This window comes from Pseudomonas sp. URMO17WK12:I6, from assembly GCF_003253625.1.
Taxonomy (GTDB): Bacteria; Pseudomonadota; Gammaproteobacteria; order Pseudomonadales; family Pseudomonadaceae; genus Aquipseudomonas.
Genome location: NZ_QKYZ01000014.1, coordinates 111,836 through 158,193 on the forward strand (window position 1 = coordinate 111,836; position 46,358 = coordinate 158,193).

Sequence of the window (46,358 nt, forward strand, 5' to 3'; positions counted from 1 at the left end):
CCAATTAAGAAGCGCAAGCGCGGCGACACGTCGGGTAAAGGTGGAGTGGGTCGACTTGCGTTGGCAGTGAGAAGGCTGAGCCGGACTTATGATACTCATATTTTACAGCCGTCGCAGATGATGGAGTTGCTACCTAGGGAGTTTGCAAACTTTATTGCTAAGGCATCGGCTAAGTAATGGTCCAGGCTACCGATCACTACTTGACGGGAGTGATTGGCTTGAGGCAGGTCCTGACTGAATACTATGGGATGCTCGCAAAGTTATTGTGGAAAGCCTGCGAATAAGCGTTTTGTTAGTGTAAATGCTTGGTAGGGTAAGAGTTTGTATCTCGATTTACTGTTGGATAATATAGATATTTTTTTCGCTCAATGTTGGTAAGGGTGCGATGAACCCATCTTCTTACCCCGCTAAGCACCGACATGGTGTCCACCATTTTTAACTGGACACCCTCTCAGGCCTTTTTAAGCATGATCCCTCATGCCGCCCAAACGACGCTCCTACATCAAGACTGTCAAAGCCCAAATTATTCAGGAATACGCCCAGTCCGATGCATCAACTGCCGGGGTTGCCCTGCACCACGGCCTCAACGCAAACCTAGTACATAAATGGATCCGGGCTCATTCACAAAAAAACTGGCGCTGCAAAATCATTCATCCCGCTGAACGTGCGGGCCATGACGCAGCCGCCGAGCAACAACCAAGCCACGATCCATATCGAAATCACCCACGCACGCGGCACGGTTGTAGTGAATTGGCCCGCCGACAACGGCGCCGCGTGCGCGACGTTTCTACGAGATCTACTGCAATTATCCGCGTCGATTCGATCTGCTTGGTCTCCGGTCCGATGGACATGCGCGTCGGCACCGAAACGGCGCTGACACCGTGTGGTAGCGGTCTTTAGTGCAGCGCGGCCGCACTGCGCTTATTTCTTTGCCATCGCCGCGGCAACCGCATGAAAGTGCAATACATATGCCTGAAGCCTTCACTGTTCAAAAGTGGGCATGATTGAGGTGCCTGGACTTTTCCCTGTGAGGCTGGTTGCTGAGGACAAGGCAGTTGGACTTGCAGGCCTGGGATAAATCTGACGACCGACACTTAGCGCTCGGTTGGAGCGGGCTACGTACCAAGCATTCATTCTGATATCCCAGCTCCGGACGGCGCAGAATTGGTGCCAATCGAGCTCGATGATTCGATCTAATGTAAAGTCTTCATGGATTAAAACGATGAGGATGAATTCGAAGAGTTGCCGCTCGTTATTAAGCTGGTCCGGGTAAATCGTCCCTGTTTTTTTTGCTCTCTGGAGTGTTTTGATCGAGTAGCGGTTTCCTTCCCGGGAGATCGCATCTATATTTTTTGTGCCTCTAGGGGCAGGAGCCAGGACAGGTAGATCGGGGCGTTCTTTAAAGATGCCGATCACCAGTTTCTCACCGACTTCGCCAACACTAAAATTCAAACCACGACTTCTGGCCTCCCGGTCGATTGCTGCACGTAGTGCTAGAAGCTTGAGATCGTGAAGGATTGACAGGTCTATTACGCTTTCGTCGGGTTTATTGCTGATTTTTTTCATGTGCTCTAGTAGCTCCGGAGATATCTAGCAGAGTGACTTCGTCGGAAAGCAGGAAATTCTGGCATCTTGTAATAACTTCTTCGTCGCTAAGTTTAGCAGGGCCTCTGATACTGCATTCCCATACATTCGCGACCCGCCATCCGAGTTTTAGCAGAGCTCCAATTACTCGCTCATCTCTGGCACGATTAGACGCAATTTTTGTGGCCCAGAATTCCTGGCGGGTTACTGGAAGTTTGAACATCGGACAATTATGTCCATGCCAGAAACAACCATGGACGAAGACTACGGCGTGATAGCGTGGAAACACAAGGTCTGGACGGCCAGGCAATTTGCGATCCTGTAATCGATATCGAAAACCTCGGGCATGAAGTCCGCGCCGGATAATCATTTCCGGTTTAGTGTCGCGGCCACGGATCCGGCTCATATTGAGCTTGCGCTGCTCCGGGGTAAGTACATCAGCCATCAGAGCTATCCGACAGCATCGGCGACGATGGTTTTCAAGCTATTTCGCAGATCGTCGCTGCTCATCCCCGGGCGCAGGGTGATAGCACCGAAGCGAAACTTATCCCGGTACTGAGGGTGGAAAAGCCGTCCCGGTACAGGCGTATTTTTGAAGTCGGCGTTGATGGCTGGAGTGTGCGGTGTTAGCAGGTAGGCGGCTGTAACAATACCCTCAATCTCTCCGCTGTTAGCCTCTTGCACCAGTGCGTCGCGATACATGTGAATTGAACTCAACGCATCATTCAGACCGTCATTAATGCGGTACTTCGCATCCAGGACAATTACCTGCCTCCCTGGGGTGCCAAAACCGGTACCTGCCAGAACCACATCGGGCACCATGACTCGGCTGAAGCTGCCTTCGCCACTTGGTTCTACCCAATACTCACGGTACTGACGCTGGAAGCACAAGACCTTGTCAGGGCTGACTGAAACGATAACGGCACCTGCGGAAATCGTTACACCACCGGCCGCATTGGTTACGAACAGATTGCTCAGATCTACACCGGTCGAACCGTACTCTAGAACGGCCGCGCGAAGGAGACGCAGAAAGCACCATAGCTCGTACAGCTCGTATGTTCTGGCCAGCGGCATTTGCAAGAAGTCGCCGAACAGAGCGGCGAGGCCCAGATTCATGTCTTGCCAGAGTCGGTAGAAGCGGTGGTAAACAGGGTCGTTGCGAAACAGCGAAGACATCTGCAGCATGGGTGGGCTGTCGGTGACCTCTGTCATAAAGCCTGAGCCGGCAGCGTCGTTGAGCTGACGTGCAATTCGCCGTGTACGAACAGCCCAACTGCCGGCTGTAGAAAGCGTATCCGAGTCGTTGCTACGACTTGTCTTGGCAAGCACATCGGCGACGCCTGACAACCAAGCTGCCCAAGACCGGAGGCATGCCTTGATCTGTCGGTGCTCCGGAATGTCTACGCTGTTGCGACGTTGGCGTATTGTGATCTGTGCTGGCAGGCGTCCGCCGAGCGCAGCAGGTAACCGGGATGGCTTGCTGGTTTCCGTTCGGATAAGTCCGGACCGGAGCGACTTTATAATTTCCGGTCCTGTCGCACGCACTGCGCGATGGAAGGGTAAGGTTATCTGTTCGGCGCGAAGGAAATGTCTGGGGGAGCGGTTGATTGCCTCAATCGTTTGCCTAATCTCCTCGGCCCGCGAGCGAAGAAATTCTAGCCGGGCCAATGGTGGTGGTTTACTACCTGACTGGCGTGCGATGCCCTTGCGAAAAGCACTAAGTGAGAAAAGTGCGAAGGTATCTTCCAAAACCTCACGCACCATTGCGTCAAAGTCGTTACGAGTGAGCTTGCGAAGATCAGGATCAGTAGTGATTTCGAAGCGGCGTACTCCCGTGCCTGGGAGGCGTAGAGCTACCTCTACAGAGCCGGCGTGGAAACCAGGCGTCCATCGCCAGCGCGCAACGCGGGGCTGGCGAGAACGCAATGCCTCGACAGGTACATCGTCGATCAGAAGATCGGCATCAAGTGCATTGTCGCTATCGCGTAGTTCAAACAGATAAGAAGAAGCCTCCTTGATCGAACCGCTGGGAATTACTTCCTGTGTCGGCCAGACCTGCCACGCAGGCCCTCCGTTTTCGCTCTGAACGTGTAGCGTTGTCATTATCAACGCATCGCCTGGAAGGAGCCGAACTCATCTAGATCACTCAGTAGTCTACGAACATACTTCTGCGCGCTGGGGAGGCTATTGCAGACTTTGTCCAGAGCATTCAACAGTGGACGCTGGCGCTCGGAACCACGCAGCTTGACCAGGACTTTTTGTACCAGTAATTGGTCTGTGACACTGTCAGCCGAGTTTTGCAGATACTTGGCGTCGAAGGCATGGTATCGCACAAACTCCTCAATCACCCGGTAACCAAACCCTAGGCCGTATTGCTCCAAGAGCCTGTGGATTTCGGTTAGTTTCGGTTCGGATGCATCCTTCGCGTTCTGCAGTTCGGGGTAATGTTCAGTCAGTGAGGCCATGAAACCCGAGACATCCACCGCAGACATATCAATCACCGATGCCCGATCAAGTACTTTGTCACTGACAGGATTGGTTGTCTCATCGATGTTAATTGTGCCGATGATGAAGAGGTTAGAAGGTAAGGGGATTTCCGCCCGGACACTGGCACCGGTGGTTCCCTCCAGAGGCACACCGTTTGAGTGCAGTTGCAGAGCTCCTTGGGTTTCGATGGCTGACAATATGTCAGAGAGGTAGTACTCAATCCGCGCGAGGTTCATTTCGTCGAGGATTACAAATACTGGAGAGTCCCGGTGCGCTGTCGCGACCAGCACGGCTTCCAGAAAGGTCGGCACGACGTAGCGGTTTGTTAGTACGTCGTAATATCCCGTAAGCCCAGTAGGATCAGTCCATTCTGGACGAACCGGGCACTCGAAAAGCAATGGATCGGCGGTTGTATTCGAGGTCAAGCCGTGAACCGCTCGTGCATATTTCAATGCCAGTTGCGTCTTTCCCGTACCTGAAAGTCCGGAGAGGATCACGAAGTGCTTATGGTCTAGGAAGTTCAGCGCAGCATGAAACCGTCGAACCTCTCCATTTGGATAATGACCACCCAGAGTCTTGATGGCTTTCTCTATTTCTTCGATTGGAAGGGTTGGAGGCATGCGCAGCATGGCTGGGCTGAGCGTCGCCGTATCCGTCCAGACGAGGAGTTCGTGAATTTTTTCCCTGCCGACCAAACTGCCTAGCCATCCGATGAATTCGCGGGCAAGCAGGCTGCGCCTTGCGGACGCTGTCGGCGGATACAGTGCAACAACGATCTCGTCCGGTTCTGTTGAGGGCCCGAAAGGTGAGAGGTCGAAAGCTAGGCTGTCCCAGAATTTGGCGTTGCGTAGCCACAGGCGCCCATCCCTAGCCAGATAGATAGGCACTAGGTTATTCCTGGCGCTGTACTTGATAGTGGCTCCTGGGGACTCCGACGGCCCATCACTATCGCCAGCAGCTTCTAGCGCAAACTCCGAGTCTTCTCCGGCACCCTTTGCAGCAGCGCCCAGGCGTTTCATCTCGGCTAAGCGCTCAAGGAAGTTCGCTTTGTCTTTGCGAACCAGTACGGCAAAGTAAACCTCATCTTCTGGCGGGAATCGGAGAACGCAGCCAAATATTAGGGCCTCGGTGTCTTCTCTGACGTTATCCAGGTTGACTACACCAAGCTGGATGCCACCCTCAACAATCTTGGCACTGTTCGAGACGCCGAACAGTTCTCGTGGGCGAACTGCCTTTGATGTGCCGAAGTGTTTCTGGGCGGCTTCAAGAAACTGCTGTTGCCGCTCGACGAGGCTCATCTGCCATATCCTTTTGTGTGATTGCCTGCTTAATTGTTTGCATCATATGAGTGGCCAGAGCCTTGGCCATCAGGGGCGGAACCGCATTGCCGATCTGTTTGAAGGCGGGGTTCATAGTTCCGCTGAAACGGAAACCATCTGGGAAAGACTGCAGGCGTGCAGCCTCGCGCACCGATATGGTCCGGGCTTGCTTGCTGTCGTAATGGATGTGGCTATAGCCGTCCTTGCCCAGATGTGCAAGGAGTGTGCGTGCTGGCTGGTCACGCCACATCTTCCGCCATTTATTTGGAAACTTGCTTGCGTCATATGGGGGCACAATCGAATCCTTCAGAGCTTTGTACTCTGATGAATCGTCAGCGAGGTTCTCTCCGCTGGCCCGAGCCACCGCCAAACGCTCCTGGAACATGTCCATAGCATGCGCATATGCCTCCGGATATTGATCACCTGGGTTCATGCGGGCAAACAGCTCATAGTCCCGTGGCAGATAGCGGATAACATGATCCACCAGCCCGTTTTGGGGGGCTTCGTGGCCTGGCCATGTGCGTATCAGTTCTGCATATGCAGAAGGCTTTCTGCGGCTGTAGCTGACCGGACTGTCAAAGCGGCGCGCACCACGGGTGATTTTCCCGGCAGCAAGTAGCTCACGAGCATTGATTGCTGGAAGATCGGCTAGTGCGTCTTCGGCCGTTACTGCGGGCGGGAGGTCAGGGGTTGCAGCGGGTGGTTCTATATAAGAGTGAGCCTGATCGGTCAAATTGCGCAATGACTTGAGCGCGACGGAGCGAGAGCCCTCATATCCAGGCGGCAATATCAGCCAGTTGCTGGGAGATGGAAACGAAACGCTTGCCCCCAGCTCTCGTCGGTATGCGATCAGGAACATCCGTTCCCGCATCTGAGGGACACCATAAAACGCAGCGTTGAGCAAGGTATAGCCGCATATGTAGCCTTTGGCTTCCAGGACCTCGCAGGTTTCTTCGGCAATGTTTTGGCCGCCATGGTTCAGAATGTCGGGTACATTCTCCATAAGCACGGCAAGTGGCTGGAACGCGTCTACGTACTCCAGATATTTCTTGTAGAGCTGCGCACGCGGATCATGCATGAACGCTTCGGGATGCTCCTCAATCTCGCGGAGTTTGGACCTGCCCACTCGAGCAAATGCTTGGCAGGGAGGGCCACCCACTACGATGTCGAAGGCATCTGCAACATTGCCTAAATCAAGCTTGAGGCAGAGATCAGCCGGAGATGTCTTTGTAATGTCAATCGGCTGGCTGTGGGCTTCGGCGCCGTCATGGAAGTTCAGGCCATGCGATCTGGCAGCATCGGGATCAAATTCAACAGAGCCCCGCATCTCGAAGCCTGCGGACTCGAAGCCTAGTGAGATTCCACCACAGCCGGAAAATAGATCCAGAACGCGGGGCTTCGCAGAGGTTTGGAGGCGCGCGAGTTTACGAAGAAAGACATCTTTACTCATGAATCAGATCCTTGTCGCGAAGACAGGCGAAGAGGCAGTTCCAGCTGGCCCTGGTGCTCGTCCAGGAAGCGCTGCACCGCCATGCGGATGACCCAGGCGGACGAAACGTGATTTGCGTCGGCAAGAGCTTGCACTTGGAAGTGGACGTCCTCAGGCAACATGACTGAGGTCCTGACGGTCTTTCGATCAGGAGCGATGGGGGAGCGAGCCATAAGCTTGGGACCAATAATGATAGTGGTGCCATTGTGCACCATGACGCATACCCTTGCACCAGTCCCTGACCAGCTGTTTCCGGGGGATTCGCAACACCCCATGCAGCGCGAACCGCTTAGTAATGTGCAAAAACGTTACTTTTTCGGCGTGACGAAAAAGGCCCGGAACGCGCTATGCGTTACGGGCCTTTTTAATTGGCTCAGTGGATACTGAATCTAAAAATCAATCCCAGCTCAAAGCCCCACCAGTCTGATACTCAATAACCCGGGTCTCAAAGAAATTCTTCTCTTTCTTCAAGTCCATAATCTCGCTCATCCAAGGGAACGGATTCGTAGTCCCCGGATACTCTTCCTTCAAACCAATCTGGCTCAAACGACGGTTAGCGATGAACTTCAGGTAGTCCTCCATCATCGCCGCGTTCATGCCGAGTACACCGCGTGGCATGGTGTCCCGCGCGTATTCGATCTCCAGCTGAGTACCTTGCAGAATCATCTGCGAAGCTTCTTCCTTCATCTCGGCATCCCACAAGTGCGGGTTTTCGATTTTGATCTGGTTGATCACGTCGATGCCGAAGTTCAGGTGCATGGATTCGTCGCGCAGGATGTATTGGAACTGCTCGGCGACGCCGGTCATTTTGTTGCGGCGGCCCATGGAGAGGATTTGGGTGAAGCCGCAGTAGAAGAAGATGCCTTCCAGAACGCAGTAGTAGGCGATCAGGTTGCGCAGCAGCTCTTTGTCGGTTTCGACGGTGCCGGTTTCGAACTTCGGATCGGAGATCGAACGGGTGTATTTCAGGCCCCAGGTGGCTTTTTTCGCGACCGATGGGATCTCGTGGTACATGTTGAAGATCTCGCCTTCATCCATGGCCAACGATTCGATGCAGTACTGGTAGGCGTGGGTGTGGATCGCTTCCTCGAAAGCCTGGCGCAGGATGTACTGGCGGCATTCCGGGTTGGTGATCAGGCGGTACACGGCCAGGACCAGGTTGTTGGCAACCAGGGAGTCGGCGGTGGAGAAGAAGCCGAGGTTGCGCATCACGATGCGGCGCTCGTCGTCGGTCAGGCCTTCCGGGTTTTTCCAGAGGGCGATGTCGGCGGTCATGTTGACTTCTTGCGGCATCCAGTGGTTTGCGCAGCCGTCCAGGTACTTCTGCCATGCCCAGTCGTATTTGAATGGCACGAGCTGGTTGAGGTCGGCGCGGCAGTTGATCATGCGCTTTTCATCGACAGCTACACGGGCAGAGGCGCCTTCCAGTTCGGCGAGGCCTTCGGCGACGTCGAGGGAATCCAGGGCAGCCTTGGCGCGGGCGATCGCGGCGGAGTCCGTCGCGGTCACGGCGCGGGCCTCTTGAGCGGCGGCACCACCGGCGCTGTCGAGGCGGTCCATGTTGGCTTCAGAAGCGTGGCCGGCATTGGCGCCTTTTACAGCGACTTCGCCGTCATCTTCTTTGTCGAATTCGTCCCAGCTCAGCATGACGTGTCGTCTCCTGCGTGAGGGCCAGTTGCCCGTGTGAAAACTGATAGGTTGGTTTTTCACACGGCCGGTTCTGGCCGCGTTGGATCTAAAGGAAATCGTTTGTTGCAGCAGTACAACGCAGGCAATAAACAGAATTTTGTACGGGTGTTCCGAAGCCGCTGATGGGCGCAGAGAACGTGAACCGCTCTGCGTGGGCTTCAGACTGGCTTTTCACCCCTGTAAGGGAATATTGCAGGCCCGTTTAAGTCCGCATTATAAGGAAATTTTCGGCCCCGTGGTGCGGCGAAATGGCACCTGGAGGGCTCGGCGAGGGGCGTTTTCAGGTTGGAGCGAGGGTTTACAGGGCTTTGGCGGAGGAAGTTTTTTTTTCGCCTGTTTCGGCTGGTTTTTGACGGTGAGGCCGGGGTGTTCGCACCGTTACGGCCAGTTGTGGTGGTGCAAGCCAGGTGGGGCGGGGCTTGCAGAGCAATAGACGGGGTTTTGTGGACGAGATTGTGTGCAATTTTGAGCTGCAAAGGGGCTTGAAAAGCGTTGCTCAAAAAACAACCAAAAAACCCTGTTTTTCACTACATGTTGTGGTTTTGGTCGATTTTCAACCATTCCAGACACAACTAAGCCCGACCGAAGTCGGGCTGTGATGTCGCGCCCGGTTTCAGCTGAAACGAGCGGCACCCACGCGGTCAGTACCATCAGCGGCAACCTTGGCGGCACCGATGTGATCAGCGCCATCGGCAGCGACTTTGGCAGCACCCGTACGATCAAAACCGTCAGCCGCGAAAGAGGCGGAACCGGTGTGGTCGTATCCGTCAGAAGCGACAGCCGCGTCGTTGAAAGCAGCCGAGCCAGTGCGGTCGTACCCATCGGCGGCGAAGGTGTTGGCGGCCAGGACGGAAAGGGTCAGGGCGAGGATCAGTTTGGTTTTCATGGTAGTGGCTCCAGGTTCGTTGGCGTTTTGCCTTGGTGTGGAATTCATACTACGCCAGATAATTAGATTAAAAAGTGCAAATAAATGCTTAAAACAATCGTATTTATCGATGCAAGGCTCGGCGCTTCATCTGGTCTCTAAAAAAGGATGGGTCGAGCCTCGGGAGATAAAAGTGGGGCGGATCAGCCGTTGGAGCAGCCGTTACCCATGACGCTATAACGCAGAATGTGTCGCTGGCCTTTGGAGTCGTCGTAGACCATTTTGGCCGGGACTACTTCGCAGACATTCGGGATTTCGCTCATCGAGACAACTTTGGCGATGTCCAGATGGGTGGAGTAGGTGTATTCCTCGACGACGGGTTGTTGTTTTGCGGCATCAGTCGGAGCCTCATCTGCCATGGCGGTTGCGCACAGACTGCTGAGGACCAGAACCAATAAAGCTTTCATTTCGAATTTACCTTTCTGAGGTCGAATGGGGTCACGCAATCTTTTTAGGATTGCGTGTGGAGCTTTAGTAAAGAGTCTTGGATTAACTGCCTTCGTGGGGGCTGCAACTGGGTTAATCACATTGCCGTGTTGGCGAGACCGATTTTAGGCTTGGGGATGGCGGGCATATAGCTGTGCTTTTGATAAACACTTTTGGCAGATTTGGTAACAATCCCCCGCAAGATCAAAAGATCGCAGGCTTCGCCAGCTCCTACGAGGCCCCGCAATAGCCGGGTTTGAGCGCTTCGTCGCGGTATAGCCACATTTTGTAGGGGCTTGTTACTACCATCGTCGAATGGTTCTATAGGCCCGCCCCGGCTACAACTGGGGCCATACAAAAACAACTATTCCACCGAGGTAAGAAAGATGAGTGCGGCTTCTTTGTATCCCGTTCGTCCCGAGGTAGCAGCCAATACGCTGACTGACGAGGCCACTTACAAGGCCATGTACCAGCAATCGGTCGTCAACCCGGACGGCTTCTGGCGCGAACAAGCCAAGCGCCTCGACTGGATCAAGCCTTTCACCACGGTGAAGCAGACGTCCTTCGACGATCACCATGTCGATATCAAATGGTTCGCCGACGGCACGCTGAACGTTTCCTACAACTGCCTCGACCGTCATCTGGCCGAGCGTGGCGATCAAGTCGCGATTATTTGGGAAGGGGATGACCCTGCCGAAAGCCGCAACATCACCTACCGCGAGCTGCACGAACAAGTCTGCAAGTTCGCCAACGCCTTGCGCGGCCAGGATGTGCACCGTGGCGATGTGGTGACCATCTATATGCCGATGATCCCCGAAGCCGTGGTCGCGATGCTGGCCTGCACCCGGATCGGCGCGATTCACTCGGTGGTGTTCGGTGGTTTCTCGCCGGAAGCCCTGGCCGGTCGCATCATCGACTGCCGCTCGAAAGTGGTGATCACCGCCGACGAAGGCGTTCGTGCCGGCAAGAAGATCCCGCTCAAGGCTAACGTCGACGACGCGCTGACCAACCCGGAAACCAGCAGCATCCAGAAAGTCATTGTGTGCAAGCGCACCGGTGGCAACATCAAGTGGAACCAGCATCGCGACATCTGGTACGAAGACCTGATGAAAGTGGCGGGCAGTGTCTGCGCGCCGAAAGAGATGGGCGCCGAAGAAGCGCTGTTCATCCTTTATACCTCTGGCTCCACCGGCAAGCCGAAGGGCGTGCAGCACACCACCGGCGGTTACCTGCTGTATGCGGCGATGACCCACGAACGTGTGTTCGACTACCGCCCGGGCGAAATCTACTGGTGCACCGCCGACGTCGGTTGGGTCACTGGCCACACTTATATTGTCTACGGCCCGCTGGCCAATGGCGCGACCACGGTGCTGTTCGAAGGCGTGCCGAACTATCCGGATATCACCCGGGTGGCGAAGGTTGTCGACAAGCACAAGGTCAACATCCTCTACACCGCGCCGACCGCGATCCGCGCGATGATGGCGTCGGGCACTGCCGCTGTTGAAGGCGCCGATGGCAGCAGCCTGCGTCTGTTGGGTTCGGTCGGTGAGCCGATTAACCCGGAAGCGTGGGATTGGTACTACAAGAATGTCGGCCAGTCCCGTTGCCCGATCGTGGATACCTGGTGGCAGACCGAAACAGGCGGCAACATGATGAGCCCGCTGCCGGGCGCTCACGCGCTGAAACCTGGCTCGGCAGCACGGCCGTTCTTCGGCGTGGTGCCGGCGTTGGTGGACAACCTGGGCAACATCATCGAAGGCGTTGCCGAGGGCAACCTGGTGATCCTCGACTCGTGGCCAGGCCAGGCGCGTACGCTGTATGGCGACCATGACCGTTTCGTCGACACCTACTTCAAGACTTTCCGTGGCATGTACTTCACCGGTGACGGTGCGCGTCGTGACGCAGACGGTTACTACTGGATCACTGGTCGCGTGGATGACGTGCTCAACGTTTCCGGCCACCGCATGGGCACCGCCGAGATCGAAAGTGCGATGGTCGCTCACCCGAAAGTCGCCGAAGCGGCGGTGGTGGGTGTACCGCACGACATCAAGGGGCAGGGCATTTATGTCTACGTCACGTTGAATGCGGGCGAAGAGCCGAGCGAGCAACTGCGCCTGGAGCTGAAGAACTGGGTGCGTAAAGAGATTGGCCCGATTGCCTCGCCGGATGTCATTCAATGGGCGCCGGGTCTGCCGAAAACCCGTTCGGGCAAGATCATGCGCCGGATTCTGCGCAAGATCGCCACGGCGGAATACGACGGGTTGGGCGATATCTCCACCCTGGCGGATCCGGGTGTGGTGCAGCATTTGATTGATACGCACAAGACCATGAACGTCGCTTAAGCGCCGATTCCTGAGTCATCGAAGCCCCGCCAGGTGTTGAGCCTGGTGGGGCTTTTTCGTACTGATCTTCAACCAATAATTATCGGCTTCCCCCGTAGGCCATTTCCCATTGTTACCCATCACCTTTCAAGTAACTGAATGTGTAACCGCCCGCCCGATAACGAGGCATTGGGAAACGCAAAGCCTCGTTTCAGGGCTTCTCAATCGTCATGAAAAATAAGACACAACGCTACGCTTGCCGGATTAGAAGGGTTTGCCAATAATAGGCCCGCAATTTGCAACATAGATCGGTTCACTGTCTTTTGCTCTTGCATGAAATTGCAGGGCTGTCAACGTGCCCGGGCGGCATTCTCGGTGCTTCTGTAATTTGTTGTCGCATTGAAGAAATATCGGCTTCGGGCCTGTCGTTAGAATGCCAATCACTCGCTCGTCGTTGCCTGCGTTGAAATCAGCGCACGGTTCCTAGGACGCAGCACCGCTTTTTGGTTTAACCATTCGCATATTGGGCTGTCGCTCACTCTGCCGTTTTTGCCCTTTACCGATGGAGTCCCAAGATGAAGAAACTCGTGCTGCTTGGCGCCCTGGCACTGTCCGTGCTGTCCCTGCCGACATTCGCCGATGAAAAACCTCTGAAAATCGGTATCGAAGCGGCTTACCCTCCGTTCGCCTCCAAAGCACCGGACGGCAGCATCGTGGGTTTCGACTACGACATCGGCAACGCCCTGTGCGAAGAGATGAAGGTCAAGTGCCAGTGGGTCGAGCAAGAGTTCGACGGCCTGATCCCGGCACTCAAAGTGCGCAAGATCGACGCGATCCTGTCGTCCATGTCGATCACTGAAGACCGCAAGAAGTCCGTGGACTTCACCAACAAGTACTACAACACCCCGGCTCGCCTGGTCATGAAAGCCGGCACCCAGGTCAGCGAAAACCTGACTGAGCTGAAGGGCAAGAACATCGGCGTGCAACGTGGTTCGATCCACGAGCGTTTCGCCCGCGAAGTCCTGGCCCCGCTGGGTGCCGAGATCAAGCCTTACGGTTCGCAGAACGAAATCTACCTCGACGTGGCCGCTGGCCGCCTCGACGGCACCGTGGCAGACGCTACCCTGCTGGATGACGGCTTCCTGAAAACCGACGCCGGCAAGGGCTTCGCCTTCGTTGGCCCGGCCTTCACCGACGTCAAATACTTCGGCGACGGCGTAGGGATCGCGGTTCGCAAGGGCGACGCGCTGAAAGACAAGATCAACACCGCGATCGCGGCCATTCGCGCGAACGGCAAGTACAAGCAAATCCAGGACAAATACTTCGCCTTCGATATCTACGGCAAGTAATCGTCCCCGCAACAAGTCCGAAATGGCGCAAGCAACAGGATCTCTGAGGTTTGCGCCATTTTTTCATCCCAACTTTCGAGGACCTGAATCATGTTGAAAGGCTACGGGGCTGTCATCCTCGATGGCGCATGGCTGACGCTTCAGCTCGCCTTGTCGTCCATGGCCCTGGCCATCGTCCTGGGGCTCATCGGCGTGGCGCTGCGTCTGTCGCCGGTGCGCTGGCTGGCCTGGCTGGGCGATCTGTATTCCACGGTGATCCGCGGTATTCCCGATCTGGTGCTGATCCTGCTGATTTTCTACGGCGGCCAGGACCTGCTCAACCGCGTTGCGCCGATGCTCGGCTATGACGACTACATCGACCTGAACCCGTTGGCCGCCGGTATCGGCACCCTGGGCTTCATCTTCGGTGCGTACCTGTCGGAAACCTTCCGTGGTGCGTTCATGGCGATCCCCAAAGGTCAGGCAGAAGCCGGCATGGCGTACGGCATGAGCAGTTTTCAGGTGTTCTTCCGGGTGTTGGTGCCGCAGATGATTCGCCTGGCGATTCCGGGTTTCACCAACAACTGGCTGGTACTGACCAAGGCCACCGCGCTGATTTCGGTGGTGGGGCTGCAAGACATGATGTTCAAGGCCAAGCAGGCGGCAGACGCTACCCGCGAGCCTTTCACCTTCTTCCTCGCGGTGGCGGCGATGTACCTGGTGATCACCAGCGTCTCGTTGCTGGCATTGCGTCATCTTGAGAAGCGCTACTCGGTAGGCGTAAGGGCGGCTGAGCTATGATCTTCGACTACAACGTCATTTGGGAGGCCTTGCCGCTGTACTTCGGCGGGCTGGTGACCACCCTCAAACTGCTCGCGCTGTCGCTGTTCTTCGGTTTGCTCGCGGCATTGCCGCTGGGGCTGATGCGCGTCTCCAAGCAGCCATTGGTCAACATGAGTGCCTGGTTGTTCACCTACGTGATCCGCGGCACGCCGATGCTGGTGCAGCTGTTCTTGATCTACTACGGTCTGGCGCAATTCGAAACCGTGCGTGAAAGCTTCCTCTGGCCATGGCTGTCCAGTGCCTCGTTCTGTGCGTGCCTGGCCTTCGCGATCAACACCAGCGCCTACACCGCCGAAATCATCGCCGGCAGCCTGCGCGCCACGCCGAACGGCGAGATCGAAGCGGCCAAGGCCATGGGCATGTCGCGAATCAAGATGTACAAGCGGATCCTGCTGCCATCGGCCCTGCGCCGGGCGCTGCCGCAGTACAGCAACGAAGTGATCATGATGCTGCAGACCACCAGTCTGGCGTCGATCGTGACCCTGATCGACATCACCGGTGCCGCGCGCACGGTCAACGCTCAGTTCTACTTGCCGTTCGAAGCCTACATCACCGCCGGCGCGTTCTACCTGTGCCTGACGTTCATTCTGGTGCGCCTGTTCAAAATGGCCGAACACCGCTGGCTGGGCTATCTGGCCCCGCGGAAGCATTGATATGGAACGTATCGATCATGCTTTGCCGTGGAGCCACCTGGGCAGTGAACGCCGGATCTCGGTGTTCCGCTTCGGCGCTGGCGAGCGCAAGGCCTATATCCAGGCCAGCCTGCACGCCGATGAACTGCCGGGGATGCGCACGGCCTGGGAGCTGAAAAAACGCCTGACCGAACTTGAAGCTCAAGGCTTGCTCAACGGTGTGATCGAACTGGTGCCGGTGGCCAATCCATTGGGCCTGGGGCAATTGCTGCAAGGCAATCATCAGGGGCGTTTCGAAGCGGGCAGTGGCAAGAACTTCAACCGGGATTTCGTCGAACTCAGCGCGCCGGTGGCCGCCGAACTCGATGGGCATCTGGGTGATGATCCGCATGCCAATATTCGACTCATCCGTCAGGCCATGAGCGATCACCTGGCAGCTTTGCCAGAGGCGAGCAGCCAGTTGCAAGGCATGCAGCGCATCTTGCTCAGCCATGCCTGCACCGCTGATGTGGTGCTGGATCTGCATTGCGATTGCGAAGCGGCGCTGCACATGTACGCCTTGCCGCAACACTGGTCGCACTGGCGTTCACTGGCTGCGCACTTGAACGTCAAGGTCGGTTTGCTTGCGGAAGATTCCGGCGGCAGTTCCTTTGACGAAGCGTGCTCGCTGCCGTGGCTGCGTTTGTCGCGTCTGTTCCCGGATGCGCAGATTCCACTGGCCTGCCTGGCGACGACCATCGAACTGGGTGGTCAGGCCGATACCGGTCGCGCTGAGGCAGAAGCTCACGCCGAAGGCATTCTGGCGTTCCTCGCCGAGCAAGGCTTGATCGGCGGTGAATGGCCCAAGCCTGCGCAGGACGCGTGCGAAGGCATGCCGTTCGAAGGTACCGAATTGCTGTTCGCGCCGCATCCTGGCGTGCTGAGTTTTCTGCGTAAACCCGGTGAATGGGTTGAAGCAGGCGACGAGATTTTTGAAGTGATCGATCCGCTGGCGGATCGGGTCAGCACGGTGTGTGCTGGTACGTCCGGGGTGCTGTTTGCCATTGAACGGCTGCGTTACGCCCAACCCGGTTTCTGGCTGGCCAAGGTGGCGGGGCGCGAAGCGCTGCGTCACGGGCGCTTGCTCAACGACTGACTGACTGTTTTTGTGAGAACCGACCGCATGTACAAACTTGAAGTCCAAGACCTGCATAAACGCTATGGCAGTCACGAAGTGCTCAAGGGCGTGTCCCTGAAAGCGGCGGCTGGCGATGTGATCAGCATCATCGGCTCCAGTGGCTCCGGCAAAAGTACTTTCCTGCGTTGCATCAACCTGCTCGAGCAGCCGCACGCGGGCAAGATTCTGCTCAACAACGAAGAGCTGAAACTGGTTGCCAACAAGGACGGCGCGCTGAAAGCCGCCGACCCGAAACAGCTGCAACGCATGCGTTCGCGCCTGTCGATGGTGTTCCAGCATTTCAACCTGTGGTCGCACATGACCGCGCTGGAAAACATCATGGAAGCGCCGGTGCATGTGCTCGGTGTGTCCAAGGCCGAAGCCCGCGAGAAAGCCGAGCACTACCTGAACAAGGTCGGCGTGGCCCATCGCAAGGACGCCTACCCAGGGCACATGTCCGGTGGCGAGCAGCAACGTGTGGCGATTGCCCGTGCGCTGGCGATGGAACCCGAAGTGATGTTGTTCGACGAACCGACCTCGGCCCTCGACCCGGAGTTGGTGGGTGACGTGCTGAAAGTCATGCAGGCCCTGGCACAGGAAGGCCGGACCATGGTGGTGGTGACGCACGAAATGGGCTTTGCCCGTGAAGTGTCGAACCAGCTGGTGTTCCTGCACAAAGGCGTCGTCGAAGAAAGCGGCAACCCGCGCGAAGTGCTGGTCAATCCGCAGTCGGAACGCTTGCAACAATTCCTCTCGGGCAGCCTCAAGTAATCGCTCCCGTTACGCACCAAATTAGGTCATGCTGCGCACCGCGCGCCAGATGGTCTAATTTGGTTGCAGCCGCCTTTGGCTTTAACACTGTTTTCGTTTCGGATTGCCCGCCATGACTGCCCATCGAATTGGTTTCCTGATTTGGCCCAGCACTAAAGCTCTGACGCTTGCGCTGGCTGAGGAGGCCTTGCGTGTTGCCCAGCGTGTGCACCCGGACGTTGTTTACGAATTGTCGTTTTTGCAGGCCGAACCGCCGACCGACGGCGCCTGGCAATTGCCCGGTGAGCCATGGGCCGGCAAGCTCGAAAACTTTCAGAAACTGTTCCTGCTCGCCGACGAACCACCGACTTCTCTCGCGCCGCCGCTCAGCAGTGCGCTGAAACAACTGGTGCGCGCCGGATGTGTGATCGGCGGTTTGTCCGCCGGTGTTTACCCGTTGGCGCAATTGGGTTTGCTCGACGGTTATCGCGCTGCCGTGCATTGGCGCTGGCAGGACGATTTCGCCGAGCGTTTCCCGAAGGTGATTGCCACCAGTCACCTGTTCGACTGGGATCGTGATCGCTTGACCGCGTGCGGCGGCATGTCGGTGCTCGACCTGTTGCTGGCGGTGCTGGCCCGTGATCACGGCGCCGAACTGGCCGGTGCGGTGTCGGAAGAACTGGTGGTCGAACGCATTCGCGAGGGCGGCGAGCGCCAGCGTATTCCGTTGCAGAACCGCTTGGGTTCCAGTCATCCGAAGCTCACCCAGGCGGTGTTGCTGATGGAAGCCAACATCGAAGAGCCGCTGACCACCGACGAAATCGCCCAGCATGTGTGCGTATCGCGTCGGCAGCTGGAGCGGATCTTCAAGCAGTACCTCAACCGTGTGCCGAGCCAGTACTACCTGGAACTGCGCCTGAACAAGGCCCGGCAGATGTTGATGCAAACCAGCAAGTCGATCATTCAGATCGGCCTGTCGTGTGGCTTCTCTTCGGGGCCGCATTTCTCCAGCGCCTACCGCAACTTCTTCGGTGCCACGCCGCGGGAAGATCGCAACCAGCGGCGCAGCAGCAGTCCGTTCGAGTTGTCGTCGGTGCCGTCGGAGCGCGGTTGATCGATCAACCGCGCCATGATCGAGCGCTGTACTACTCCTCGATCTCGGAACCTTCAGAGTCGGAGATTTCTATTTCACCCCGATTGATCACGGCTTCCACCCCAAAATCCGCTCCCGTGCGCTCGAAGTAAGCGATCAGCCGTAACAGGCTTTCCTCGGAAAATGGATTGCCCCTCAACGAAATATTATCTGCGACGTCCACCGGCAGTTCCGACAAGTCACTGGGCACCTCGGTGATGGCGTTGCCGCTCAAGTCTGCCCAGTCCAGCTCGGCCAGCTGTAACAGTCCATCCGGTATCCGGTTGATGCCGGTGTCGTTCAGCAGCACGGTCGCCAGTGCCGGCATCTGACTCACATCAGGCGTCTGTCCTAGCGGGTTCGAGCCCAGGTCGAGATAGTCGAGCTGTTCCATCCCCGCCAGGGCGGCGACCGATTCTGAAGACAGACTGACGCGACACTCGGGGAGTGACAGAGCCCTGAGTTGACCCATTTTGAACACCGCCTCCGGTATGTCGCCAAGGTCACAGCTGCGCAGCCTGAGGCTTTTCAGGTTGGGAAAGGACTCCAGGAAACGTCCGATGCGCGTCACCCCCTCCGCACTGCGAAACTCCAGTGACGACACATGGCTGAAATCAGCGCTCAGGGCAGGCAGTTCTCCATTGATGACCGTGGAAAGTGTCAGATCGTAGGTGGGTTCAAGCGTATCGCTGAAGTTATCCAGCTCCGCATCCCGTTGCCAGCAGTTCTCAAGGGCTTGCTTGAATTCGTCGCGGTTGGCGTGCTTGACAAGCAGTTGAGCTGCGCTGAAGGGTTCGTCTGTCAGTGGATGCAGGTCCGGAAGAGCGGCGGTCCAGGCAGACAGATCGTTCCTCAATTGGCTCAGCTCTTCTTCCAGGCGCGTCAACGCGCCCCGACCTTCCTCCAGCGTGCCGGGCAATTCGTAGACGAACTCGCTGGCTTGCTCGACTTCCATGCCAGGGTAGAGCGCCCTGACACGATCAATGTCTGCCTCGGGTGCGAAAACGCCCATGTCGAAAGCGCTGTCGACGTGATGGTTTTTGATGAGTTGTCGCGAGCTGTCGGAAACCGGATTGTGCGTGAGGTGTATGCCACGCTTTTCATACAGCGGACTGTCGAACAAGGCTGCCGGCAGTTCGCTGATTCCATTGTTCATCAGCAGAAGGGTGTCCAGGCGCGGGTGTTGCAGAGTGCCGGGCGGGATTTCGGTCAGGTTGGTGCTGCTCAGGTCCAGATGGGTCAGTTCAGTCATCGAGTCGATGCGGGGCACCGTTTCAAACGGGTTGCGGTAAAGATCCAGCATGGTCAGTTTGTTTAATGACGTCAGCTTCAACCAGGTGGGGGCGTCTACCCTGATGCCGCAATCGCTTAACACCAGCGCTTCAAGCTGCGGCATCCGGGTGATGGCATCGGGGAGGGTGGTCAGGGAGAAACGGCGCAGTTCCAGTCGGCGAAGTCCGCTGAAGCCCTGTAGAAAACCAGCAACACCTTGCGCTGCATGGCTGCCTTCCAGGGACAGCAGCGACACATGACTGAAATCTGCGGTCAACGATGGCAGATCACCCAGCATCGGTTCGTCGAACCTGAGCACGTACCGCTCCATGTCGTCCGCGGTGTCAAAATCCCGATCGGTTTGGCGCCGCCAGGCGCGCTGGATTTCCTGCGCCAGCAACCTGCGAATGTGTTGTTCGGCCTGGCGCTCCAGGGCGCTCAACGCAACCCCGGTGTCGGGGTGCGCCGTCGGGGCTTCGCTGATCCATCGACCCAGATCCAGATGCAATCGGTTCAGCTCGCGGTGTACGCGTGAGAGTGCTACCCGAGCGCCATCAGGGTGGCTTTGCAACGCCTGGACCACGGATTGCAATTGATCCTGGGACAGATCGGGATAAACCTCCCGGACCCTGTCGTTGAGGGTGGGTGTCATGCGATTGCCGCGGTCATAGCCCTCCGCACCACCGGGAAGGCGCATGGTGGTCGGGTCGTAGTAGGGTTTTCGATGGGGATGCCTGGCAAACAGAGTGCGTAGCGTCGGCTGGTCCAGCGCGTTTTCGGCAATGCGCTGTCTGAGGGCCTGGGCGTCAGCGATGGCAGGGCTGAACGCATTGCGATGGGCCTGGGGCAACGTTTGAAAGAGTGCCTGGTAGAAATCACCGGGTGTCTCCTGATCAACGTGATAGGAGCCATCCTCGTTGGCCACCAGTGTTTTCACGATGGCTGCATCGGTCGGGCCAATGCTGTCGCGCACGGTGCCCTCGCTGGAGTAATCCCGCACTTCGATGCGTAGTCCGTCCGGCCAGCCGGGCAGTGCGTTCAGGCTGTGCAGGGCCACTCTGTGGGTGTCGACGTTTTCCAGCGCGTCGGAATAAAGGCCTTCATAGGCGCGGGTTGCGCGGACTGCCTCCATGGCTTTGTTCGCCGCGTCCTTGAGCCGCTGAGGCACGCGCCCACCGTGCAGCTGGCGTAACTCGGTGCCGGTGGCATTGCTCACCAGCTCTTGCGCCACATCGGTCGGCAGGCCCTGCACATCGGCGAGCAGTTGCTGAACCTGCACATCATCGGTGTGTTCCTGAGTGCTGTAGAGCCGCTCGAACAACGACTTGCGATATTGGCGGGCCAGTGTTGCCGTTTGCTGTCTGAAGGCTGGCGTTTGAGTTGCCGGTGTCGGCAGTGGCGTATCGACCGGCCATGAGTCATGGCGTGTCAGCAGTGCATGCTGCAGGGTGGTATCGGCTTTTTGATAGTGCTCGGGTTGATCGCTGCCGATCTGTTCGATAAACGTTTCGATGTCACGGTTGATCCGCCAACGCTTGATCGTGTCAGTCAGCAGCGACGGCGGGCGATAGTTTTCGACATGCGCCTGGCGCAATACGTTGTCGTGGTAGCCGCTGATCCGCAGGATCTGTTCGCGCTCGGCACTGGTGAACGACTCGACACTATGGCCAAGACGACGCATGACCTTTTCCCGCTCCCAGTACAACGGTTGCTCCAGTTCGGTTTGCCAGGCGCCGTGGTGGTTATGCCGCAGCGACGGCTGATAAGCATTGTTGCGGCGCGGATGCTCAATCTGGAACCTGTCCGACATGGGGTCGGGTTTCACTGAGTACAGTTTTCCCTCAAGGCGCAGCATCGTTTTGCCCGCGTGTTGGTACAAGCCCAGATGATTGGGCTTTACCCCTTCGGGCAAACTGAGTGTCTGTTCATAAGGTGTGAGATCCGGCATCCAGTAACGGGTTTTGCCTCCGGCTGCGGCGACAGGTTTGAGTGGGTCTATGAGCGCGACGGCTTCACGGGGCAGAAGCCGGCTGAAGGCGCCGGCGGCGATTGCACCGCCCACCGCGAATGTCCCGACTTGAACGACGGTTTCGACGAACGTCATCAGGTGTCCGAAGGCCTCTGTTTTCAGCCCTTCAGCCATGTCCACGATGCCTTCGAAGCTCTCGTCCAGTAACTGGTAGGCCATGTATCCCAGCATCAATTCACCAAGCAACGGCACCAAGGGCGCCGCCACGAACGACGCAGCTTCAAGGATCCTGGAGGCCACTTTGCTGAAGGCATCCCACAATGCCCAGCGGGCGTCTCGATCGGCGCTGGCGGTGGAGACGGCGACAGTGCTGGCGTCGTTGAGGATTTTGTTCAGCTGCCGCTGATAGCCATGGTTCCACAGGTCCGCTTTGATCGGGAGCACGGAGAAACGCAGATTGGGACGCTCGACCGGCGTTTCGCGCCAGCTCGGCAATGGATCGCCGGGCTGGTGCTGATGCCAGGTCACGGTCTGGAGGCGGCTGTTGAGATCGGCGAAAAAGTGTCCGCGTTCCTTGTGCTCGACGAACCGGCTGAAGAACGCTTGATAAGCGGGTGTCCGCAGCTTGCGGGTCAGATCGGTCATGAACGCCAGCGTGTCGGGGTATTGCTTGAGCGGGTATTCGGGGTCATCGGGAATATAGGCAATGAGCCGCGTACTCTTGCGTGCCCGCTCAAGGTTCGGCGCGAAAATGACAATGCCGGTCAGCGAGGATGACATCAGGGTCAGGTCGTGGCCATAGAGCGGCTGGCCATTGAGTCGCGCCCTCGAACCTCCTTCAACCATGCGCAGGAGCGCGAGGTGCGCATCATCTGGAATATCCTTGCGGATGTGTGCCATTTGCAGCGCCGACCTGAGTGCGGCTTTGTTCAAGCCGATCGTGCTGGATTTCAACGCGGCACCGGCCACCGGGTTGGTCAGCCCCAGAAAATCCTTGAGATACGCGGTGTACTGGCCACCGATATCGAGTTCACGGCATAGCCGGGCGAAGGCCTGGACCGTGATTTTGTGCTTGATCGCCGGCAACGTTTCGAACTGCCCTGTGGACGACGGCTCAGTAATGAAGGTCGAAGCGGATTCGAAGGCATCTGCGGCTGTTTCCGATTCCTGGAAGTTATGCAGCGCGGCATCGAGCAGCGATACCGTCCAGGTGCGGGCGGCCCCGGTGTTGATTTTGAACAGGGTCACGGTTTGTGGGATGTACAGGCGCAGGAAGGTGGTTTTGACGTCCAGTTCCAGACCAAACCGGGTTTTCAGGGCCGAGATGAGAAGGGGTTCGGCAAATGCCCGTGGGTTTTTCAGCGTGGACAGCTTTGAATCCAGACGATTTCGATGGTGCCAGTGTTCCTGGCTGAGCTTTTTCAGCGAGGCATGCTGTGAGGGTGTCGCGGTGCCATGCCATTGGGGAGTCGCAAGAGTGATGTTCTTGAGAGCGCTGCGGGTTTCAAGCGATGCCTCTAATGCCCAGGCGGGCAGATTGTTGAACAGGTGATGGTAATGATCATCCGGCTGCGTGACGAAGTGATCGTCGCCAGCGGCCCCAGGGTGATCGTTTTCGAGTTGGCTCATGCGCTATTCCCTTAGCGTTTGGATGAGTCGCCAGCAAAACAGACGATGAAGCACTGCGTGCGGTACATATTTACCGCATCGGTCGACAAGCCTGCCTATAACCTGTGCCGGCGGTTTAAACTGCGCCTTTGCGACCCTATATGTCGCATTGCCGTAAACCCGGGCAAAACCGGTGTTTGCGCTATAAGAAGTTGTCGCTTGGCGGCAAGGCCGGGCTGAAAACTGTCCTTACAATCCCCTCATCGCTCGCCAGTTTCAGGCGAGTGTTCCTCATCAGGAGACTCCGATGTCCGTTGAGCACGCTGCGGTAGAACGCGCCGATTTTGACCAGGTAATGGTTCCCAACTATGCGCCTGCCGCTTTCATTCCTGTGCGTGGCGCCGGTTCCCGTGTCTGGGACCAGACTGGCCGCGAGCTGATCGACTTCGCCGGCGGGATTGCCGTTAACGTACTGGGCCATGCGCACCCGGCGCTGGTCGCTGCATTGACCGAACAGGCGAACAAGCTGTGGCACGTGTCCAACGTGTTCACCAATGAGCCGGCCTTGCGCCTGGCCCATAAGCTGGTCGACGCCACGTTTGCCGATCGTGTGTTCTTCTGCAACTCCGGCGCCGAAGCCAACGAGGCCGCTTTCAAGCTGGCCCGTCGCGTGGCCCATGACCGTTTCGGTACCGAGAAGTACGAAATCGTTGCCGCGCTCAACAGCTTCCACGGCCGTACCCTGTTCACCGTGAACGTCGGTGGCCAGTCGAAGTATTCCGACGGCTTCGGTCCGAAGATCACCGGCATCACCCACGTGCCTTACAATGATCTGGCCGCGCTGAAAGCCGCTGTTTCCGACAAGACCTGCGCGGTGGTGCTGGAGCCGATCCAGGGCGAAGGCGGCGTACTGCCGGCCGAGCTGTCTTACCTGCAAGGCGCCCGTGAACTGTGCGATGCGCACAACGCGCTGCTGGTCTTCGACGAAGTCCAGACTGGCATGGGCCGCAGCGGTGAGCTGTTCGCCTACATGCATTACGGCGTGACCCCGGACATCCTGACCAGCGCCAAGAGCCTGGGCGGTGGTTTCCCGATCGCAGCGATGCTGACCACCGAAGACCTGGCCAAACACCTGGTCGTCGGCACCCATGGCACCACCTACGGCGGTAACCCGCTGGCATGCGCGGTTGCTGAAGCAGTGATCGACGTGATCAACACGCCCGAAGTGCTGAACGGTGTCAAAACCAAGCACGACAAGTTCAAGACCCGTCTTGAGCAGATCGGCGAGAAATACGGCCTCTTCACTCAGGTCCGTGGCCTGGGCCTGCTGCTCGGTTGCGTGCTGGCCGATGCCTGGAAAGGCAAGGCCAAGGACATCTTCAACGCCGCCGAGCGTGAAGGCTTGATGATTCTGCAAGCCGGCCCGGACGTGATTCGTTTCGCGCCAAGCCTGGTGGTTGAAGACGCCGATATCGATGCCGGTCTGGACCGCTTCGAACGCGCCGTGGCCAAGCTGACGCAAGCCTGATTTATACAGTGCTCCTCAGCGCCTATCGTAATAGATAGGCGTTGAGATTATTTCCTGTGCCGGGCCTGCCCGGCATTTTTTTCCCTGAGTTGGCGCAATTCGCCAACCTGATGTTAAGAAAGGAGTGACACCATGCTGGTGATGCGCCCCGCGCAAATGGCTGATCTGGGCGAGGTACAGCGTCTGGCTGCGGACAGCCCGATTGGTGTCACTTCCTTGCCGGATGACGTTGAACGCCTGAGCGACAAGATCGCCGCAAGCGAAGCCTCGTTCGCCGCCGAAGTGAGCTTCAACGGTGAAGAGAGCTATTTCTTCGTGCTCGAAGACACCGCGACTGGCAAGTTGGTCGGTTGTTCGGCCATCGTTGCCTCGGCCGGTTATTCCGAGCCGTTCTACAGCTTTCGAAACGAAACGTTCGTGCACGCCTCCCGCGAGCTGAAGATTCACAACAAGATCCACGTGCTCTCCCAGTGCCACGACCTGACCGGCAACAGCTTGCTGACCAGTTTCTACGTGCAGAGAGAGTTGGTGGGCACGCCTTGGGCGGAGCTCAACTCCCGTGGCCGTCTGTTGTTCGTGGCCAGCCATCCGGAGCGCTTTGCCGATTCCGTGGTGACCGAGATCGTCGGTTACAGCGACGAAAATGGCGACTCGCCGTTCTGGGATGCCATCGGTCGCAACTTCTTCGACCTCAACTACGCCGAAGCCGAGCGTCTGTGTGGTTTGAAGAGCCGTACGTTCCTCGCCGAGCTGATGCCGCATTACCCGATCTACGTGCCGTTGCTGCCGGACTCCGCTCAAGAGGCGATGGGCCAGGTGCACCCGCGGGCGCAAATCACCTTCGACATCCTGATGCGCGAAGGCTTCGAGACCGATCACTACATCGATATTTTCGATGGTGGCCCGACTCTGCATGCCCGCGTCTCGGGGATCCGTTCGATCGCCCAGAGCCGTGTAGTCCCGGTGAAAATCGGTGAGCCGGTCAAAGGTGCCGGTCGTCAGTATCTGGTGGCCAATGCCCAGTTGCAGGATTACCGCGCCGTGTTGCTCGAGCTCGATTACGCGCCGGGCAAACCGGTGACCCTGGATCTTGAAGCGGCCGAAGCCTTGGGCGTCGGTGAAGGTGCCAGCGTGCGCCTGGTGGCGGTTTGACGCCTGCTTCCTGGAGAAAAATGTCTGGAAAGCAGCGAAATTTCGCGGGTGGCGCAAGCGGCCCGTTTGAGGAGATAGCATGATCGTTCGTCCCGTACGCAGCAGCGATTTACCCGCTCTGATCGACTTGGCCCGCAGCACCGGCACCGGCCTGACCACTTTGCCGGCCAACGAAGAGCGTCTGGCCCATCGGGTTGGCTGGGCCGAGAAAACCTTCCGCGGCGAAGCCGGGCGGGGCGATGCGGACTACCTGTTCGTACTCGAAGACGACAATGGCCGCGTGGTGGGTATTTCCGCGATTGCCGGCGCCGTCGGCCTGCGTGAGCCCTGGTACAACTTCCGGGTGGGCCTGACGGTCAGCGCCTCGCAAGAGCTGAATATCTACCGCGAAATTCCGACGCTGTTCCTGGCCAACGACCTGACCGGCAACTCTGAACTGTGCTCGCTGTTCCTGCACGCCGATTACCGCAGTGGCCTCAACGGCCGCATGCTGGCCAAGGCGCGGCTGCTGTTCATCGCCGAGTTCCCGCAACTGTTCGGCAACAAGATCATCGCTGAAATGCGCGGCATGTCCGACGAAGCCGGGCGTTCGCCGTTCTGGGAAAGCCTGGGCCGGCATTTCTTCAAGATGGAATTCAGCCAGGCCGATTACCTCACTGGCGTGGGCAACAAGGCGTTCATCGCCGAACTGATGCCGAAATTCCCGCTGTACACCTGCTTCCTGTCGCCAGACGCGCGCAACGTGATTGGCCAGGTTCATCCGGACACCGAGCCGGCTCTGGCGATGCTCAAGAGTGAAGGTTTCAGTTACCAAGGCTACGTCGACATTTTCGACGCAGGCCCTGCGGTGGAGTGCGAAACCGCCAAGATCCGCGCAGTGCGCGACAGCCAGGCGCTGGTGCTGGCCATCGGCACCCCGGGTGATGACGCCACGCCGTTCCTGATCCATAACCGCAAGCGCGAAGACTGCCGGATCACTGCCGCGCCAGCACGCTTCGCCGCTGGCACGTTGGTGGTTGATCCGCTGACCGCCAAACGTCTTCAACTCAACGCTGGCGATCAAGTACGCGCCGTTCCGTTGTCTGCAGCTCGGGAGTCGAAATAATGAATTCGCTATACATCGCCGGTGAATGGCTGGCCGGCCAGGGTGAAAGCTTTCAATCGGTCAACCCGGTGACCCAGCAAGTGCTGTGGGCCGGCGAAGGCGCCACTGCCGCCCAGGTCGAGTCGGCCGTGCAAGCCGCGCGTCAGGCATTCCCGGGCTGGGCCCGTCGTACCCTGGAAGAGCGCATCAGTGTGCTGGAAGCCTTTGCCGCCGCGCTGAAGAATCACGCCGACGAACTGGCTCGTACCATCGGTGAAGAAACCGGCAAACCCTTGTGGGAAGCGGCGACTGAAGTCACCAGCATGGTCAACAAGATTGCCATCTCGGTACAGAGCTACCGCGAACGCACCGGCGAGAAGAGCAGCCCGTTGGGCGATGCCACCGCTGTATTGCGTCACAAGCCGCACGGCGTAGTGGCGGTGTTCGGTCCTTACAACTTCCCTGGTCACTTGCCGAACGGTCACATCGTGCCGGCGCTGCTGGCCGGTAACAGTGTGCTGTTCAAGCCCAGCGAACTGACACCGAAAGTCGCCGAACTGACGGTCAAGTGCTGGATCGAAGCCGGTCTGCCGGCCGGCGTGCTGAACCTGCTGCAAGGTGCTCGCGAAACCGGTATCGCCCTGGCGGCGAACCCGGGCATCGACGGTCTGTTCTTCACCGGTTCCAGCCGTACCGGCAATCATCTGCACAAGCAGTTTTCCGGTCGTCCAGACAAAATCCTCGCGCTGGAAATGGGCGGTAATAACCCGCTGGTGGTGGATCAGGTCGCTGATCTCGATGCGGCCGTTTACACCATCATTCAGTCGGCGTTCATTTCTGCCGGCCAGCGTTGCACCTGCGCCCGTCGCTTGCTGGTGCCGCAAGGCGCCTGGGGCGATACGCTGTTGGCGCGTCTGGTGGCGGTCAGCTCGACCCTTTCAGTCGGTGCGTTCGATCAGCAACCAGCACCGTTCATGGGCTCGGTGATTTCCCTCGGTGCTGCGAAAGCCCTGATGGAAGCGCAAGAGCATCTGCTGGCCAACGGCGCCGTGGCGCTGCTGGAAATGACTCAGCCCCAGGCTCAGGCTGCGTTGCTGACCCCGGGCATTCTGGACGTGACAGCGGTTGCCGATCGCCCTGACGAAGAGCTGTTCGGCCCGCTGCTGCAAGTGATCCGCTACGCTGATTTTGAAGCGGCGATCGCTGAAGCCAACGATACCGCTTATGGCCTGGCGGCCGGCCTGCTGTCGGATTCCGAAGCGCGTTATCAGCAGTTCTGGCTGGAAAGCCGCGCAGGTATCGTCAACTGGAACAAGCAGCTGACCGGTGCGGCGAGCAGCGCGCCATTCGGCGGCGTCGGCGCCTCGGGCAACCACCGCGCCAGCGCCTACTACGCGGCGGATTACTGCGCGTACCCGGTGGCCTCGCTGGAAACCCCGAGCCTGACCTTGCCAACGGCCCTTACGCCCGGCGTGCGCATGTCGTAAGACAGACCCTAGTAGCAGCCTATAACAACAGATTCTTGTGGAGCCTCGCTGATGAAATCCTTTGAAGTCAATTTTGACGGTCTAGTGGGGCCGACCCATAACTACGGTGGCCTGTCCTACGGCAACGTCGCCTCCCAGAGCAACAGCCAGCAATCCTCGAACCCGAAGGAAGCTGCGCTGCAAGGTCTGGCGAAAATGAAAGCGCTGATGGATATGGGCTTTCAGCAAGGCGTGCTCGCACCACAGGAACGCCCTGACGTAGCCGCCCTGCGTCGCTTGGGTTTCAGTGGCACCGACGCGCAAGTGATCGAGCAAGCCGCCAAAGACGCGATGCCGCTGCTGGTTGCCAGTTGCTCGGCGTCGAGCATGTGGGTGGCCAACGCCGCCACGGTCAGCCCGAGTGCCGACACCGCCGACGGTCGTGTGCATTTCACCGCCGCTAACCTCAATTGCAAATACCACCGCAGCATCGAGCACCCGACCACCAGTCGCGTGCTGGGCGCGATGTTCGCTGACCAGAAACACTTTGCCCACCACGCCGCGTTGCCGGCCGTGGCGCAGTTCGGTGACGAAGGCGCGGCCAACCACACCCGTTTCTGCCGTGACTACGGCGAAGCTGGCGTCGAGTTTTTCGTGTTCGGTCGTAGCGCGTTCGACACCCGTTATCCGTCCCCGCAGAAGTACCCGGCGCGCCAGACCCTCGAAGCCTCCCAGGCCGTCGCTCGCCTGCATGGCTTGAGCGATGACGGCGTGGTCTACGCCCAGCAGAACCCTTCGGTGATCGATCAGGGCGTGTTCCATAACGACGTGATCGCCGTGGGCAACGGCGAGGTGCTGTTCTATCACGAGGACGCCTTCCTCGACACCGACCAGATGCTCGCTGAGCTGCAAGGTAAACTGGCAAAAGTCGGTGGGAAATTTCAGTCAATCTGCGTACCGCGTTCTGCGGTCACCGTGGAAGACGCCGTTCGTTCCTACCTGTTCAATAGCCAACTGCTGTCGCGTCCTGACGGCTCCATGTTGTTGATCGTGCCGGAAGAATGCCATGGCAACGAACGCGTCTGGCAGTACCTGCAAGGCCTGACCAGCTCTGGCGGCCTGATCCGCGAAGTGAAAGTCTTCGATCTCAAGCAGAGCATGCAGAACGGCGGTGGCCCGGCTTGCCTGCGGTTGCGCGTCGCCCTCAACGAAACCGAACTGGCGGCCGTCAACCAAGGGGTTATCATGACGGCTCCGTTGTACGGCACATTGACCGAGTGGGTCGAAAAGCACTACCGCGACCGCATGACCGAAAACGATCTGGCGGACCCGCAATTGTTGCTTGAGTGCCGGACGGCACTGGATGAACTGACGCAAATCCTTAAACTGGGCGCGGTTTATCCATTCCAGATCAATTGATAGTCGGCGCGCTTTGGCTTTTTATATGAATGGCAAGCGCGCCGCTTAATCTCCAGATGAGAGCGTAAATACATGAGCGATACCCTGCAGCTGATCCTTGAAGACACCGACGGCACGCAACTGGAAACTTCCTGCACCCGCGTCGCGGTCATGTGGCAAGGCAAAGAGCTGTGGATCCAGCAGGACGGCCGTGGCCAGCTGCTGATCGGCGTGGACGTCGAAGAGGGTGACGCTGAATACGCCAACCTGCTGCTGCGCCCATTGGCGACTAATCTGGTAAGTCTGCAACTGGAGATGGAACCGGCCGATCTCGGTGATGATGAGGACCACGTGCACGGCCCGGATTGCAATCACGACCACTAAGGAAACCGCTCTATGCTCGCCCTCGGCAAACTGCTTGAACTGACCCTCGCCGGCCGCGAACCGGCGGAGAAGACTCAACTGACTGTCGAAGGCGTACGGATGCGCTGGTTGAGCGAAGGTGCGCTGGAAGTCCGGCCACCTGAAGCTCGCGACAATGGCCTGGACCTGCTGCTGTCGGCCGGTATCCATGGCAACGAAACAGCGCCGATCGAGCTGCTCGATCGCCTGTTGCATGACATCGCCCGCGGTGACTTGAAGCCGCGCGCCCGTATTCTGTTCCTGTTCGGCAATCCCGAGGCCATTCGTCGCGGTGAGCGTTTCATCGAGCAGGACGTCAATCGGCTGTTCAACGGCCGTCACGAACAAAGCAGCGGTTCCGAGGCCTTGCGCGCTTGTGAGCTGGAGCGGCTGGCGGCGACGTTCTTCAGCCTGCCGGACCGTAATCGTCTGCATTACGACCTGCACACGGCAATCCGTGGCTCGAAAATCGAGCAGTTCGCCCTCTACCCCTGGAAAGAAGGCCGTCAGCATTCACGCCAGGAGCTGGCTCGCTTGCGCGCCGCCGGCATGGAAGCGGTGCTGTTGCAGAACAAACCCTCCATCGTCTTCAGCTCATACACCTACGACAAGCTCGATGCCGAGTCCTTCACCCTGGAGCTGGGCAAGGCCCGGCCCTTCGGGCAGAACGAAGGGGTCAACGTCAGCCTGCTGGAAACCCGCCTGAAGCAGATCATCGAAGGCTCCGAGCCGCCAATGACCGATGAAGGGCTGGAAGGGTTGCAGTTGTTCAGCGTGGCCCGGGAAGTGATCAAGCACAGCGATAACTTCCGCCTGAACCTGCCGGCGGACATCGAAAACTTTTCGGAATTGAAAGTGGGTTATGTGCTGGCCGAGGATATCGCCAATACCCGCTGGATCATCGAAGAGCAGGGCGCCCGGATCATCTTCCCGAACCCCAGGGTCAAGAACGGCCTGCGCGCCGGCATCCTGATCGTACCGACCACCGACGAAAACCTGGTCTGACTGTCGTGGAGTGATCGTTCCCACGCAGAGCGCGGGAACGATCATCTAATCTAACTAGACGGCTACCGCGCGAGGCTCGCTGCGGCGCAATGCGCGAGTCTTGTGCAGCGTATCTGCACACGTCTTCGCCGCTTCCTGACCTTTATGCACGAAATGCTCGAAGAAGAACTTCTGGTGTTCTTCACCGGCATGGAAGTGGTGCGGGGTCAAAACCACCGAGAACACTGGCACTTCGGTTTCCAGCTGAACCTGCATCAGGCCGCTGATCACCGACTGGGCGACGAATTCGTGGCGATAGATGCCGCCATCGACCACCAGGCCCGCGGCGACGATGCCGGCATAACGACCGGACTTGGCCAGCAACTTGGCGTGCAGCGGAATTTCAAAGGCGCCACCGACTTCGAAGAAATCGATGTCCGACTCCTGATAACCCTGGGCAATCATTTCAGCGACGAAGCCTTTACGGCTCTGATCGACGATTTCCTTGTGCCAGCAGGCCTGGATGAACGCGACGCGCTCGCCCTGATGGTTTTTGCTTTTGCTATCGATTGCGGTGGGTTGCATGTTCTGACTCCTGTTTGTGTGAAAAACAGGGCGTTATGAATCGAATGGGATTTAAGGGTACGCAGGCACACGTGTCTGCGGACGGCGCTTTGGTACGGAACCTGGGCGGCGTCAATCCCGTTCTCTCTTCATCCGGACTATGACCGTCGGCCCCGGGATCACACCGGGTCTGCTGACCTTGCCGCCATCACAGCCATTGCCATGCCTGTCGCCAAGCGCTCGCGGGCTATGCGCATTGCGCGCAATTACCGCCGGTGGGGAATTACACCCCGCCCTGAGAACGTTTTGCCGCCAGATTGTTTGGCGGCGAAGCGTTTTTAACACATATTTATGGGGCGTGCATGGCTGCTTTCTGATGATTGCTATCGGCTTTTCCGAAGGCATACAGCGTCTTTTCCTCGTTCAAGGCTTGATTAATTGTCGGCATGACCGCAGTAATTCCTTTCCGAAACGGATTTTTCCCCTGTTTACCGAGGCCAGATTCATGAGCGTTATCGATCTTCGCAGCGACACCGTCACCCAACCGACCGCAGGGATGCTCGACGCGATGGCCAATGCCGCCACCGGTGACGACGTTTATGGCGAAGATCCGACGGTCAATCGTCTGGAAGCCGAGCTGGCAACACGACTGGGTTTTGCCGCGGCGCTGTTTGTTCCAACGGGCACCATGAGCAACCTGCTGGGCTTGATGGCCCACTGCGAGCGCGGTGACGAATACATTGTCGGTCAGCAGGCCCACACCTATAAGTACGAAGGTGGTGGCGCGGCGGTGCTCGGTTCGATCCAGCCGCAGCCGCTGGAAGTGCAAGCCGATGGTTCGCTGGACCTGGCGCAAGTCGCCGCCGCGATCAAACCGGACGACTTCCACTTCGCCCGTACCCGTTTGCTGGCACTGGAAAACACCATGCAGGGCAAGGTGCTGCCGCTGGAGTACCTGGCCCAGGCTCGCCGCTTCACTCGTGAGCATGGCCTGGCGCTGCATCTGGATGGCGCGCGTCTCTACAACGCGGCGGTCAAGCTGGGTGTCGATGCCCGGGAGATCACTCAGCATTTCGATTCGGTTTCGGTTTGCCTGTCCAAAGGCCTGGGCGCGCCGATCGGTTCGGTGCTGTGCGGCTCGGCGGAGTTGATCGCCAAGGCGCGACGTCTGCGCAAGATGGTCGGCGGCGGCATGCGCCAGGCCGGGATTCTCGCGGCGGCGGGGCTGTATGCGCTGGATAATAATGTTCAGCGCCTGGCCGACGACCATGCCAACGCACAATGGCTGGCTGAAGGCCTGCGAGCGGCGGGGTATGAGGTCGAGCCGGTGCAGACCAACATGGTTTACGTGAAAATGGGCGACAAGGCCGAAGCGATCAAGGCCTTCGCCGCGACACGCGGGGTCAAGCTCAGCGCTGCCGCTCGTCTGCGAATGGTCACGCACATGGACGTCAACCGTGCGCAAATCGAGCAGGTCGTCGCTACATTCGTCGAGTTTTCCCGCATCTGATCGCGTTAGCGGTCCAATTGACCGTTTCTATCGTATAAACACGCTGTACCCCGCGCGCAGGGCCGATATAATGCGGCCCTTTGCCGTCGCTTCGTCTGTTGACGTTTCGCACAGGCCTTTGGCCGCAGCCTCCGTGGAAGAACCTAATGAAAAGCGCAGAAATCCGTGAAGCCTTCCTTCGCTTCTTCGAAGAGCAAGGCCACACCCGTGTAGCCTCCAGCTCTTTGATTCCGGGCAACGACCCAACCCTGCTGTTCACTAACGCGGGGATGAACCAGTTCAAGGACTGCTTCCTGGGCCAGGAAAAGCGCGCGTACACCCGCGCCGTCAGCAGCCAGAAATGCGTGCGTGCCGGCGGCAAGCACAACGACCTGGAAAACGTCGGTTATACCGCCCGTCACCACACCTTCTTCGAAATGCTGGGTAACTTCAGCTTCGGTGATTATTTCAAGCGTGACGCCATTACCTTTGCCTGGACGTTCCTGACCTCCGACAAATGGCTGAACCTGCCGAAAGAAAAGCTCTGGGTGACTGTCTACGCCAGCGATGACGAGGCCTACGACATCTGGACCAAAGAAGTCGGTGTACCGGCCGAGCGCATGGTTCGCATCGGCGACAACAAGGGCGCGCCGTACGCTTCCGACAACTTCTGGACCATGGGCGATACCGGCCCGTGCGGTCCTTGCACCGAGATCTTCTACGATCACGGCGCCGACATCTGGGGTGGCCCACCGGGCTCGCCGGAAGAAGACGGCGACCGTTACATCGAAATCTGGAACAACGTGTTCATGCAGTTCAACCGCACCGCCGATGGCGTGTTGCACCCGTTGCCAGCCCCGTCGGTGGACACCGGCATGGGTCTTGAGCGGATCAGTGCCGTGCTGCAGCACGTTCACTCGAACTATGAAATCGACCTGTTCCAGAGCCTGCTGAGCGCATCGGCCAAGGCCATCGGTTGCACCAACGACAATCAGGCTTCCCTGAAAGTCGTGGCTGACCACATCCGTTCCTGCGGCTTCCTGATTGCCGACGGCGTGCTGCCGTCCAACGAAGGTCGCGGTTATGTACTGCGCCGGATCATTCGTCGCGCTTGCCGTCACGGCAACAAACTGGGCGCCAAGGGCAGCTTCTTCTACCAGATCGTTGCAGCCCTGGTCGCCGAGATGGGCGAAGCGTTCCCTGAACTGAAATCCCAGCAGGCGCACATCGAGCGCGTGCTGAAGGCCGAAGAAGAGCAATTCGCCAAGACTCTGGAGCAGGGCCTGAAGATCCTCGAGCAGGATCTGGCCGAACTCAAAGGCGACGTGGTGCCGGGCGACGTGGTGTTCAAGCTTTACGACACCTACGGTTTCCCGATGGACCTGACCGGCGACATCGCCCGTGAGCGCAGCCTGACCATCGACGAAGCAGGCTTCGAGCGCGAGATGGAAGCCCAGCGCGTGCGTGCCCGCTCCGCCAGCTCCTTCGGCATGGACTACAACAGTCTGGTCAAGGTTGATGTGGCCACCGAGTTCACCGGTTACACCGCTCACAGCGGTTCCGCCAAAATCGTTGCTCTCTATAAAGAAGGGCAATCGGTTGACGTACTGAGCGAAGGCGAAGAGGGCGTCGTCGTTCTCGATCAGACGCCGTTCTATGCCGAATCCGGTGGTCAGATTGGTGATTGCGGCTTCCTCCAGGCTGGCGCTGCGCGTTTCGACGTGCGCGACACCACCAAGACCGGCGGTGCGTTCCTGCATCACGGTGTGCTGGATTCGGGCAGCCTGATCGTAGGTGCTCCGGTGGAGACTCATGTCGATGCCGAAGTACGCCATGCGACGTCGCTGAACCACTCGGCAACTCACTTGTTGCACGCTGCATTGCGTCAGGTGCTGGGTGAGCACGTTCAGCAGAAAGGCTCGTTGGTCGACAGTCAGCGTCTACGCTTTGACTTCAGCCACTTCGAAGCGATCAAGCCTGAGCAGTTGAAGGCGCTGGAAGACATCGTCAACGCCGAGATTCGCAAGAACTCCGAAGTTGAAACCGAAGAAACCGACATCGAAACCGCCAAGCAGAAAGGCGCCATGGCGCTGTTCGGCGAGAAGTACGGCGACAGCGTTCGTGTGCTGAGCATGGGCGATTTCTCCGTCGAGCTGTGCGGCGGTATTCACGCCACCCGTACCGGCGACATCGGTCTGCTGAAAATCATCAGCGAAGGCGGTGTGGCTTCGGGTGTGCGTCGTATCGAGGCAGTCACCGGTGCCGCGGCACTGGCCTACTTGAATGCCGCAGAAGAACAACTCAAGGAAGCGGCCAACCTGGTCAAGGGCAGCCGCGATAACCTGATCGACAAGCTGTCGGCTGTGCTGGAGCGCAACCGTCTGCTGGAGAAGCAACTCGAGCAGTTGCAGGCCAAGGCGGCCAGCGCGGCGGGCGACGATCTGTCGGCTTCTGCCCTGGACGTCAAAGGCGTGAAAGTGCTGGCCGTGCGTCTGGACGGTCAGGATGGCAAGGCGCTGCTGGCGCTGGTCGATCAACTGAAAAACAAACTCGGCCGCGCAGTGATCCTGCTCGGCAGTGTCCATGAGGAAAAGGTCGTTCTGGTTGCAGGCGTGACCAAAGACCTGACTGGCCAACTCAAAGCCGGTGATTTGATGAAGCAGGCTGCTGCGGCAGTGGGCGGGAAGGGCGGTGGTCGTCCAGACATGGCGCAGGGCGGTGGTACTGACGCTGGCGCACTGGATGCCGCATTGGCCCTGACTGTTCCATTTGTAGAGCAGGGTTTATAAGGCAGTGTGCCTGGCCCGCGGTCTAGTAGCGGGCCAGAACGCTGTTTGAGTGATTTATTGGGCGCCCTTCATGGGCAGAGGCGGCTTTGAAATGGCTTTGATCGTACAGAAATTTGGAGGCACCTCAGTCGGCACTGTCGAGAGAATCGAGCAGGTCGCCGACAAGGTTAAGAAATTCCGCGATGCGGGCGATGACCTGGTGGTTGTGCTGTCTGCAATGAGCGGCGAAACCAACCGTCTGATCGATCTGGCCAAGCAAATCAGTGGCGACGGCCAACCGGTTCCACGCGAACTGGATGTGATCGTTTCCACCGGTGAGCAGGTGACGATTGCACTGTTGGCCATGGCGCTGATCAAGCGTGGCGTGCCAGCGGTGTCGTACACCGGCAACCAGGTACGGATTCTGACGGATAGCGCGCACAATAAAGCGCGTATCTTGCAGATTGATGACCAGAAGATTCGCGGTGACCTGAAGGCCGGTCGTGTGGTGGTTGTCGCCGGTTTCCAGGGCGTCGACGAGCACGGCAATATCACCACGCTCGGTCGTGGCGGTTCCGACACCACTGGCGTGGCGCTGGCGGCAGCCCTGAAGGCTGACGAATGCCAGATCTACACCGACGTCGACGGCGTCTACACCACCGACCCGCGTGTGGTGTCCGTGGCTCAGCGTCTGGACAAGATCACCTTCGAAGAGATGCTGGAAATGGCCAGCCTCGGTTCCAAGGTGTTGCAGATCCGTGCGGTCGAGTTCGCCGGCAAGTACAACGTTCCGCTGCGCGTACTGCACAGCTTCAAGGAGGGTCCGGGCACCCTCATTACTATTGATGAAGAGGAAACCATGGAACAGCCGATCATTTCCGGCATCGCTTTCAACCGCGATGAAGCCAAGCTGACCATCCGTGGCGTGCCAGACACCCCGGGCGTGGCGTTCAAGATTCTCGGCCCGATCAGTGCCGCGAACATCGAAGTCGACATGATCGTGCAGAACGTTGCGCACGATAACACCACCGACTTCACCTTCACCGTGCACCGCAACGACTACCAGGCGGCGCAATCCGTGCTGGAAAACACCGCTCGCGAGATCGGTGCCCGTGAAGTCGTTGGCGACACCAAGATTGCCAAGGTCTCGATCGTTGGCGTCGGCATGCGCTCCCACGCAGGCGTGGCCAGCCGCATGTTCGAATCCCTGGCGAAAGAAAGCATCAACATCCAGATGATCTCGACTTCGGAAATCAAGGTGTCCGTGGTGATCGAAGAGAAGTACCTGGAACTGGCTGTGCGCGCCCTGCACACAGCTTTCGAACTGGACGCGCCGGCCCGACAGGGCGAGTAATGCGTTCCCCCCGAAGGGCGCGGTCTGACCGCGCCCTTCGTTTTTTTGAATGGTGCGTACCAAAACTGTTCTTTTGCTCGCGCTAGTCAATACTCAGGCATGTAGGGCTACGACCTTTTCGGTTGTAGGTCGAATGCCTTTTTTTTGCAGACTGTTGTCCCTGAAATGAAATGCGTGAGGAGAAAGGTATGCTGATTCTGACTCGTCGGTGCGCAGAAAGCCTGATTATTGGTGATGGCGAAATCACCGTGACCGTGCTCGGCGTTAAAGGAAATCAAGTGCGTATTGGTGTCAACGCCCCGAAAGAGGTGGCTGTGCACCGTGAGGAAATTTACCTGCGTATCAAGAAAGAGAAGGACGAAGAACCAAGCCATTAATTTTTATCGTTTTTTATGTTTGCAAACGGGGATAAAGCTGGTTAATATACGCCCCGTGTTGCGGAGAGCTGGCCGAGTGGCCGAAGGCGCTCCCCTGCTAAGGGAGTACACCTCAAAAGGGTGTCGGGGGTTCGAATCCCCCGTTCTCCGCCATTATTTGTTTAGTACGTTGTAATCTGGCTTCTTCGGTAAGTTGTTGAAATTACTAGAAAAAGTGCTTTACAAAAAGATTTAACGGCCTATAATGCGCGGCAACAAATGCACTCGTAGCTCAGCTGGATAGAGTACTCGGCTACGAACCGAGCGGTCACAGGTTCGAATCCTGTCGAGTGCACCATTTAAGAGTTGTTTGCAGCAATGTGAGTAACTTGGCTTCAACCAGTTGTGATCTGGTATAAAAACACAAATGCACTCGTAGCTCAGCTGGATAGAGTACTCGGCTACGAACCGAGCGGTCACAGGTTCGAATCCTGTCGAGTGCACCAAACACCAAAAAGCCCGCGTTTAACGCGGGCTTTTTGCCGTCTGCGATTTGGCTTTTCCTTTGGTACAACCTTTCTCATCGAACTCGATGTGAGCACTGCGCCCTCGCTTGTTGTCGTAGCGGTAGCTCATGGCTGAATTGCGAGTGCTGATTTTGTCTGGCTTGCCGAGAGCGCTTTCGACGTCCTGCTGGCTCATGCCGGCAACCACTCTTTGATTGATGATCGCGATGCGGCGTTCCTTCGCGCTGAGCTGATTTCCACATTTGTCCTCGGACTGACCAACGACCGTCGGCTCTCTCCTTGGGTTTTTCATACTTGATGTTTCGCGAACCTCGGCTTCTGGCATCAGGGCTGTCGTGCTGCCAGGCAAAAACGTGCGTACTTCCTGAAGCGAAAGGCTTTCTCCGGTCGTACAGCTCAAGGTCGTGAAGGTGATGCGTCCGTCGGGGGCTTCACACCGGTGGATGGTCGTAGCAAACGCCCAGGGCGGCAGGCAGAGCAGGGCGGCAAGCAAAAAATAATTAGCATTCCGTGGCATTCGACGTCCTCCTTGACGGTCCATATCAAGGGTAGCCGTTACATTTTTCGACTGCGGTGTGTTTTCTTTTCAGGATGAGTCGTCGCAGTTCCATGGATCAGGACGGCGCTCAGGTTTGTCTCGCAAGCGCTTGTTTCAGCCGCGATTTTTTCACGTTTAAAACCGTCAGGCGGTGTTATCATTGCGCCTGTCAGCCCCGCCGGGGCTTGTGGAATACCTCCATGGACTTACCCAGTAGTTACTCAGTACCCCGTTTTTACAATCATGAATTGACTGATTGATCCTTCCGGCGTGCCCCGCTGCTGGGAGTGGAGTTCGCCTATGTCTGAAGTTGAAGTAAAGAAAACGCAGGAAAGCTTGCAGGACCGCCTTGCTCAAGTCGTTGAGCTGCTGCAGCGCCAGCGGGTGGTCGAAGACCTGACTCATCGCCAGGAAGGTCCGCATCACGACCGGGTCGAGAACCTGGTTCACCGGCAAAACCTCGTCGAGTTGCAACGCAAGCTCGATGATCTGCACTCCGCTGACGTTGCCTACATCCTTGAAGCCTTGCCACTGGACGATCGTCTGACCGTCTGGCAGTTGGTCAAGGCCGACCGCGACGGCGACATTCTGCTCGAAGTATCCGATTCGGTTCGTGAAACCCTGATCGCCGACATGGACGATCACGAGCTCCTGGCGGCGGCCAAGGACATGGATGCCGACGAACTTGCTGACCTGGCCTCCGAGCTGCCGCGAGACGTCGTCCACGAGCTGATGGAAACCCTCGATGCTCAACAGCGTGAGCGCGTCCGCTCCGCGTTGTCCTATGACGAGGAGCAGGTCGGTGCGCTGATGGACTTCGAGATGGTGACCATCCGTGAGGATGTCAGTCTTGAAGTGGTGTTGCGTTACCTGCGTCGTCTCAAAGAGTTGCCAAGCCATACCGATAAACTGTTCGTGGTCGATTACGACGGCGTGCTCAAGGGCGTGTTGCCGATCAAGCGCCTTTTGGTCAACGACCCGGATAAACAGGTCTCGGAAGTGATGGCCAGCGATCCGGTGAGTTTTCATCCGGACGAAGACGCCTACGAGGCCGCTCAGGCGTTCGAGCGTTACGACTTGATCTCGGCCCCGGTGGTCGACAAGAACGGCAAGCTGATCGGTCGTCTGACCATCGATGAAATGGTCGACCTGATTCGTGAAGAGAGCGAAAACGAAGTTCTCAACATGGCGGGTCTGCGCGAAGAAGAAGATATTTTTGCGTCAGTCTGGAAGTCCCTGCGCAACCGTTGGGCCTGGCTGGCGATAAACCTGATCACCGCGTTCGTTGCATCACGGGTGATCGGCCTGTTCGAGGGCTCTATCGAGAAGCTGGTAGCGCTCGCGGCATTGATGCCGATCGTGGCGGGTATCGGCGGCAACTCGGGTAACCAGACGATCACGATGATCGTTCGGGCCATGGCGCTGGACCAGGTCAGTACCGGCAATACGTCGAGGTTGATGCGCAAGGAGTTGGCGGTCGCCTTGATCAATGGCGTGGTCTGGGGTGGGGTGATTGGTGTGGTGTCCTACCTGCTTTATGGCAGTTGGTCCCTGGGCGTGGTGATGACCGCCGCCATGACGCTTAACCTGTTGCTTGCAGCATTGATGGGCGTGTTGATTCCGATGACCCTGGCGCGGCTTGGGCGCGACCCGGCAATGGGCGCGAGTGTGATGATCACTGCCATGACCGACAGTGGTGGCTTTTTCATCTTCCTCGGGCTGGCGACGATTTTTCTGCTCTGACGTTCTACCTCAAAAGAACCCGCCCAATCGGCGGGTTTTTTTTTGAGGGGCTGAATTTCAGGCAAAAAAAAGCCAGCAATTACGCTGGCTTGAGCTTTCAGGATGAATCAGGAAACGTCTGCAGCCATTTCGGCATCATGGGCGATCAGCGAAACCAGAGCGTTTTGCTGGCGGTGGGAGAGTTGGCGGAAGCGTTGCAGCAGTTCGCGTTCGTGTAATGACAGCTCGGGGCTGTCCAGGCGCATGCTCAATTCTTCGCCCAACGCGCCTTCCTGAATAAGACTCTGCTCAAGACGCGCGATGATTTCGGAATTCATGCTGCGATGATGATTGCGAGCCACCTCGGCAATGCGTTCACGCATTCCGTCTGGCAGACGTACGACGAACTTGTCAGCCGTACGGCTGGAATAAATTGCCTGTTTCAATGGGCGCATATATTTAACCGGTTAGTTCAGGGGAGCGGTTCTCGGGATAGGCCGCAGGATGTCAGATAGGACAAGCACTCCGACCAAATGTTCAACCTGAATTGATAGAGGCGCGCATCATGCCTCAAATTAGCCAGATCATTGGCGTCAATTCTGTGACAAATATTGATCTGGGTAAAGGCTTAATGCCAGCACCTATTATCAGAAATGCGGACTGGTTTGAAAACATTCCATGAGTCCGTATCGCTGACCGCGTCCTCTTGCCCGACAGGTGATGCCCGAAGACGCCTGAAGGTGCATGCTATGCGGATTCGATCCTTGTTCCTTACCTTAACAGGATAGTGGCAAATGGCCGATTTACTAGGGCAGACGGACGGTATGGGATGATTTCAGGATGGATGGCAGGCTGATTTATTTAATGGGGCCTTCGGGATCCGGCAAGGACAGCCTCATCGAAGCCGCTCGCGGGCCGTTGCGGGTGCGCAATTGTGAAGTCGTGCGGCGGGTTATTACGCGCTCGGCTGAGTCCGTCGGCGAAGACGCCATTGAGGTGTCCCGCGAAGAGTTCGAGCGACGCAGAAACAATGGGGATTTCGCGCTTTCGTGGCAGGCCAATGGGCTGGATTACGGTATTCCTGTGCGTATAGACCAGTGGCTCAAGGAAGGACGCGATGTGCTGATCAATGCTTCGCGCGGCCACCTGACAGAAGCGCAACAGCGCTATCCCACGCTGTTGCCGGTGCTGTTGACGGTCAAGGATGACGTTCTGCGAGAGCGCCTGCTACGGCGGGGGCGTGAAAGCCCGGCAGAAATTGAAGCGAGACTGTGCCGCAATGCGCTGTTCACGGCTGACGACACAATCGGTGATACGCAAATCCGTCGACTCGATAACTCCGGCGACCTTGCGGTCACCGTTGCCAGTCTTCTGGAGTTGCTGAGCGTCAGCGCAGAACCGGATCGAACTTGATCTTGCGCCCGGCGATCAGCGCCAGCACGAACAGCGCACTGAACACGCCGCAGGCAATCAGGGGCAGGGTGACGATCGTGTCCTGGACTAATGACAGATGAAGGATGCCACTCAGTAGAGCGAGGATGAGAAACCCTGCGGCTGATTTGGACATGCTGTGCTTCCTGATGAGGTGGTTCAAAATACCAAGCGTTCAAAAGACTGCGTGCGCGGTTGAAGACTTTCCTGGCTCAGCTCTTGGCTGACAAAACTGCGTTGATCGCTCGTGAGTGCCCATTGAGGCGCTTTTTGCAGCTGCAGGTCATGGGGCGTGCGTTGGGCAACCATCGCAGCGTCGTTTGCGGGGAAGAACTGAAAACCCAACAGAACCGCCAGGGCGACTGCATTCGCGACTAAAAGAGCGCTGTTCATGGGGCTGATCTCCTTCGTTCTTTGAGAACAGTCGAAGCAGCCCGCATGCCAAAAGTTTAACGGCTATTAAATCCTTTAAAAACAAAGAATTACGCTATTTTAACAAAATGCCGGCATTGCATTTTGCAATGATGGCATTTTGCGGTGATGCAATTTGCACGGTAAACAAAGCCACGCTACCGTGGGGCGTCTGCCTACACTTAAAAAGCCCTACGGACGACATGACAAAAGCGGGCCTGCCCGTTAACATGCACGCCGTCCATCGCCGCGCATTCCTTGCGCGCAACTTGTGTCTCAGTAGCTCAATTGGATAGAGCATCCCCCTCCTAAGGGGAAGGTTGGCAGTTCGAACCTGCCCTGGGACACCATATAATCCAAGGCCTACAGCGTCTTTTTGTTTCTCTGCTTAACCCTCATGGGTGCTAGGTGGGTGCAACAGGTATGCTTTAAGCAAAGAAAAGCCCTGCTCAGATTGTTATCTGGCGGGGCTTTTTCATAACTGTCGTGTCATGCGGTCTATCGACTCTTTCCCGATCAATCGTGAAAATGGACGCGCTGCGCGTACCACCAACACGCCCAGACGATGGTGATCACCAGGGAGGCGACGCAGAAGATTATGGTCTGACGCGCATTGCCAAGATCCTCTCGGGCAAACAAGCTAAGCGCCTGGAGGGCAGCCCCCCCAAAAAGCGCCAGGAACCCCATTCGCCAGGCGAACATGCGCTGTCGGTAAACGTCGAAAGCCAGCGGGAGCATAACGGCGCCATATATTACGGAAAGATAGCGAAGTCTAACGTCTGCATAATGGGTAAAGACCGAACCACTTGGATCGCCCAGGGAAGGCTGGATATCCGTTATGGCAGAAACGCAGAACATGAGCCCTTGGAGGGCGAGCATCGCTGTGACAATCACGATGACAGTGGGTGGCCGCTTTTGGGAGCTCCGAAGCTCATCGGGCGGCAAACCTTTTGATGCAATCGCGACCTGATTACTCAGCACCGTGCGAATGACCTCAGACAGCCATGCCTGATCGTTGCGGGAAAACCACATACAGATCCGCATCACGCCAATCCCACAGGCCATCATCGCAAGCCCCTCCAGCGGCATGAATGTGGCGTGCGGCCCAGGTACGGCGGTAAACAACGCCAATGCTGTAAAAAGCACACAAAACCCGAACCAGAAGCCCATGAAGAGCTTAACGGACCAGTGCAGCGCAAAACGCCCGGTTAGCACGACCTGGTTTTGGCGCACCTGGAATCGGCCGACGAAAAGTGGCTTGAATGAGTTGTGTACCATCGGGATGACACGTTGGAGCGAAACGCGAGACTCCGTCACCGTTCCCACGGCCGCTTCTCGAAAAGGCGTAAACATAGCCCAGTGCCGGGTCGCGGCTTTCAGGCGCTCAATAGATTCCGCCAGTCCGAACGAGCTCTCAAACTCGACCAGATCCGATCCCACCCAAAGTTCCCTCATCCATCGGAACATACACCCCCCCCTCTGGGCGCGTCATGCTTGGATTTCACGTTGGTATCGTGCAATTCATATTCGACCTTCCCTGGTCTCCACCACCATCATCAACTGCTCAACTCCAGCCCAATATCACGCCGTCAGCGTATGCTCCGCATCCCCGAACCAGGTGCGCACCAGATCGGGCCCAGGCGTACCAGCGTGGTCAAGCACCGCCACATCGACGAAATTCTTGCCATTGCTTGCGCCATCAGGGTCTACCTTCACGGTGATGTCGTTGCCGGTCTGCACCACTTGGACAAAGTCCGACACCTGGCTGGTGCCGGCGACGAAGTTGGCCTTGAGCAGTGCGGAGAGGTCGATTTTGTCCCCTTCGGCGTAGTTGTAGTCGAGGATATGATCGCCGCCTTCATTCACGTTGAAGTAGGCAAACACGTCGGCTCCCGCGCCACCGCTGAGCGTATCTGCACCGCCACGGCCCACGATGATGTCGTTGCCGTCGCCACCATTGATCGTGTCTGCGAGCATGGTGCCCACCAGCGTGCCGCTGGATTCTCCGTGGTAACTGACTTGAGTGCCGGCCGCGCCGCCGTCGGTGACCTGGAAATCTTCCGCCGAGTAATGCCCCAACAGGTTCACCTCGGCCCGATGCACGCCGTCGTCCACTGTCAGCAGGCCGCCGGCGCCAGAGGCGTTGGTGTTGTAGCTGAGTTGGGTGTTGGCGCCGAAAGTGAGATTGCCGAACGTCAGCATGTCATTGCTCTCAAGGCCGAGGATGCCGGCCAGCGAGCCCGCTGTTTCGGCCTGTGCGATCACCAGCGTACCCGCGCCTTCGCCGTGGAAGGCGACGGACCCGTGTGCAGCACCGGAGAAGGTCAGGGTCGCGTTACCGTCGATGGTCGCGCTGCCGTCGCCGGTCACGTCGGCCAGCAGGCGCAGGTCACCACCATTGGCCCACAGGTGGCCGGTGTTTTCGACCGTACTGGCCACCGTCATGCCGCCTGGGCTCGTGGACTCCAGCACCCCGCTGTTGGTGATGGTGTGGGTGCCGGTGTCGAGCACCAGGCTGTTCAGCCCGCTGGCCATGATCAGCCCCGAATTGATCAGCACCATCTGCCCGGCACCCAACTGGCCGGCGCCGGAAATGCGGTTGTCGACGTTGTTCAGTACGGTGTCGGCGCTGCCGCCGAAAATCACGTTTTGCGCGTTGTCGGATAGCAGCACCTGGCCGCCACCGGTCAAGGTCGCGCCACGGAACAGAACCTCAAGGCTGGTCGCGCTGCCGGCGGAGCCGAGCTCGATGGTGCCGCTGTTATGGATACTGCCACCGAACGGCATGATCGCGCCGTCGGCAATGGTGAGGGTACCGGTGTTGTTGGTGAGCGGATCGACATCGAACTGGAAGTTCGCTTCGCTCAAGTCCGCCGCATCGATACCTTTGAGAGTGACCGTCTGGCCGGTGCTTATGCTGACCAGTGCATTGCCGTTGGCGTCGTTAGTGATACTCAAGTCTGCAAAGCCGTTGATGCCAGTGAAGCCGACCAAGTCGATCTTGTCCGCTGCGGCATCGAAATTGAAGATCTGGTTGTTGCCGATCGGTTGGGCGAAGACGAAGGTGTCGGCACCTGACGAGCCGGTCAGGTTATCGTTAGCGGACAAGGCGAAGATCGGCGCGCCCGGGGCGTAGACTTCGACGTTGTTGAACACGTACGCGCTGGCGGTGCTGCCGTCGCTGTTGCTCCAGTTCATGTTGACGTCAAGCACCAACGCACCCACGAAGTCGCTTGGGGCTGTCACAGTCAATGCGCCGGGATCGTTGGTGTGCACGGTCCATGTGCCGTCGCCGTTGTCGGTTCCTGCATTGAACACCCACCCCGAGGGAACCCCGCTGATGGATACCGTTACGGGGCCGCTGATATCGGCTAACGGAACGTTGAGGGCTAGATTGATGGGGTCGCCGGCAACGCCTGCCGGAAGGTTGGCACTGCTGCCGGCCGCACCAGGATTACCCGCCAGGTCGGTGTAACTGTTCGCGGCAACGTCGACTTTTATGCTGCCGCCCTGGGTTCTGGTCAGTATTGCCGTGTAGGTATCGCCATCAACCTGGGTAAAGTTACTGAAGGTTCCGCGGGGCACTCCGCTCGTTGTCGTCACTGCGACATCAGACAGGGTGAAACCGCTCACTGTCTCACTAAATTGGAATGTCACCGTCGACGTTGAACCGACCGAACTCCCTAGGGCCGTCCCCGTCACTGCCACCGTCGGCGGCACGGTATCAACTGGCGTCTCAATGACGTTCTGCACGTTTACCGTAATGGTCTGCGTGTCGATTCCGCCATTACCGTCGGCCACCTGAACGTTCACAACATAGGCGTTGTCGCCGGTGGTTCCACCGACATCCTGGGGATTCTCGTAGTCGGGCGCCGAATTGAACGTCAGCACCCCACTCGAACTGATCGAGAATTTGCTGAAGTCCGTCCCGGCCGTACTCAGGATCGAGTAGCTCAGCGTCTGCGCTGGTAGATCAGCGTCAGTCGCCACCACTGTCGTGACCGCCGTGGTGTTCTCCAATACGTTGATCGAAGCCGTCGCACCAGCACCGTTGGAAGTGATCGTCGGTGAGTCGTTGCTGCCGGCGATATGCACGGTGACCGAAGTGAGGGTGCCATCGGCACTGCTCACCGTGAAGGTGTCGGTGTAGGTGGTGCCGGCGGCGAACTCGTTGTGGGCGGAGTTGGCGACGTAGGTCCAGGCACCACCGGTGCCGATGGAGAACTGGCCGTAGCTGCCGGCGGTGTTGGTTTG

The 46,358-nt window shown here is 58.0% G+C and carries 39 protein-coding genes, 4 tRNA genes and 1 riboswitch (1 of these 44 cut by a window edge); of the genes, 26 read left to right on the forward strand and 17 right to left on the reverse strand.

Annotated features, from left to right (window positions below):
• On the forward strand, positions 1–177 hold the final stretch of the coding sequence (locus F475_RS23070) for a hypothetical protein (protein ID WP_111454798.1). It extends 567 nt beyond the left edge of the window; the window shows 177 of its 744 coding nt (coding positions 568–744); the start codon falls outside the window, past its left edge; it ends in the stop codon at positions 175–177.
• Between the two features lie 300 nt (positions 178–477).
• Complete coding sequence (locus F475_RS23075) at positions 478–900, forward strand: transposase (RefSeq protein WP_111454799.1); 423 nt, start codon at positions 478–480, stop codon at positions 898–900.
• Between the two features lie 81 nt (positions 901–981).
• On the opposite strand, the gene F475_RS23080 is transcribed toward F475_RS23075, so the two are convergent.
• From F475_RS23080 to F475_RS23120, 9 genes are all read right to left on the reverse strand, one after another.
• Positions 982–1,566, reverse strand: a complete 585-nt coding sequence (locus F475_RS23080) for a hypothetical protein (protein ID WP_111454800.1) — start codon at positions 1,564–1,566, stop codon at positions 982–984.
• Positions 1,547–2,029, reverse strand: coding sequence for a very short patch repair endonuclease (locus F475_RS23085; protein ID WP_111454801.1), 483 nt, complete (start codon positions 2,027–2,029; stop codon positions 1,547–1,549). The genes F475_RS23080 and F475_RS23085 overlap by 20 nt, the downstream gene beginning before the upstream one ends.
• A 5-nt stretch (positions 2,030–2,034) precedes the next feature.
• A complete protein-coding gene (locus F475_RS23090; protein ID WP_111454802.1) occupies positions 2,035–3,687 on the reverse strand; it encodes a DUF2357 domain-containing protein in 1,653 nt (550 codons plus the stop codon).
• 2 nt (positions 3,688–3,689) lie between these two features.
• A complete protein-coding gene (locus tag F475_RS23095) occupies positions 3,690–5,369 on the reverse strand; it encodes an McrB family protein (RefSeq protein WP_111454803.1) in 1,680 nt (559 codons plus the stop codon).
• Positions 5,335–6,840, reverse strand: coding sequence for a DNA cytosine methyltransferase (locus F475_RS23100; protein ID WP_111454804.1), 1,506 nt, complete (start codon positions 6,838–6,840; stop codon positions 5,335–5,337). Before F475_RS23100 ends, F475_RS23095 begins: the two co-directional genes overlap by 35 nt.
• Entirely contained in the window at positions 6,837–7,154 is a 318-nt protein-coding gene (locus F475_RS31180; protein ID WP_371924394.1) for a ribbon-helix-helix protein, CopG family, read from the reverse strand. The genes F475_RS23100 and F475_RS31180 overlap by 4 nt, the downstream gene beginning before the upstream one ends.
• 121 nt (positions 7,155–7,275) lie before the next feature.
• On the reverse strand, positions 7,276–8,526 hold the full coding sequence (locus F475_RS23110; RefSeq protein ID WP_007934889.1) for a ribonucleotide-diphosphate reductase subunit beta: 1,251 nt from the start codon (positions 8,524–8,526) through the stop codon (positions 7,276–7,278).
• A gap of 655 nt (positions 8,527–9,181) precedes the next feature.
• Positions 9,182–9,454, reverse strand: a complete 273-nt coding sequence (locus tag F475_RS23115; RefSeq protein WP_064616452.1) for a hypothetical protein — start codon at positions 9,452–9,454, stop codon at positions 9,182–9,184.
• A 182-nt stretch (positions 9,455–9,636) separates the two neighbouring features.
• Entirely contained in the window at positions 9,637–9,900 is a 264-nt protein-coding gene (locus F475_RS23120) for a DUF2790 domain-containing protein (RefSeq protein ID WP_111454805.1), read from the reverse strand.
• A gap of 405 nt (positions 9,901–10,305) precedes the next feature.
• On the opposite strand from F475_RS23120, the gene acs reads away from it, so the two are divergent.
• The 7 genes from acs (at position 10,306) to F475_RS23155 (ending at position 18,063) form a co-directional block, all read left to right on the forward strand.
• Positions 10,306–12,261: an acetate--CoA ligase gene (gene acs, locus F475_RS23125; protein ID WP_111454806.1), complete on the forward strand. Its 1,956-nt coding sequence runs from the start codon at positions 10,306–10,308 to the stop codon at positions 12,259–12,261.
• Positions 12,262–12,815: 554 nt separating this feature from the next.
• Positions 12,816–13,589, forward strand: a complete 774-nt coding sequence (locus F475_RS23130) for an ABC transporter substrate-binding protein (RefSeq protein ID WP_018926396.1) — start codon at positions 12,816–12,818, stop codon at positions 13,587–13,589.
• Between the two features lie 90 nt (positions 13,590–13,679).
• Positions 13,680–14,369 carry an ABC transporter permease gene (locus tag F475_RS23135; protein ID WP_007934894.1) on the forward strand — a complete coding sequence of 230 codons (690 nt, stop codon included), beginning with the start codon at positions 13,680–13,682 and terminating at the stop codon, positions 14,367–14,369.
• Complete coding sequence (locus F475_RS23140) at positions 14,366–15,064, forward strand: ABC transporter permease (protein WP_111454807.1); 699 nt, start codon at positions 14,366–14,368, stop codon at positions 15,062–15,064. The genes F475_RS23135 and F475_RS23140 overlap by 4 nt, the downstream gene beginning before the upstream one ends.
• A 1-nt stretch (position 15,065) precedes the next feature.
• Positions 15,066–16,178 (forward strand): succinylglutamate desuccinylase/aspartoacylase family protein, encoded by a 1,113-nt coding sequence (locus F475_RS23145; RefSeq protein WP_018926394.1) that lies wholly within the window; start codon positions 15,066–15,068, stop codon positions 16,176–16,178.
• Positions 16,179–16,205: 27 nt separating this feature from the next.
• Complete coding sequence (locus tag F475_RS23150) at positions 16,206–16,970, forward strand: ABC transporter ATP-binding protein (protein ID WP_007971015.1); 765 nt, start codon at positions 16,206–16,208, stop codon at positions 16,968–16,970.
• A gap of 112 nt (positions 16,971–17,082) precedes the next feature.
• The gene (locus tag F475_RS23155; RefSeq protein WP_007934898.1) at positions 17,083–18,063 is read left to right on the forward strand and encodes a GlxA family transcriptional regulator; all 981 of its coding nucleotides are present in this window, start codon (positions 17,083–17,085) and stop codon (positions 18,061–18,063) included.
• A 31-nt stretch (positions 18,064–18,094) separates the two neighbouring features.
• On the opposite strand, the gene F475_RS23160 is transcribed toward F475_RS23155, so the two are convergent.
• The gene (locus tag F475_RS23160) at positions 18,095–22,951 is read right to left on the reverse strand and encodes a dermonecrotic toxin domain-containing protein (protein WP_111454808.1); all 4,857 of its coding nucleotides are present in this window, start codon (positions 22,949–22,951) and stop codon (positions 18,095–18,097) included.
• Between the two features lie 286 nt (positions 22,952–23,237).
• Here F475_RS23160 and F475_RS23165 point away from each other — a divergent pair, with 286 nt between their 5' ends.
• The 7 genes from F475_RS23165 to astE all read left to right on the forward strand — a co-directional run bounded on the left by F475_RS23165 (position 23,238) and on the right by astE (position 30,965).
• Positions 23,238–24,458: an aspartate aminotransferase family protein gene (locus F475_RS23165; protein WP_064616456.1), complete on the forward strand. Its 1,221-nt coding sequence runs from the start codon at positions 23,238–23,240 to the stop codon at positions 24,456–24,458.
• Between the two features lie 132 nt (positions 24,459–24,590).
• On the forward strand, positions 24,591–25,610 hold the full coding sequence (aruF, locus tag F475_RS23170) for an arginine/ornithine succinyltransferase subunit alpha (protein ID WP_007934901.1): 1,020 nt from the start codon (positions 24,591–24,593) through the stop codon (positions 25,608–25,610).
• Positions 25,611–25,689: 79 nt separating this feature from the next.
• The gene (gene astA / locus F475_RS23175; protein ID WP_018926391.1) at positions 25,690–26,715 is read left to right on the forward strand and encodes an arginine N-succinyltransferase; all 1,026 of its coding nucleotides are present in this window, start codon (positions 25,690–25,692) and stop codon (positions 26,713–26,715) included.
• Complete coding sequence (gene astD / locus F475_RS23180) at positions 26,712–28,181, forward strand: succinylglutamate-semialdehyde dehydrogenase (protein ID WP_177431128.1); 1,470 nt, start codon at positions 26,712–26,714, stop codon at positions 28,179–28,181. The genes astA and astD overlap by 4 nt, the downstream gene beginning before the upstream one ends.
• Positions 28,182–28,232: 51 nt before the next feature.
• Positions 28,233–29,579 (forward strand): N-succinylarginine dihydrolase, encoded by a 1,347-nt coding sequence (gene astB / locus F475_RS23185; RefSeq protein WP_064616458.1) that lies wholly within the window; start codon positions 28,233–28,235, stop codon positions 29,577–29,579.
• A 72-nt stretch (positions 29,580–29,651) separates the two neighbouring features.
• The gene (locus F475_RS23190; protein ID WP_018926388.1) at positions 29,652–29,942 is read left to right on the forward strand and encodes a hypothetical protein; all 291 of its coding nucleotides are present in this window, start codon (positions 29,652–29,654) and stop codon (positions 29,940–29,942) included.
• A 12-nt stretch (positions 29,943–29,954) separates the two neighbouring features.
• Positions 29,955–30,965, forward strand: coding sequence for a succinylglutamate desuccinylase (gene astE, locus F475_RS23195; protein ID WP_018926387.1), 1,011 nt, complete (start codon positions 29,955–29,957; stop codon positions 30,963–30,965).
• Between the two features lie 54 nt (positions 30,966–31,019).
• On the opposite strand, the gene F475_RS23200 is transcribed toward astE, so the two are convergent.
• On the reverse strand, positions 31,020–31,529 hold the full coding sequence (locus F475_RS23200) for a 6,7-dimethyl-8-ribityllumazine synthase (protein WP_019582888.1): 510 nt from the start codon (positions 31,527–31,529) through the stop codon (positions 31,020–31,022).
• 115 nt (positions 31,530–31,644) lie between these two features.
• A riboswitch (FMN riboswitch) is annotated at positions 31,645–31,815 on the reverse strand.
• 198 nt (positions 31,816–32,013) lie between these two features.
• On the opposite strand from F475_RS23200, the gene ltaE reads away from it, so the two are divergent.
• The 7 genes from ltaE to F475_RS23235 all read left to right on the forward strand — a co-directional run bounded on the left by ltaE (position 32,014) and on the right by F475_RS23235 (position 37,981).
• Positions 32,014–33,018: a low-specificity L-threonine aldolase gene (gene ltaE / locus F475_RS23205; protein ID WP_111454810.1), complete on the forward strand. Its 1,005-nt coding sequence runs from the start codon at positions 32,014–32,016 to the stop codon at positions 33,016–33,018.
• Positions 33,019–33,164: 146 nt separating this feature from the next.
• Positions 33,165–35,786: an alanine--tRNA ligase gene (alaS, locus tag F475_RS23210; RefSeq protein WP_018926383.1), complete on the forward strand. Its 2,622-nt coding sequence runs from the start codon at positions 33,165–33,167 to the stop codon at positions 35,784–35,786.
• Between the two features lie 91 nt (positions 35,787–35,877).
• On the forward strand, positions 35,878–37,119 hold the full coding sequence (locus tag F475_RS23215; protein ID WP_007934911.1) for an aspartate kinase: 1,242 nt from the start codon (positions 35,878–35,880) through the stop codon (positions 37,117–37,119).
• A 188-nt stretch (positions 37,120–37,307) separates the two neighbouring features.
• The gene (gene csrA, locus F475_RS23220; RefSeq protein WP_002554426.1) at positions 37,308–37,496 is read left to right on the forward strand and encodes a carbon storage regulator CsrA; all 189 of its coding nucleotides are present in this window, start codon (positions 37,308–37,310) and stop codon (positions 37,494–37,496) included.
• Between the two features lie 62 nt (positions 37,497–37,558).
• Positions 37,559–37,649 (forward strand) — tRNA-Ser (locus F475_RS23225).
• A gap of 107 nt (positions 37,650–37,756) precedes the next feature.
• A tRNA-Arg gene (locus tag F475_RS23230) sits at positions 37,757–37,833 on the forward strand.
• A 71-nt stretch (positions 37,834–37,904) separates the two neighbouring features.
• Positions 37,905–37,981, forward strand: a tRNA-Arg gene (locus tag F475_RS23235).
• Positions 37,982–38,000: 19 nt separating this feature from the next.
• Here F475_RS23235 and F475_RS23240 read toward each other — a convergent pair.
• A complete protein-coding gene (locus F475_RS23240) occupies positions 38,001–38,519 on the reverse strand; it encodes a hypothetical protein (protein WP_018926382.1) in 519 nt (172 codons plus the stop codon).
• A gap of 321 nt (positions 38,520–38,840) precedes the next feature.
• On the opposite strand from F475_RS23240, the gene mgtE reads away from it, so the two are divergent.
• Entirely contained in the window at positions 38,841–40,283 is a 1,443-nt protein-coding gene (mgtE, locus tag F475_RS23245; RefSeq protein ID WP_018926381.1) for a magnesium transporter, read from the forward strand.
• A 107-nt stretch (positions 40,284–40,390) separates the two neighbouring features.
• Here mgtE and F475_RS23250 read toward each other — a convergent pair whose 3' ends face one another.
• Positions 40,391–40,717: an Arc family DNA-binding protein gene (locus F475_RS23250; RefSeq protein WP_018926380.1), complete on the reverse strand. Its 327-nt coding sequence runs from the start codon at positions 40,715–40,717 to the stop codon at positions 40,391–40,393.
• A 385-nt stretch (positions 40,718–41,102) separates the two neighbouring features.
• Between F475_RS23250 and phnN the strand changes: the two genes are divergently transcribed.
• A complete protein-coding gene (gene phnN / locus F475_RS23255) occupies positions 41,103–41,675 on the forward strand; it encodes a phosphonate metabolism protein/1,5-bisphosphokinase (PRPP-forming) PhnN (RefSeq protein ID WP_026286446.1) in 573 nt (190 codons plus the stop codon).
• On the opposite strand, the gene F475_RS23260 is transcribed toward phnN, so the two are convergent.
• On the reverse strand, positions 41,650–41,829 hold the full coding sequence (locus F475_RS23260; RefSeq protein ID WP_018926378.1) for a PA3371 family protein: 180 nt from the start codon (positions 41,827–41,829) through the stop codon (positions 41,650–41,652). The genes phnN and F475_RS23260 overlap by 26 nt on opposite strands.
• 23 nt (positions 41,830–41,852) lie before the next feature.
• Positions 41,853–42,086, reverse strand: coding sequence for a hypothetical protein (locus tag F475_RS23265; protein WP_111454811.1), 234 nt, complete (start codon positions 42,084–42,086; stop codon positions 41,853–41,855).
• 291 nt (positions 42,087–42,377) lie between these two features.
• On the opposite strand from F475_RS23265, the gene F475_RS23270 reads away from it, so the two are divergent.
• Positions 42,378–42,454, forward strand: a tRNA-Arg gene (locus F475_RS23270).
• A 166-nt stretch (positions 42,455–42,620) separates the two neighbouring features.
• Here F475_RS23270 and F475_RS23275 read toward each other — a convergent pair.
• Positions 42,621–43,544, reverse strand: a complete 924-nt coding sequence (locus F475_RS23275; RefSeq protein ID WP_256597236.1) for a hypothetical protein — start codon at positions 43,542–43,544, stop codon at positions 42,621–42,623.
• 141 nt (positions 43,545–43,685) lie between these two features.
• Positions 43,686–46,358, reverse strand: a 2,673-nt coding sequence (locus F475_RS23280; protein WP_146602953.1) for an Ig-like domain-containing protein, incomplete at its 5' end; no start/stop codon positions are given.

What these genes read in the sequence shown, in the direction of transcription:
- F475_RS23075 (WP_111454799.1), top strand. Translation starts at nt 478, where the DNA reads ATGCCGCCCAAACGACGCTCCTACATCAAGACTGTCAAAGCCCAAATT.
- F475_RS23080 (WP_111454800.1), bottom strand. Translation starts at nt 1,566, where the DNA reads ATGAAAAAAATCAGCAATAAACCCGACGAAAGCGTAATAGACCTGTCA.
- F475_RS23085 (WP_111454801.1), bottom strand. Translation starts at nt 2,029, where the DNA reads ATGGCTGATGTACTTACCCCGGAGCAGCGCAAGCTCAATATGAGCCGG.
- F475_RS23090 (WP_111454802.1), bottom strand. Translation starts at nt 3,687, where the DNA reads ATGACAACGCTACACGTTCAGAGCGAAAACGGAGGGCCTGCGTGGCAG.
- F475_RS23095 (WP_111454803.1), bottom strand. Translation starts at nt 5,369, where the DNA reads ATGAGCCTCGTCGAGCGGCAACAGCAGTTTCTTGAAGCCGCCCAGAAA.
- F475_RS23100 (WP_111454804.1), bottom strand. Translation starts at nt 6,840, where the DNA reads ATGAGTAAAGATGTCTTTCTTCGTAAACTCGCGCGCCTCCAAACCTCT.
- F475_RS31180 (WP_371924394.1), bottom strand. Translation starts at nt 7,154, where the DNA reads ATGGGGTGTTGCGAATCCCCCGGAAACAGCTGGTCAGGGACTGGTGCA.
- F475_RS23110 (WP_007934889.1), bottom strand. Translation starts at nt 8,526, where the DNA reads ATGCTGAGCTGGGACGAATTCGACAAAGAAGATGACGGCGAAGTCGCT.
- F475_RS23115 (WP_064616452.1), bottom strand. Translation starts at nt 9,454, where the DNA reads ATGAAAACCAAACTGATCCTCGCCCTGACCCTTTCCGTCCTGGCCGCC.
- F475_RS23120 (WP_111454805.1), bottom strand. Translation starts at nt 9,900, where the DNA reads ATGAAAGCTTTATTGGTTCTGGTCCTCAGCAGTCTGTGCGCAACCGCC.
- acs (WP_111454806.1), top strand. Translation starts at nt 10,306, where the DNA reads ATGAGTGCGGCTTCTTTGTATCCCGTTCGTCCCGAGGTAGCAGCCAAT.
- F475_RS23130 (WP_018926396.1), top strand. Translation starts at nt 12,816, where the DNA reads ATGAAGAAACTCGTGCTGCTTGGCGCCCTGGCACTGTCCGTGCTGTCC.
- F475_RS23135 (WP_007934894.1), top strand. Translation starts at nt 13,680, where the DNA reads ATGTTGAAAGGCTACGGGGCTGTCATCCTCGATGGCGCATGGCTGACG.
- F475_RS23140 (WP_111454807.1), top strand. Translation starts at nt 14,366, where the DNA reads ATGATCTTCGACTACAACGTCATTTGGGAGGCCTTGCCGCTGTACTTC.
- F475_RS23145 (WP_018926394.1), top strand. Translation starts at nt 15,066, where the DNA reads ATGGAACGTATCGATCATGCTTTGCCGTGGAGCCACCTGGGCAGTGAA.
- F475_RS23150 (WP_007971015.1), top strand. Translation starts at nt 16,206, where the DNA reads ATGTACAAACTTGAAGTCCAAGACCTGCATAAACGCTATGGCAGTCAC.
- F475_RS23155 (WP_007934898.1), top strand. Translation starts at nt 17,083, where the DNA reads ATGACTGCCCATCGAATTGGTTTCCTGATTTGGCCCAGCACTAAAGCT.
- F475_RS23160 (WP_111454808.1), bottom strand. Translation starts at nt 22,951, where the DNA reads ATGAGCCAACTCGAAAACGATCACCCTGGGGCCGCTGGCGACGATCAC.
- F475_RS23165 (WP_064616456.1), top strand. Translation starts at nt 23,238, where the DNA reads ATGTCCGTTGAGCACGCTGCGGTAGAACGCGCCGATTTTGACCAGGTA.
- aruF (WP_007934901.1), top strand. Translation starts at nt 24,591, where the DNA reads ATGCTGGTGATGCGCCCCGCGCAAATGGCTGATCTGGGCGAGGTACAG.
- astA (WP_018926391.1), top strand. Translation starts at nt 25,690, where the DNA reads ATGATCGTTCGTCCCGTACGCAGCAGCGATTTACCCGCTCTGATCGAC.
- astB (WP_064616458.1), top strand. Translation starts at nt 28,233, where the DNA reads ATGAAATCCTTTGAAGTCAATTTTGACGGTCTAGTGGGGCCGACCCAT.
- F475_RS23190 (WP_018926388.1), top strand. Translation starts at nt 29,652, where the DNA reads ATGAGCGATACCCTGCAGCTGATCCTTGAAGACACCGACGGCACGCAA.
- astE (WP_018926387.1), top strand. Translation starts at nt 29,955, where the DNA reads ATGCTCGCCCTCGGCAAACTGCTTGAACTGACCCTCGCCGGCCGCGAA.
- F475_RS23200 (WP_019582888.1), bottom strand. Translation starts at nt 31,529, where the DNA reads ATGCAACCCACCGCAATCGATAGCAAAAGCAAAAACCATCAGGGCGAG.
- ltaE (WP_111454810.1), top strand. Translation starts at nt 32,014, where the DNA reads ATGAGCGTTATCGATCTTCGCAGCGACACCGTCACCCAACCGACCGCA.
- alaS (WP_018926383.1), top strand. Translation starts at nt 33,165, where the DNA reads ATGAAAAGCGCAGAAATCCGTGAAGCCTTCCTTCGCTTCTTCGAAGAG.
- F475_RS23215 (WP_007934911.1), top strand. Translation starts at nt 35,878, where the DNA reads ATGGCTTTGATCGTACAGAAATTTGGAGGCACCTCAGTCGGCACTGTC.
- csrA (WP_002554426.1), top strand. Translation starts at nt 37,308, where the DNA reads ATGCTGATTCTGACTCGTCGGTGCGCAGAAAGCCTGATTATTGGTGAT.
- F475_RS23240 (WP_018926382.1), bottom strand. Translation starts at nt 38,519, where the DNA reads ATGCCACGGAATGCTAATTATTTTTTGCTTGCCGCCCTGCTCTGCCTG.
- mgtE (WP_018926381.1), top strand. Translation starts at nt 38,841, where the DNA reads ATGTCTGAAGTTGAAGTAAAGAAAACGCAGGAAAGCTTGCAGGACCGC.
- F475_RS23250 (WP_018926380.1), bottom strand. Translation starts at nt 40,717, where the DNA reads ATGCGCCCATTGAAACAGGCAATTTATTCCAGCCGTACGGCTGACAAG.
- phnN (WP_026286446.1), top strand. Translation starts at nt 41,103, where the DNA reads ATGGATGGCAGGCTGATTTATTTAATGGGGCCTTCGGGATCCGGCAAG.
- F475_RS23260 (WP_018926378.1), bottom strand. Translation starts at nt 41,829, where the DNA reads ATGTCCAAATCAGCCGCAGGGTTTCTCATCCTCGCTCTACTGAGTGGC.
- F475_RS23265 (WP_111454811.1), bottom strand. Translation starts at nt 42,086, where the DNA reads ATGAACAGCGCTCTTTTAGTCGCGAATGCAGTCGCCCTGGCGGTTCTG.